The sequence below is a fragment of the Amycolatopsis sp. NPDC051061 genome (assembly GCF_040682935.1).
Lineage (GTDB): Bacteria > Actinomycetota > Actinomycetes > Mycobacteriales > Pseudonocardiaceae > Amycolatopsis.
In genome coordinates, this window is sequence record NZ_JBFBBZ010000018.1 from 56,549 (window position 1) to 114,219 (window position 57,671).

General features: G+C 70.2%; 43 protein-coding genes and 4 pseudogenes (2 of these 47 running past the window's edge). 20 read left to right on the plus strand and 27 right to left on the minus strand.

Features of this window, described 5'->3' with window-relative positions; genetic code table 11:
* From AB0N03_RS24505 to AB0N03_RS24530, 6 genes are all read right to left on the minus strand, one after another.
* A protein-coding gene (locus AB0N03_RS24505; protein ID WP_364375963.1) for a hypothetical protein crosses the window boundary here: on the minus strand, positions 1 to 329 show its 5' end (the start). The gene continues 430 nt to the left of window position 1, outside the view; the window shows 329 of its 759 coding nt (coding positions 1-329); the start codon lies at positions 327 to 329; its stop codon lies beyond the left edge, outside the window.
* Between the two features lie 145 nt (positions 330 to 474).
* The gene (locus AB0N03_RS24510) at positions 475 to 1,914 is read right to left on the minus strand and encodes a glycoside hydrolase family 3 N-terminal domain-containing protein (protein ID WP_364375966.1); all 1,440 of its coding nucleotides are present in this window, start codon (positions 1,912 to 1,914) and stop codon (positions 475 to 477) included.
* 3 nt (positions 1,915 to 1,917) lie between these two features.
* A complete protein-coding gene (locus AB0N03_RS24515; protein WP_364375969.1) occupies positions 1,918 to 2,748 on the minus strand; it encodes a carbohydrate ABC transporter permease in 831 nt (276 codons plus the stop codon).
* Positions 2,745 to 3,731 carry a sugar ABC transporter permease gene (locus AB0N03_RS24520; RefSeq protein WP_364375972.1) on the minus strand — a complete coding sequence of 329 codons (987 nt, stop codon included), beginning with the start codon at positions 3,729 to 3,731 and terminating at the stop codon, positions 2,745 to 2,747. Before AB0N03_RS24520 ends, AB0N03_RS24515 begins: the two co-directional genes overlap by 4 nt.
* On the minus strand, positions 3,728 to 5,032 hold the full coding sequence (locus AB0N03_RS24525; RefSeq protein ID WP_364375975.1) for a sugar ABC transporter substrate-binding protein: 1,305 nt from the start codon (positions 5,030 to 5,032) through the stop codon (positions 3,728 to 3,730). The genes AB0N03_RS24520 and AB0N03_RS24525 overlap by 4 nt, the downstream gene beginning before the upstream one ends.
* Positions 5,033 to 5,319: 287 nt before the next feature.
* Positions 5,320 to 5,856, minus strand: a complete 537-nt coding sequence (locus AB0N03_RS24530) for an FHA domain-containing protein (protein WP_364375978.1) — start codon at positions 5,854 to 5,856, stop codon at positions 5,320 to 5,322.
* Between the two features lie 157 nt (positions 5,857 to 6,013).
* Here AB0N03_RS24530 and AB0N03_RS24535 point away from each other — a divergent pair, with 157 nt between their 5' ends.
* The gene (locus tag AB0N03_RS24535) at positions 6,014 to 7,516 is read left to right on the plus strand and encodes a CBS domain-containing protein (protein WP_364375981.1); all 1,503 of its coding nucleotides are present in this window, start codon (positions 6,014 to 6,016) and stop codon (positions 7,514 to 7,516) included.
* On the opposite strand, the pseudogene AB0N03_RS24540 reads toward AB0N03_RS24535, so the two are convergent.
* Positions 7,513 to 8,311: pseudogene (locus AB0N03_RS24540) on the minus strand (IS481 family transposase); the annotation flags it as partial. The gene AB0N03_RS24535 and the pseudogene AB0N03_RS24540 sit on opposite strands and share 4 nt — an antisense overlap.
* Before the next feature lie 127 nt (positions 8,312 to 8,438).
* Here AB0N03_RS24540 and AB0N03_RS24545 point away from each other — a divergent pair.
* Positions 8,439 to 8,960 (plus strand): annotated as a pseudogene (locus tag AB0N03_RS24545) (transposase).
* A gap of 840 nt (positions 8,961 to 9,800) precedes the next feature.
* Here AB0N03_RS24545 and AB0N03_RS24550 read toward each other — a convergent pair.
* Positions 9,801 to 10,625, minus strand: coding sequence for a hypothetical protein (locus AB0N03_RS24550; protein WP_364375984.1), 825 nt, complete (start codon positions 10,623 to 10,625; stop codon positions 9,801 to 9,803).
* Between the two features lie 105 nt (positions 10,626 to 10,730).
* Between AB0N03_RS24550 and AB0N03_RS24555 the strand changes: the two genes are divergently transcribed.
* Entirely contained in the window at positions 10,731 to 11,426 is a 696-nt protein-coding gene (locus AB0N03_RS24555) for a hypothetical protein (RefSeq protein ID WP_364375987.1), read from the plus strand.
* The gene (locus AB0N03_RS24560; protein WP_364375989.1) at positions 11,423 to 12,559 is read left to right on the plus strand and encodes a hypothetical protein; all 1,137 of its coding nucleotides are present in this window, start codon (positions 11,423 to 11,425) and stop codon (positions 12,557 to 12,559) included. Before AB0N03_RS24555 ends, AB0N03_RS24560 begins: the two co-directional genes overlap by 4 nt.
* 5 nt (positions 12,560 to 12,564) lie before the next feature.
* Here the strand turns inward: AB0N03_RS24560 and AB0N03_RS24565 are convergent, their stop codons facing one another.
* The 7 genes from AB0N03_RS24565 to AB0N03_RS24595 all read right to left on the minus strand — a co-directional run bounded on the left by AB0N03_RS24565 (position 12,565) and on the right by AB0N03_RS24595 (position 23,453).
* Positions 12,565 to 13,818, minus strand: coding sequence for a CHAT domain-containing protein (locus AB0N03_RS24565; RefSeq protein ID WP_364375992.1), 1,254 nt, complete (start codon positions 13,816 to 13,818; stop codon positions 12,565 to 12,567).
* Positions 13,815 to 14,060, minus strand: a complete 246-nt coding sequence (locus AB0N03_RS24570; RefSeq protein ID WP_364375995.1) for a hypothetical protein — start codon at positions 14,058 to 14,060, stop codon at positions 13,815 to 13,817. Before AB0N03_RS24570 ends, AB0N03_RS24565 begins: the two co-directional genes overlap by 4 nt.
* Positions 14,041 to 15,954 (minus strand): hypothetical protein, encoded by a 1,914-nt coding sequence (locus AB0N03_RS24575; protein ID WP_364375997.1) that lies wholly within the window; start codon positions 15,952 to 15,954, stop codon positions 14,041 to 14,043. Before AB0N03_RS24575 ends, AB0N03_RS24570 begins: the two co-directional genes overlap by 20 nt.
* 28 nt (positions 15,955 to 15,982) lie before the next feature.
* Positions 15,983 to 17,485, minus strand: a complete 1,503-nt coding sequence (locus tag AB0N03_RS24580) for a hypothetical protein (protein ID WP_364376000.1) — start codon at positions 17,483 to 17,485, stop codon at positions 15,983 to 15,985.
* Between the two features lie 83 nt (positions 17,486 to 17,568).
* Complete coding sequence (locus AB0N03_RS24585; protein WP_364376002.1) at positions 17,569 to 18,267, minus strand: Crp/Fnr family transcriptional regulator; 699 nt, start codon at positions 18,265 to 18,267, stop codon at positions 17,569 to 17,571.
* A 58-nt stretch (positions 18,268 to 18,325) separates the two neighbouring features.
* Positions 18,326 to 19,009 (minus strand): Crp/Fnr family transcriptional regulator, encoded by a 684-nt coding sequence (locus tag AB0N03_RS24590; protein WP_364376005.1) that lies wholly within the window; start codon positions 19,007 to 19,009, stop codon positions 18,326 to 18,328.
* A gap of 61 nt (positions 19,010 to 19,070) precedes the next feature.
* On the minus strand, positions 19,071 to 23,453 hold the full coding sequence (locus AB0N03_RS24595) for a hypothetical protein (RefSeq protein ID WP_364376008.1): 4,383 nt from the start codon (positions 23,451 to 23,453) through the stop codon (positions 19,071 to 19,073).
* Positions 23,454 to 23,519: 66 nt separating this feature from the next.
* Between AB0N03_RS24595 and AB0N03_RS24600 the strand changes: the two genes are divergently transcribed.
* On the plus strand, positions 23,520 to 23,891 hold the full coding sequence (locus AB0N03_RS24600) for a hypothetical protein (RefSeq protein WP_364376011.1): 372 nt from the start codon (positions 23,520 to 23,522) through the stop codon (positions 23,889 to 23,891).
* A gap of 101 nt (positions 23,892 to 23,992) precedes the next feature.
* On the plus strand, positions 23,993 to 27,169 hold the full coding sequence (locus tag AB0N03_RS24605; protein ID WP_364376014.1) for a CHAT domain-containing protein: 3,177 nt from the start codon (positions 23,993 to 23,995) through the stop codon (positions 27,167 to 27,169).
* A gap of 32 nt (positions 27,170 to 27,201) precedes the next feature.
* On the opposite strand, the gene AB0N03_RS24610 is transcribed toward AB0N03_RS24605, so the two are convergent.
* Together AB0N03_RS24610 and AB0N03_RS24615 are read right to left on the minus strand one after the other, a co-directional pair.
* Positions 27,202 to 29,301 (minus strand): (Fe-S)-binding protein, encoded by a 2,100-nt coding sequence (locus tag AB0N03_RS24610; protein WP_364376017.1) that lies wholly within the window; start codon positions 29,299 to 29,301, stop codon positions 27,202 to 27,204.
* A gap of 31 nt (positions 29,302 to 29,332) precedes the next feature.
* Positions 29,333 to 29,752 carry a hypothetical protein gene (locus AB0N03_RS24615; RefSeq protein ID WP_364376020.1) on the minus strand — a complete coding sequence of 140 codons (420 nt, stop codon included), beginning with the start codon at positions 29,750 to 29,752 and terminating at the stop codon, positions 29,333 to 29,335.
* Positions 29,753 to 29,971: 219 nt separating this feature from the next.
* Between AB0N03_RS24615 and AB0N03_RS24620 the strand changes: the two genes are divergently transcribed.
* Positions 29,972 to 30,634 (plus strand): nitroreductase family protein, encoded by a 663-nt coding sequence (locus AB0N03_RS24620; protein WP_364376023.1) that lies wholly within the window; start codon positions 29,972 to 29,974, stop codon positions 30,632 to 30,634.
* 5 nt (positions 30,635 to 30,639) lie between these two features.
* Here AB0N03_RS24620 and AB0N03_RS24625 read toward each other — a convergent pair whose 3' ends face one another.
* The 4 genes and pseudogenes from AB0N03_RS24625 to AB0N03_RS24640 all read right to left on the minus strand — a co-directional run bounded on the left by AB0N03_RS24625 (position 30,640) and on the right by AB0N03_RS24640 (position 37,178).
* Positions 30,640 to 32,742 carry an EAL domain-containing protein gene (locus tag AB0N03_RS24625; protein ID WP_364376026.1) on the minus strand — a complete coding sequence of 701 codons (2,103 nt, stop codon included), beginning with the start codon at positions 32,740 to 32,742 and terminating at the stop codon, positions 30,640 to 30,642.
* Between the two features lie 88 nt (positions 32,743 to 32,830).
* Positions 32,831 to 33,391 (minus strand): annotated as a pseudogene (locus tag AB0N03_RS24630) (alpha/beta hydrolase); the annotation flags it as partial.
* A gap of 247 nt (positions 33,392 to 33,638) precedes the next feature.
* Positions 33,639 to 33,899 (minus strand): annotated as a pseudogene (locus AB0N03_RS24635) (cytochrome P450); the annotation flags it as partial.
* A 351-nt stretch (positions 33,900 to 34,250) separates the two neighbouring features.
* Positions 34,251 to 37,178: a glycoside hydrolase family 3 C-terminal domain-containing protein gene (locus AB0N03_RS24640; RefSeq protein ID WP_364376029.1), complete on the minus strand. Its 2,928-nt coding sequence runs from the start codon at positions 37,176 to 37,178 to the stop codon at positions 34,251 to 34,253.
* Positions 37,179 to 37,526: 348 nt separating this feature from the next.
* On the opposite strand from AB0N03_RS24640, the gene AB0N03_RS24645 reads away from it, so the two are divergent.
* From AB0N03_RS24645 to AB0N03_RS24665, 5 genes are all read left to right on the plus strand, one after another.
* Complete coding sequence (locus AB0N03_RS24645; protein WP_364376032.1) at positions 37,527 to 38,534, plus strand: LacI family DNA-binding transcriptional regulator; 1,008 nt, start codon at positions 37,527 to 37,529, stop codon at positions 38,532 to 38,534.
* Between the two features lie 143 nt (positions 38,535 to 38,677).
* Positions 38,678 to 39,913, plus strand: a complete 1,236-nt coding sequence (locus tag AB0N03_RS24650; protein ID WP_364376035.1) for a sugar ABC transporter substrate-binding protein — start codon at positions 38,678 to 38,680, stop codon at positions 39,911 to 39,913.
* Positions 39,914 to 39,915: 2 nt separating this feature from the next.
* Complete coding sequence (locus tag AB0N03_RS24655; RefSeq protein WP_364376289.1) at positions 39,916 to 40,848, plus strand: sugar ABC transporter permease; 933 nt, start codon at positions 39,916 to 39,918, stop codon at positions 40,846 to 40,848.
* Complete coding sequence (locus AB0N03_RS24660; RefSeq protein ID WP_364376038.1) at positions 40,845 to 41,648, plus strand: carbohydrate ABC transporter permease; 804 nt, start codon at positions 40,845 to 40,847, stop codon at positions 41,646 to 41,648. Before AB0N03_RS24655 ends, AB0N03_RS24660 begins: the two co-directional genes overlap by 4 nt.
* A 9-nt stretch (positions 41,649 to 41,657) precedes the next feature.
* A complete protein-coding gene (locus tag AB0N03_RS24665) occupies positions 41,658 to 43,670 on the plus strand; it encodes a TIM-barrel domain-containing protein (protein WP_364376041.1) in 2,013 nt (670 codons plus the stop codon).
* Positions 43,671 to 43,705: 35 nt separating this feature from the next.
* On the opposite strand, the gene AB0N03_RS24670 is transcribed toward AB0N03_RS24665, so the two are convergent.
* The gene (locus AB0N03_RS24670) at positions 43,706 to 44,683 is read right to left on the minus strand and encodes a pentapeptide repeat-containing protein (protein WP_364376044.1); all 978 of its coding nucleotides are present in this window, start codon (positions 44,681 to 44,683) and stop codon (positions 43,706 to 43,708) included.
* A 53-nt stretch (positions 44,684 to 44,736) separates the two neighbouring features.
* Here AB0N03_RS24670 and AB0N03_RS24675 point away from each other — a divergent pair, with 53 nt between their 5' ends.
* Entirely contained in the window at positions 44,737 to 45,342 is a 606-nt protein-coding gene (locus tag AB0N03_RS24675) for a TetR/AcrR family transcriptional regulator (protein ID WP_364376047.1), read from the plus strand.
* A gap of 22 nt (positions 45,343 to 45,364) precedes the next feature.
* Here the strand turns inward: AB0N03_RS24675 and AB0N03_RS24680 are convergent, their stop codons facing one another.
* Entirely contained in the window at positions 45,365 to 45,922 is a 558-nt protein-coding gene (locus AB0N03_RS24680; RefSeq protein WP_364376050.1) for a YceI family protein, read from the minus strand.
* Positions 45,923 to 46,030: 108 nt separating this feature from the next.
* On the opposite strand from AB0N03_RS24680, the gene AB0N03_RS24685 reads away from it, so the two are divergent.
* The 3 genes from AB0N03_RS24685 to AB0N03_RS24695 are packed head-to-tail and all read left to right on the plus strand — an operon-like array spanning position 46,031 to position 48,304.
* Complete coding sequence (locus tag AB0N03_RS24685) at positions 46,031 to 46,507, plus strand: MarR family winged helix-turn-helix transcriptional regulator (RefSeq protein ID WP_364376053.1); 477 nt, start codon at positions 46,031 to 46,033, stop codon at positions 46,505 to 46,507.
* A gap of 8 nt (positions 46,508 to 46,515) precedes the next feature.
* Positions 46,516 to 47,499, plus strand: a complete 984-nt coding sequence (locus AB0N03_RS24690) for a glutathione S-transferase C-terminal domain-containing protein (RefSeq protein ID WP_364376056.1) — start codon at positions 46,516 to 46,518, stop codon at positions 47,497 to 47,499.
* Positions 47,500 to 47,521: 22 nt separating this feature from the next.
* A complete protein-coding gene (locus AB0N03_RS24695; protein WP_364376059.1) occupies positions 47,522 to 48,304 on the plus strand; it encodes an SDR family oxidoreductase in 783 nt (260 codons plus the stop codon).
* Here the strand turns inward: AB0N03_RS24695 and AB0N03_RS24700 are convergent.
* Positions 48,301 to 49,233 (minus strand): WYL domain-containing protein, encoded by a 933-nt coding sequence (locus tag AB0N03_RS24700; protein WP_364376062.1) that lies wholly within the window; start codon positions 49,231 to 49,233, stop codon positions 48,301 to 48,303. The two genes, AB0N03_RS24695 and AB0N03_RS24700, sit on opposite strands and share 4 nt — an antisense overlap.
* Positions 49,234 to 49,294: 61 nt before the next feature.
* Between AB0N03_RS24700 and AB0N03_RS24705 the strand changes: the two genes are divergently transcribed.
* On the plus strand, positions 49,295 to 50,425 hold the full coding sequence (locus AB0N03_RS24705) for an epoxide hydrolase family protein (protein WP_364376065.1): 1,131 nt from the start codon (positions 49,295 to 49,297) through the stop codon (positions 50,423 to 50,425).
* 67 nt (positions 50,426 to 50,492) lie between these two features.
* Here the strand turns inward: AB0N03_RS24705 and AB0N03_RS24710 are convergent, their stop codons facing one another.
* The gene (locus tag AB0N03_RS24710) at positions 50,493 to 50,996 is read right to left on the minus strand and encodes a TetR family transcriptional regulator C-terminal domain-containing protein (RefSeq protein WP_364376292.1); all 504 of its coding nucleotides are present in this window, start codon (positions 50,994 to 50,996) and stop codon (positions 50,493 to 50,495) included.
* Positions 50,938 to 51,606, minus strand: a complete 669-nt coding sequence (locus tag AB0N03_RS24715; protein ID WP_364376068.1) for a GNAT family N-acetyltransferase — start codon at positions 51,604 to 51,606, stop codon at positions 50,938 to 50,940. The genes AB0N03_RS24710 and AB0N03_RS24715 overlap by 59 nt, the downstream gene beginning before the upstream one ends.
* Before the next feature lie 256 nt (positions 51,607 to 51,862).
* Between AB0N03_RS24715 and rox the strand changes: the two genes are divergently transcribed.
* The 3 genes from rox to AB0N03_RS24730 all read left to right on the plus strand — a co-directional run bounded on the left by rox (position 51,863) and on the right by AB0N03_RS24730 (position 56,140).
* Positions 51,863 to 53,290 (plus strand): rifampin monooxygenase, encoded by a 1,428-nt coding sequence (rox, locus tag AB0N03_RS24720; protein WP_364376071.1) that lies wholly within the window; start codon positions 51,863 to 51,865, stop codon positions 53,288 to 53,290.
* 30 nt (positions 53,291 to 53,320) lie between these two features.
* Complete coding sequence (gene helR, locus AB0N03_RS24725) at positions 53,321 to 55,468, plus strand: RNA polymerase recycling motor ATPase HelR (protein WP_364376073.1); 2,148 nt, start codon at positions 53,321 to 53,323, stop codon at positions 55,466 to 55,468.
* 72 nt (positions 55,469 to 55,540) lie between these two features.
* On the plus strand, positions 55,541 to 56,140 hold the full coding sequence (locus AB0N03_RS24730) for a hypothetical protein (RefSeq protein ID WP_364376076.1): 600 nt from the start codon (positions 55,541 to 55,543) through the stop codon (positions 56,138 to 56,140).
* A 13-nt stretch (positions 56,141 to 56,153) separates the two neighbouring features.
* Here AB0N03_RS24730 and AB0N03_RS24735 read toward each other — a convergent pair whose 3' ends face one another.
* Positions 56,154 to 57,671, minus strand: partial view of a helix-turn-helix domain-containing protein gene (locus AB0N03_RS24735; RefSeq protein WP_364376079.1) — the 3' end only. 2,019 nt of this gene lie beyond the right edge of the window; 1,518 of the gene's 3,537 nt are visible here — the last part of the coding sequence; its start codon lies beyond the right edge, outside the window; the stop codon is at positions 56,154 to 56,156.

Here is a 57,671-nt window from a genome sequence, read left to right on the forward strand (position 1 = left end):
CAGTCCGGGGCCACGCGGCCGTCCGAGCCGGTGTAGACGTAGGCGTCGCTGATGTAGCCGTCGCCGACCTTGTCCCAGATGTCCGAGGTGCCGTACTTGCCGTCGACGGTCGATCCGTTGGTCTGGCAGGAGATGGTGACCGCGGTGCCGTCGGCGACCGTGCCGACCGGGCTCCCGCCGGTGCTCGGGGTGGCCCGCACGGTCAGTGCGATCCCCGAGTCGGTGTGCACCGTGCCCGTGGCCGCCAGGGCCGGGGTGGCGCCGGCGAGCACGATCGCCGCGGCGATGCCGACCACGCCGGCCGCCCGCTTCCCGATCCGAATTCTCATTTGTCCGTCCCTCCAGGATTCGTTGTGGGGACAGCATGGCGACCGCCGGTACAAGGCCCGTACAAAAGCGCGAACGCCTCCTGAAGATGCGGCAAAAAGGACGAAGCCCCGCCGGAAATCCCGGCGGGGCTTCATCAGAGAGCACTCAGGCCAGGTATTCGGCCGCCGCGCGCAGGCTGACGTAGGAGCCGCTGAACGTGTCGATCCGCGGGCCGGCGCCGTCGTCGGGACCCGGCACGCCGGTCTCCACCCGGATGAAGTCCACAGTGGACAGCGCGGCCAGCAGCGCGCGCACCCGCGGTTGCCGGTGCGCCTCCCGGGTCACCACGACGACGCTGCGGAACTCCCGGGCCGCTTCGAGGACCGCGTCGGCGTCGTCCGGTGTCGCGGTGAGCGTCCGCGTGCCCGGCACCAGCTCGGCCAGGTGCGCGCCGAGGCCCCACGGCATCGGGCCGGCCGCGATGGTCGGCTCGGTCTGGACGTCGACGACCAGCGGCGGACCGTCCAGCCGCACGTCTCCCCGGATCCGGAGCGCCTTGCGCGCCGCCTCCAGGCCGAGCCGCCGGTCGATCGGGCCGACCCGCGCCGGCGCCGGGTCGGTGCCCAGCGCCGCCGTCCGCGACGCCGCCTCCTCGAGCCGTTCCAGCGGCAGCTCCCCCGCGGCGACCGCGGCCACGATCGCCGCGACGCACGCGTCCAGGTGCTCGGCCTCGAACGCCGCGCCGCCGAGGCAGAGCGCGTCCGCGCCCGCGGCCAGGGCCCGCACGGCCGAGCGGCCGAGGCCGTCGTGCTTGCCGTACGCGCCGGACACCGCACCCATCTCGAGGGCGTCGGTGATCACCGCGCCGGTGAAGCCGAGCTCGCCGCGCAGGACGTCGGTGAGCGCCGTCCGGTTGAGCGTCGCGGGCTCCTCGCCCCAGGCCTGCACGACCAGGTGGCCCGACATCACCGAGCGCACCCCGGCCCGGATCGCCGCGGCGAACGGGACCAGCTCGATCTCCCGCAGCTCTTCGACGGTGCGCGGCAGCACCGGCAGGGCCACGTGCGAGTCCTCGGTCGCCGCGCCGTGGCCCGGGAAGTGCTTCGCGCACGCCGCGACGCCGTACTTCTGCAGGCCGGTCACGTAGGCCGCGACGTGCGGTGACGCCTTCGCCGGGTCGGACCCGAACGCCCGGACGCCGATGATCGGGTCTTCGGCCGCCAGGGTCAGGTCCGCGCACGGCGCCAGGTTGAGCGTGACGCCGCAGGCCGCGAGCCGTTCGCCGAGCGCGGCGGCGACCGCCGTGGTCAGCTCGGGGTCGCCGGCCGCGCCGAGCGCCAGCGGGCCCGGCACGAACGAGCCGGTGTTGACGTCGAGGCGGGTGACGTCGCCGCCCTCCTCGTCGATCCCGACCACCACGCCGTCCCGCTCGCCCCGCAGCTGCGCGGTGAGCGCGGCGACCTGCTCGTCGTCGACGACGTTGCGGCCGAACAGCACCACCCCGCCCAGGCCCTCGGCGATCCGGCGGCGCAGCCAGTCCGGCGCGGTGGTCCCGGCGAACCCGGGCAGGAGCACGGCTTCGGCGAGCTTCTCGGGAGAAGACAACAGCTACCCCTTCACGGCGCCGGCGGTCGCGCCGGACACCAGCTTGCGTTGCACGAGCAGGAAGAACACCAGGGCCGGGATCGCGTAGATGACCGACGCGGCCATGACGCCGCCCCAGTCGGTGGCGAACGCCGTGCGGAACGACGCCAGCCACACCGGCAGCGTCTCCTTCGGCTTGTCCTGGATGAACACCAGCGCGAACAGGTACTCGTTCCACGCCGTGATGAAGCTGAACACCGACGTCGTGACCAGCCCCGGGCCGAGCAGCGGCAGCGTGACCCGGCGGAACGCGCCGGTCTGGCTGCAGCCGTCGATCATCGCGGCCTCTTCCAGCTCGTACGGGATCCCGTTGACGAAGCCGTAGAGCATCCAGACCGTGAACGGCAGCGTGGTGGCGAAGTAGATCAGCAGCAGCGACGGCAGCGTGTTGAGCAGCCCGGCGTCCCGCATGAGCAGGAACAGCGGGATGAACAGCGCCGACACCGGCGCCAGCTGCGCGACCATGACCAGCACCAGGAAGCCCTTGCGGCCGGTGAAGCGCAGCCGCGACAGCGGGATCGCCGCCAGGGTCCCGGCGATCAGCGCGCACAGCACCGACCCGACCGTGACGATCAGGCTGTTGAGCAGGTAGGTCGGGAAGTTGTCCTTGCCGAGCGCCGTGCTGAAGTTGCCGAACGAGAACGACGTCGGGATCAGGTCGTACTTGGGCGAGAGGATCTCGCCGGGCGTGCGCAGCGACGTGACGAACATCCAGTACGTCGGGAAGACGATCGCCAGCGCCACGAGCACGCCGACCACCGAAAGCACGATCCGCTGCGAGAGCGATTTCTTCACGACAGATCACCTTCCCGGGTCCGGGTGAGCAGCTGGATGTACCGGCCGGTGATGAGCGCGAGCACGATCAGCATCAACGTCGCGATGGCGCCCGCCGCACCGAAGTGGTTGCCCGCGATGCCCTTGAGGTAGAGCACGACGGCCAGGGTGGTGCTCCCGCCGTCGGGGCCGCCTTCGCGGATCGCCCAGATCTGGGCGAACGCGTTGAAGTCCCACAGCACCGACAGGAACGTCACCATCGTGGTGATCGGCTTGATGGCGGGCCAGGTGACCGCGCGGAACGTCTGCCACGCGCTGGCGCCGTCGATGCCGGCGGCTTCGTACTGCTCGCGCGAGACGCCGATGATGCCCGCGTACAGCGAGAACGTCACGAACGGGACGGCCTGCCACACGATGAGCAGCCCGATCACGGCCAGTGTGCTGGGGCCGCTGGAGAACCACGAGAAGCCGATGAAGCCGTGGAAGCCCAGCCGGTCGAGGGTCTTGTTGAGGATGCCGTACTGCTCGTCGAAGATCCACTGGAACACCGTGGTCGTCGCGATCACCGGCGTGGCCCAGGCCAGCACCAGCGTCACCTGGACGATGATCCGCACGACCGGGCCGAGGTGGCGCATGAGCACCGCCAGCAGCAGGCCACCGAGGATGGTGGCGGCCACGATGGCGGCGGTGAAGACCAGGGTCCGGAAGGTGACCGTCCAGAACTCCGGGTCCGAGAGCGTGTTCGTGTAGTTGTCGAACCCGATCCAGACGGTCTTGCCGGAGACGAGCTGGCCGATGTCGAGCTTGCGGAAGCTGATCGCGAGCACCTGGACCAGCGGCCAGGCGAGCAAGACCAAGATGGCCGCGAGGGCGGGGAGGAGGAGCAGGTACGGGAGCACCCGGTCGCCGAACCGGCCCCGCCTGCGCCTCTTGACCCCCGGGTCGCGCGGCGATGCCGGCGGGGTCGCCCCCGCCGGCATCGTCACATTGGCGGTCGCTGTCATCCGCCGATGAGCTTGTTCAGCGCTGCGTTGGCGTCGGCGGTCGCCTGGTCGAGCGTCTTCTTGCCGGTCAGGTACGCGGTCAGCATGTCCTTGACCGGGTTCTGGCCGGACTCCACGTCACCCCACTGCGGGCTGGCCGGCACGGCCTTGCCGTTGGTGGAGGCCTTCGCCATCACGCTGCCCAGCGGGTCCTTGTCCAGGCCGGTGAGGTCGGTCGACGTGCCGGGCACGACGCCGGCGGCGGCGAGCTGGCCCTGGTACTTCGCGCTGGAGAGCAGCTTGATGTACTCCTTGGCGGCGGCCACGTTCTTGCTGTTGGCCGGGATCGCCAGGTTCGAGCCACCGAGGAACACCGGGGCGCTCTGGCCGGCGGTCTTGCTCGGGATCGCGAACGCGCCGGTCTTCTCGGTCAGGCTCGGGTCCGTCTTGGCCGCGGTCGGCAGCTCCCACGGAAGACCGATCATCATGGCGACCTTGCCGGCGCCGTAGACGGTCGCCTGCTGCGGCTTGGCCTCGTCCGCGTCCTTCGGCGCCTTGGTGCCGGAGGTGTCGACGAGCTTCTTGTAGAAGTCGAGGCCCGCCTTCGCGCCGGCGCTGTCGAGCGTCGCCTTGAATTTCTTGCCGTCGGCCTGGGCGATGTCCCCACCGTTGTCCCAGATGAACGACAGCAGCGCGTACCAGTTCTGGCCCGGCATGTACAAGGGCTGGAAGTCGGGGTCGGACCCGAACTTCGTCTTCAGCTTGGTGATCGCGTCGATCCACTCGTCGTTCGACGTCGGCGGCTTGGCGATGCCGGCCTGCTCGAACATGTCCTTGCGGTAGATGACCTCACGGTTGGCCGCGTAGAACGGGACGCCGTAGGTCTTGCCGTCGTAGGTGCCCGAGTCGGCGAGACCCTTCAGCCACTGCGCGCCGTTGAAGCTGTCCTTGTCCGCGGACAGGTCGGTCAGCACGCCTTCCTGCGAGGCGAAGGCCGCGGTCTGCGTGTTGCCGATTTCGATCACGTCGGGCGGGGTACCGCCGGCCAGCGCGGTGGTCAGCTTCTGCTGGATGCCGTCCCACTGCTGGATTTCGTACTTGACCTTGACGCCGGGGTGCGCGGCCTCGAATTCCTTGTTGAGCGCGTCGGTCAGGGTACTCGGCGCGGACCCGGTCATCAGCCAGACCGTGACGTCGCCGGTGATCTGCGCGGGAGCACCGCTCGACGAAGCGGCGGTGTCCGTGCCGCTGGAACCCGCGCAGCCCGCGGTTGCGAGGGTGAGTGCGGCGGCGCCCGCCGCCAGCTTGAGCCAGCGTTTCACTCGATGCCGTCCTTTCGATGCCGGCCGAACCGCGGCCGGACTCCCCAAATGGTGTAGACCAATGTTGGGGTTAGAGTGGTACGTACCACAGGCCCTGTCAAGGCGGTTGCCGGAACGTTGTAAACGCACCGGGGAGTCTGACGGGGTGTAGTCGCACGGTCACCGGCCTCGCTCCGACCTGCGGCGGAAGTCGTCCGAATAGGAGGGTGTCCGGAACGTTTTTCACCGGTGGCCACGCGAGATTCACCGCGCGGCCACCCGGACGGCGCAACGAAATCGGCCCGGTCTCAGCTCCGGCGCCACACCTTCCGCCGGCGCGCGAGCACCAGTCCGAGCACCGTTACGACCAGACCGGCCGCCAGCAGCGCGACCCCGGCCTCCGGTCGCACGTCGAAGTGCCGGAGCACCCGCACGGCGCCGAGCGCGAACCCGGTGACGAACAGGGCGGGCCCGAGCACCAGCGCGACGGTGCCGGTCCGTTCGGCGGGGACGACGGCGAACACCGGCTCGTCGCCCCCGGCGGCGCGGACGTCCGCGTAGACGGCGGTGATGGGCCCGAAGGACACCCGGTCGCCGTCGTGCAGCAGCCGCGCTTGCCGCGGGGCCAGGGCTTCGCCGTTGACGAGCGTGCCGGCTCGCGAGCCGGCGTCGGACACCCAGGTCCCGCGCGCGTCCCGCCGCAGCCACGCGTGCCGCGGGCTCACCCGGTCGGAGTGGAGCTTGAGGTGCGCCTCGGGCGCGCGACCGACCAGCCACGAGCCCCGCCGCACGTCCAGCCGCGCCACGGCGCCTTCCCGGGTCTCGATGGTCGCTCGGTGTTCCATCGCCCCTCCCCCCACGTCCGACTCCGGACAGAGTCACACCGCGGCGTGAAGATGCGCGGCGAACGGGTGAACCGGCCGACCTTCGGGCGACGATCACCGTCCCTCGACCGACTGGGGTGCGTGGGCCAGTTCGGCGCCCCAGGGAACCGGGAGAACGATGAAGTCAGCTTGGCAAGTCCGCGCCGGCAGGCAAGGCGAGCGCGACCAGGAAGCCCTCGCCGAAGGTCTCGCGATCGTCGGCTGGGGCGGCGTTCCCGCGCTCGGCCGGTTCGACGACAAGGAAGCGCTCAAGGCGGGACTCCGGGAGCACTACCCGCAACGGTCCACCTACGTGATCGGGAACTGGGCCGGGCAGCTGTGGCGCTTCTACCGGGAGATGAGCGAGGGCGACCTCGTGGTCATGCCGCTCAAGAACGTCCGGCAGTTCGCCATCGGCGAGGTCACCGGGTCGTACCACTACCGCCCCGACGCGACGCCGGACTGCCGGCACGCCCGGCCCGTCCGGTGGCTCCGGACCGGCATCGACCCCGGTGAGTTCGGCCCCGACCTGCGCGGCAGCCTCGGTTCCCTGCTCACGGTCTGCCGGCTGAGCCGGCACGAGGCCGCCCGGCGGATCGGCGACATCGCGGCCGGGCGGCCGGACCCGGGCTGGCAGCACGCTTCGGCGAACCTCGATCCCGACGCGACCCAGGCCGACCTGTGGGAAGCCGTCGAAACCGGTGCGGCGCCCGTGAAGCTGACCGTCCGGGGCCTGCTGTCCCTGTGGGGCTACCGGCGGCGCACCGCGACGTCCCTGGTGACCGTTCAGTCCGAGCTGGCCGAGCACGGGGTCACGACCAAGCCACCGTTCACCTCGGCCCGGATGGACGCGCTCGTCGAGCTGGTCCCGATCGCCGACGAGCCGGGCACGGCCGGCTCGGAGCCGGATTCACCCGAAGCCGAGGCTCCGGACGACCTGCCCACCAAGTGGATGGTGCGCGCGGTCCTGCCCGATGAACCGGTCATCGAATCCGTCACCGTCGGCAAGCCGCTCGCCGCGGCGGTGACCCTCATGCTGGCCAAGAACTACTCACAGCTGGCGGTGATCGATGAAGACGGGCGCTACGCCGGAGCCGTCAGCTGGGAGTCCATCGGCCGAGCCCGCTTGGCGAACCCCGAACCGACTCTGCGGGACGCCACCATCCAGGTCCGGGTCATCGACTTCGACGACGAGCTGTTCGCGCAGATCGACGAGATCTACCGACGCGGGTACGTCTTCGTCCGGGGAGAGGATCGCCGGAAGCTCATCGGCATCGTGACGGCCAACGACCTCGCCCGTCAGTTCGGCACGCTCGCGCGGCCGTTCTCCCTGCTGGAGGAAGCGGAACTGCGGATTCGCCGGCACACCAGACGCTGCCTGCCCGAGGAAGTGATCGAGAAGGCGACGCCGAAGTGGGCGAGCAACCCGACTTTCGGCAGCTACGTCCGCATGCTCGAGCCCCCGGAGCGGTTCGGGCTGCTGAACTGGCCGCTCGACCACGAGACGTTCCTCGACCTCCTCACGAAGGCGAAGAACATCCGCAACGATCTGATGCACTTCTCCGGCGAGGAGGTCCCGGAAGACGACCTCCTCGCCATCGAAGGGTTCTGCGCGACGATCAAAGCCGTCGACCAGCCCTAGCCGTACTGACTTGTGAGGTTGGGGACGCGGCTGACCGGCGGGTGCCCTGCGAGTGCGGTGTGTCCGCGGTGATGGTTGTAGGTGTGCAGCCAGTGTGGCAAAGCGCGGCGTCGCTCGGTCTCGGTGCGGTAGGGCCGGGCGTAGGCCCACTCCTCGAGCAGGGTGCGGTTGAAGCGTTCGACTTTGCCGCTGGTGTGCGGCCGGTAGGGCCAGGTGCGTTGGGGGTGCGATCGCCGCGTCGCGCAGCGTGTCGCGCCACAGATGTGAGCGGTAGCAGGCGCCGTCGTCGGTCAGCACCCGTTGGACGGTGATGTCGTAGCCGGCGAAGAACGCCTGAGCCCGGGTCCAGAACGCGACCGCGGTTTCCCGGGTCTCATCGGCCAGAATCTCGGTGTAGGCCAGGCGGGAGTGGTCGTCCACGGCGCTGTACAGGTAGGCGTAGCCGTGACCACGGTTGCCGCTGAGGCGGCGCCCGGCGGCGCGGCTGAGAGCTTTGTGGCCGCCGCCGTCGGGGATGTTGCCCAGCTTCTTGATTTCCACGTGCACCAGGTCACCGGGCGCGGGGTGTTCGTAGCGTCGGATCGGGCAGGCGGTGGCCCGGTCCAGACGGGTCAGCCGGTAGCGAGTCAGGATCCGGTGCACCGTGGACGGATTGAGCCTGAGCAGGTAGGCGATCCGGGCCGGTCCCCAGCGCCGCAGGACCCGGACCTTGATCACTCGCCGCTCGGTCCGCGCCGGTGTCCGGTCGGGACTGGAGCGCGGGCGGCTGGACCGGTCGGCCATGCCGACTTCGCCGAGGTCACCGAACCCAGAGGCCTCCCTTATTCCAAGATCATCCGCTCACGTGTCGCCCCGTCACCAACCTCCGTGGTCGGTACACCTAGAGCGTGTCCTGTAAGTGGTTGAGCAGGACCTCTGGTAGTTGTGCCCGGTGGTTGGTCGCGGTGAGTTGACGGACAAGCGTGGGCGGTAATCGAGCTGCTGCTGCCACCCGTGCAAGGCGGTCGACGGCGGTGGCGGGATCACCGTCAGGTCATCAACGCGATCCTGCGGAAGCTGCGCACCGGCGCTCCGTGGCGTGACCTGGCCGAACGGTATAGCCCCTGGAAACCGAGCATGGACGACTGCGGCTATGGACAAAGACGGCACCTGCGACAAGATCCTCGACCGGGTGATCGTCAAAGACGACGTCGTCGGCAACCTCGAATGGATCATCTCGATCGACTCCATCGTGGTCCGGGCCCACCAGCACTCCGCCGGGCGAGCAAGGGCTCCCGCGGCGGGCGGCCACCCGCATTCGACGCGCAGCTCTACAAGCAACGTGGTCGAGCGCTGCTTCAACCGGCTCAAACAGTTCCGCAACCTCGCTACCCGCTACGTCCAACGCGCTGCCCACTACCAGGCTGAACTCACCATCGCCGCCATCGTCCTCTGGCTCCGATGACTTACCGGACAGCTCGTAGGGACTCCTTCAACGTCAGCAGCGACCACGGCGGACGCGGGTCGACTGGCGGAAGAGGTCGTTGAGGCCTCGGGGAAAGGCAGCCAGGCCGCGGCCGTCACATGCCCGGCGGACGCCGTGAGGTCGAAGTCGCCCCAGCTGGGAAGAGCCGATGGCGCCGGCGCTTAGGTGCCATCGGCGAGCTGCAGAAACATGATCTGGTCGCCGGAGATCGGCCCGGAACGTGTGCCATCTGGTGCCGCCGATTCGCCGCCTGGATGGCAGGCGGGGACCGCTTCGAAGCCGCGAACCGGCTGGTAGGGGCAGATCGACAGGCCAAGGTCCGCTCAGCGGCGGATCTCGGCCGGGCTCGAGACCGGCAGGTCGTTATCGAACAGCTCGACGCCCTCAAGAAGCAGACAATGACGATCATGGAGCGCGATTCATGAAACACCGGCGGCATCCCCTTCGCGGGCGTCGAAGGGCACAGCGTCCGAGCCGGGTCCGGCTCCACGCCGGTGAAGCCGGAGCCGGCTCGGCGCACGAATACTACGACCGATTCATCCATGCCCCGCGACCGGCACTTTGCCGGCCCCGGCCACCTTCTAAATCGACTAGCTCGCGTCAGGTTCGTCGCCCGTCTCTTCGGCGTGGCGTGCTCCGACGAGGTCAGCAAGTCTGGCCGTCGCTCCATGGCGAGACGTTCACCGTCCAGGTCCCGTCTGTCGGGCATGGCGATCGGCACGCAGATCGGCCTCGCTACGGCAGTCTGCATGGTGGTGGCAGCCGCGGCGACACGAGCAGGGTCTGCTCACACCGTCGGCCTGGCTCGCCGAGCTTGCCTCACTTCCTGTCCTGGTACTCGGCCCAGGACGGGACGCGCCCGTTCCCGGTCCGAAGGAAGCTTTGGGGCTCCAGCAGGAGCTCCTGGATCCGAGGGAAGAGGTTCGTCAGCGGTCTGTGACAGCGGGGATTCCATGCCCAAAGCCAGTCGACCATGTCGTCCACGGAGTTCAGCACACGGTCCTCCGGGCCACCCTCGTCGAATCGCTCGTGGAACCGCCGACCGGCATCGTGGTCACCGAGCTGCCCGAAGTACTCGTCCGCCTTCCCCATCACCATCACGAACACCCGCTCGACCAGGTTGACGACGTTCTCCGGGGTCGCCGGGACACCGGTCTCGGTGAGCAGGTCCAGGTAGAAGCCCGGATACAGCACGGGGACGGCTCTGCCGTCAGCTGCCGCGAGCGCCGAGCCCGTCTCCGCCGGCGACCGGCGCCGGGCCAGTTTCTCGATCGCCTCGCCGACGGAGTAGGCGACACCGGGCCGCTGGAACTTGACCACGGTCCCCGGCCCCTCGACGACCAGGTAGAACGATCCCGTGTCGGTCGGGCGCACCTCGACGTCCCGGATCTCTTCCGGCGCGACCGAACGATCCAGGACCCGACCGCCTTTGCGCGTGACGAGCAACCGGTGGTCGGTCACCACCAAGGTGCGCGTCGCCGTGAAATCCTCCACGGCGATCAGCAGGACGGTCTCGCCGTCCCGGAGGTACGACCGGATGTCCTGCTCGCCCTTGGCGATCATGCGACGGTGGTGCGACGCGTCATCGGCCAACGCGACGCGAAAGTCCTCCGACAACGTTTCTCCGCCTCCGAAGAGTCCCATGGCCATCCTCTTTCCCTTATCCGACTGTGCGAACCATCGATCAGTCGATGGTTCGGGGGGAGCTGTTACGATCACGAGGTCACGATTCCGAACGACGGGAGGGCTGTGATCGTGAAACCCCCGCCGGTATTCTTGCCAAGCCGCCGGGATCGCGTGCGGATCTCATTCAGCGTCCTGCTCCGCCTCGCCGACGACGACCGGTTCGTGCTGTTCGACGCCCCCAAACGACCGGGCGCCTTCGGACCACCGGGCGGAGTGATCAAGTTCTTCCCGCCGGCAGCGCGGATACTCGACGCTCTCGGATTTCAACCGGAGCGCACGGGTTCCCCACATCACAAGCTCAGAGCGGACCTCCGCGGCACTCTCCCGGCCGGCGCGGTGCGCCGGTTCCGGACCTGGTTCGCCTCCGGGGCCTACCGCGAAGCCGCGGACGAGTGCTTGCGCCGAGAACTGCGCGAAGAGCTCGCCGAAGTCGGCGTCCACGGCCTGGGCAGGACGGTATCGGAATTGGAGTTCGCCTTGGTACGAACTGTCCGAGAAGGTCCTCGACCCGTTCCCGGCAAGAATTATCGGCAACTTCGTGGATTCGAAGTGCGCGAACTCGCCATGACGAATTCCGCCGCGCGACGCCTGAGTCGAGCGCTGGCCGAAGCGGGTGAAGACGAGGCATACCCGGGCGTCCTGCTCGCCGATTTCGACGACATCGCCCACGGCCGCTCGAATCGCGCCCTGATCGCCCCGCAGAGTGCGTTCCTGGTCGGTCCGTCGCGGCTCGCCCCGGACCTGCCACCGCTGCGATGACCCTTTCCGGATCTCGTGTCGCCCAGCTGCGCACCCCTTCCCGGAAGCGCGCCCTCGGCCAAGTCCGGCTCAGCTCGCCGACGGCACACCCCGTCCGGCACGACGAATCGACCGGCGAGCCGTCCGACGGGCTGGGCCTGGTGGAAATCCGTCAGCGGTACACCGTGGAACTCACCGACCATCGCGCCCGGCTCGCCGCCTCGTACTTGATCGCCGAATTCTCCGACCCTCGGGTGCGCATCCATGAACTGTCGGGTGTGGCGGCCGAGCCGACCACCGAGATGGTCGTCTCGGAACTGCCGGAGGGCTGCGGCTGGCTCACCGGCGACCCGCTCGGCGTCGCCGCGGTGCCCTCGGCGGGCGAAGTCCGCGCCATCCTGTGGGTACCGCTGGACCACGCGGAACTCACCGGCGCGAGCCGCCTCGACAGCACCCTGCTGCGACCCGCCTGGCACCGCCGGCGGCTCCACGGCGGCACCGGCCCGGTCCCGTTTTCCGTATCCCTGCCTCGCGGGTGGGCGCGGCGCCCATTGGCGCCGCCCCAGCCGGTCAGCGACCGGAAGCCGGCCGTGCGCCTCTGCATGGCCGCCGACACCGTGTCCTACAGCCGGTACACCGTGAGCGAAGCCACGCGATCGCAGGAACGGCTCGTGGAGGTTCTGGCCCGGGCGCGGCGAGCCGCCGGAATCCCAGAACAGGACGTCGACCTCCAACCCTCCGGCGACGGCCAGTTCGCGATCCTGCCGATCGGACTGGACGAAACGGTCGTCATCCCCCGGCTCGTCGAGGGTGTCCGAACCGCGCTGGCCACGGTCAACGCGGACCTCAGCGACCGGGCCCGGCTGCGGCTGCGGGTCGCGCTGCACCGGGGCCATGTCGCCCCAGGCGCGAACGGCTGGGTCGGCGCCGTGACCGTCGCTGTGCACCGGCTGCTCGACTGCGCGCCGCTGCGCAGCCGGCTGGCGCGGGACCCCTCGACCGATTTCGCGCTGATCGTTTCGGATGTGCTTTTCAACGATGTGATCGCCGCGTCCGGCGGAGAGCTCGATCCGGCGGGGTTCGAGCCGGTCGACGCGATCTTCCCCGAAAAAGGTTTCGCCGAACGCGGGTGGGTGCACACACCACGGTTGTGAGTCGCTCACGGGCCGTGGTAGAGCACCGGGACGTGCCGCCCGTGGAGGCGTTCGTCGACCATGGCCATCGCGGCCCTGCCCCGTTTGAAGGCGGGCTCGATCGGCAGGCCCGCGGCCAGTGCCATGTAGAACGCGACGCTGAAGTCCGTCGCCGACCGGTCACCGAGCCAGCTGCGCATACCGATGACGTAGCTGACGTGTTCCGAGAGCGATTCGGCCAGCCGCGCACTGTGGCAGGCGTTGACGATCACACACTCGACGGTGTCGGAGACTTCTTCGAACAAGGCGGCCAGTCCGGGCACCGAAAGTGCCTGACCGGCACCTCCGGCGGTCTCGGCCAGGAACTGGCCTTCGTCGGTGCCGTGTCCCGAGAGGTGGACGATCCGCGGGGAAAAGTCGAGCAGGGCCTGCATCAGGTCCCGCACTCGCAGGGCACCGCGTTCGTGGAGGACGAACCGGTCCCGGTACTCGCCCATCCGGAGGGTCTCCCGCACGTCCCGCACCTCGGTGTCCCAGCTGATCCGCTCGGTGTTGGTCGGATTCGCGGCGAGGTAGAGGATCTCCACTCCCCCGGACCAGTGCTGGCCGAGATGTCCCACCGCGACCGTTCGCCGGACCTCGCGCTCGACCGGGCCACCCGCCCCGTTCGCGCACACCGCCATCAGGTGGAGCGGCACGGCACGTCCCGGTTCCCTGGCCAGGATGTGGAACTCGAACGGCTCCCTCTCTCCTGGCGGAAGCTGGCCGAGTGAGACAGCTGTTCCCTTCGGGTCGACGGCGAACGGGCCCTGAAGGCTGAGCCGCCCCCAGGTGATGGCCGATCCTCCGGTGTTGACGATCTCGCCCTTGACGGCGTCCCATTCACCGCACGCGACGCGCACAGTCGACAGTTCGATCTCGAACTTCGGCGGCTGCGCCGGCGGCGGCTCCACGGGCGCCACCACTTCGAGCACGGCTTGGAAGCCGGTGACGCGGTGACCGTCCCCGAATTCGTCGCGGAACGAGAAATTCGTGCTGGTCGCCGTCCACGACCCAGTGCGCAACGGCCGGACTTTGACCGTCGCCGTCCATTCGGTGCCCGCGTCGAGCCTCGGCACCGCGAACTCCTTGTTTCCCCGCAAGGCCGGGATCTGGGCCGGCAGCCGGAGCGCGAAGTGGATGTTCGTGCACACCGTCGTTCCGTCGTTGCGCAGGTGCACGACGATGTTCGCGTCCTCGCCGGCGTACAGCCCTTCGGAAGTGATCTCGGCCCGGATCATCGCAACCTCCCGTCCATGGGCGTGGCCCGGGGGTGGTGGGCCCGGCGGCAGCTTTCGCAGTGGACGGCGATCCGCTCGAGCGGGATCAGGCCGTCGGAGTCGGTCGCGGCGAAGGCGTCATCGATCACCGACTGCTGGTGCGAACGGCAGAGCGTTTTGCCGCAGTGGTGACACACGGCGTCGACCACCACCTTGCCGCCGCTGTCTTCCCTGGCATCGCAGTCACTGCACTCCCAGCCCATTCGGCCCCTCCCAGCTCTGCGTGCCGCCGTGGTCCCCGTCCACTCCGGCGATCTCGCGGTCGACACGGGCGATGAACTCCCGGCACGCGTCCTCGGAAATCCGCCGGTCCAGTAGCGCGTCTTCGAATTTCTCACGCCGCTGCCGCAGCTCTTGGAGCCGCGCACCCGACGCGAGGTGTCGTGCTCCGACCGCGGCGTGCGATCGGCCCGGTTTGCGCTGGTGCAAAGTCTCCGTGATAATGCCCTGCAACCCGTACCAGACGGACTCGATCTCGTCCTCCATCTCCTTGCTCGCGAAGGCGCCCTTGACGTAGAGCCGCACCTTGGTGTTGCCGGCTTCGGCGCGGATGTCACTGCCGTAAACCTCCTCACCGGTCAGCACGAGGTGGAAATCGACCGGGTAGACCCCGAAATAGCGGCGCCCGGCGATGTCCCAGGCCCGGTTGACGAGGTCGGCGCGGCCGCGATCGCGCGGCGGGCTCTCGATGACGCGCTTGACGTAGTAGCCATCACCACTCATCGCGTCCGTGAGCGCGATCAGGGTTTCGTGGTCCGGGATCACGCCCGGGAAGTCATGTGCCTCGGGGATCTGCACGGGGTCGTCTTTACGCGGATCCGGGACGACGCGGATGTCCTGGTAGCGAACTCCGTTGAGGCTCAGTTCGACATCCGCGGTGACCTCGGTCTTGACGTCGGTGAACCTGCCGCCGCGCCGCCGTCCGCCGAGTGGCTCGAACAGGTCCACCCCCTCCAGCCCGGACAACGCCCCGCGGAACGAGACGACCAGGGCCCCCTTGATCACGTCGGTCAACCTGATCCGCTCCTCGAAGTGGACGGCGAAGGTGCACCGGCGTTTGTCCTGGTCGAGGGAAACCTGCTTCCACTCGATGAGCCGGCGGCCGCTGCCAGGGTCGACCCGGCTGCCGACTGTGGCTCCCTCGACGTACTCGACGTTCCCCCACGCGGCCGGGACGTAGAGCGTCAACCGCTCGACGCGATCGGCGTCGAGGCCTGATTCCGCCGACGGCCAGTTGCCGAGCCACTGCAGGTCCAGCTGGAGGGTGCGCTGGTCGGACTCCGGCATCAGCGCCGGGGTGAGCCACAACGGGATCTCGCTCCGGCCGGGCACTCCGGTGACGCGATGTCCCAGCCGCACCTGCCACTTCGCGCTGACGGGGCCGCCGTGCGAGGCCAGGAAGGGTTGCGTTCCGACCATGCCGGCCAGCGGGACGACCGGACCGCCGCCGACCCGGTCGGTGAATTCGAGCCCGGCCGGACCGTTCAGCACCAGATAGCCCGCCGAGAACGGCACGCCCCCGCGGTCGGGTATCCGGAACTTCTTGCAGTACTCCCGCAGGCGGTCCTGATCCGGACGGCCGAAGGTTGTCTCGACCTTGATGTGACCGTCGACCGGCGTCACCGACGTCCGATAGGTGCCGTCCGCTTCGAGGACCAGCTCACCGCGCAGCACCTCACGCACCTCGACCGAGTCGATGCTCGGCACGACCGGCAAAGAGGGCCGGTCGAGCAGCGCGGCGCGACCGCGACGGCGATCTTCGAACCGGATCACGACCGCGGCACAAGCACTTCCGAACATGAGAATGATTCCGGCGAGTGGTAGGAGGAGCAGCGCTACCAGGCCTGCCGCGGCGATGCCGCCCGCCACGTAGAACATCTGCCGGAGAGACGCCAGGACGAGGTGGTCGTGCGTGGCGCAGTGGTGGGGTTGGGTCCTCGACAGCCCGAGACCCTCGAATTCACTGCTGTCCGCCGGCCTGCGGACGTGCTGCTTGCACAAGGGCCGGCCGCAGTGGTGGCAGACCGCGTAGATCTTGACGGAACCGCAGCTGTGACAGCGAACGCGCGGAGCGCGTTCGCGGAGCTCATAGGACATCGTCGGGACTCCTCGTCGAGATCCGGGATCAGCGCAATGCGCGGATCCGGTCGAACCGGTCGCGGACTGCGGCGTGCAACGCGTTCATCTCGCGGGTGACTGCCCGGCTGGTGCGCGGCAGCTGGCCGAACATGTAGACCTTCAGCTCACCGCTGGGCAGTTTGCTGGTGTAGGAGTGGCCACCCGACTTGTGGACCGTGCGCTCGGTCTCGTGGCGGCTTCCCTCCACCAGGATGCGCAGGGTCATCGTCTCCGGTCCTTCGGAACGTTTGGCGATTCCTTGCCATCGCCGTACGCCGTTCGACTCCGACTTCTCGTTGAACTCCACTTCGAAGCCCTGGTCGGCCAATGCGTTGTGGATGTCGGCGATGCGAGCTTGTTCCGGAATGACTTCGTCGAAGTGGAGGTGCTGGTGCGGCCTGAGGTTCCTCCTCGCGAACGCCTCGGCCAGGATCAGGTGGACCTGCGAGGTCAGCCGGGTGCTCTCCCGATGACCGTCCTCGACCCGACGGCCGGTGCTGCCGAAGAGCCGTGTCCGCATTCCGGAAAGCAGGTAATCCGCGATTTCGATCTCGACCGTGCCGTCGAGACTCGCCTGCCGGTACAGCTCGCCGGGCTGCCTGATCGACACCACCATGGCGTCACTCAAGAAACACAGCTCGTCGTCGCGCCGCTTGTTCTCGTCCGCCGCCATGGGCACGTTCCGCCATTCGATGGTCCGGTCCACCGGGTTGTAGGTGATCGGCCGCTGACCGCCGTCCACATTCGCGTGCTCGACCTTCAAGACGTTCAGCGACGTGATCGTCGGCCAGCGCAGGGAGATGCGCTCGACGACAGGAGACGGCTCGGGCCGGCCCTCCTGCCAGGGGATCACCACCTTGACACTGACCCGGAGCCACAGGTACGGCCGGAAGTTCGGCTGCTGGGAAGCATTCCCGAAGTCGGCGGGATCGTGGGTCGTGATCGTGCCCCCGAGCGTGTCCGGGTCGAGCAATTCGATTCCGACCTTCACCGGGTACACATCGAGCAAGTTCGGATCGGGCCGGTACTCGTGCCGGATCACCCCGGCTTGCCGATCCCGGTGGAGCTCGTGGCGGCCTCCCGGGGCGCCGGGCCCGGTGACCGGTACCTCGATCGGCAGAGCCCCGTAGCTGTCGTCCAGCCCCAGCACCGCGCCCAAGTCCGTGTGCTGGTGGCCGGCGAACACCAGGTGACCGATCAGCGCGCTCCGCGGATCCTTCGCGCCGGCTTCGAGCACGGGCGCGACGTCGGCGCAAGCCTGACGGGTGAAGTGGTCGGCCCCGTCGAACGGCACCACGATCTCGATCCGCCCGGTCGGCGACCCGACGGGGCCGATCGCCGGATTGCGGGAGATCTCCTGCTCGTAGTGGTGGCATTCGGTCACCTCGACGTGCTCCGGATGCGCTCTGGCGAACAACTGGTCGCCAGGAGCCGGTCCGGTGCGGCCCGTGGCGAGTGCGCTGAACAGAGAGCGGAACTTCCGGCGGAACAGGTCACGGGGCTTCGGCATGTGCACTCTCTCGGACGGCTTCTTCAGGACGGCTCATGCGGACGCAGATCACTCTGTGACAGATCGCGACGGCCGACGCCGTACTAGTACGGGATTCCGCCAGGAAGTTCCCCGAATCGGCGGAGGGCGGACAGGTCGATGATCAGCACCCGCCGGTAGCGGCGACCGAGAACCCCTGCCGACTCGAGCCGGCGAAAGGCCTTCTCGACCGTGCTGAGTCCGGTACCCGCCATCGAGGCGATCTCCGCCTGGGACAACGGGATCCCGAGTTCGTGTCCGGATCCCGTCGCCGAGCCGTGCTGCTGGACGATTTCGAGCAGCACGCGGACGACCCGGATCGGAGCGGGGCAGACCACGAAGTCGATGCTCCTGCGGTCCGCAGACCGCAGGCGCTCGCTGAGCATCCGGGCGACCGCGAGGCTCACCTCGATGTTGCGGCCGAGAAAATCGGCGAGTTCCGGGCTGTGGATGACGCGGGCCTGCACGGCCGAGCAGGTGATCACGTGCGCCGACCGCGGGCGGCGTTCCAGGGTAGCCATCTCCCCCAGCAGGTCACCAGGGCCACGCACCGCGATGACGACGTCGCGTCCGCGGTCGGTGTCGACGACGACTTTGACGGTTCCTTGGAGGACCAGCAGTGAGTACTGAGCCGCGTCACCCTGGCGGATGACGCGCTGGAGAGCCGGGTAGCCGACCGGCGTGCCCAGATCGAGCAGTGCGTCGGCATCCTTGCGGCGGAGCCTGCCGAGCAGGGACGGCGGCGGCCAAGACGAGGCGGTCACCGGACGGACTGTGCCGTGCCCCGGTCGCGCGAACCCCGTGCAAGAACGGGATTGCGGCTCAGTCCGGCAGAGCCGCGAGACGCCGCAGTCGGGGCAGGTCGAGAATCGTCATCTTCCGGTAGCCCGTCTCCAGTACGGACTTGCGGCGCAATTCGGTCAGCGACTTGTGGACGGTGGGCTCGGCCGCGCCGATCAAGGCCGCGAGTTCGGGCTGCGACATGGGGAACCCGATCTCCCAGCCGCGGGCCGTCCGAGTCCCGTGGGACAGCACGAGCGTGGCGAGGACCCGGGCCACCCGGATCGGGACGTCGTATCCGCTGAAGTCGATCCGGCGATCGGTCGCCCACCGCAGCTTCGCCGCGACCGACCGGCTCAAGGCGACCCCGGCATCCGGATGCTCCTTCAGGAATGTCTGGAAGACCGCTTGGGTCATCACTCGCGTGTTCACCAGGCCGACCGCCGTCACGGTCGCCGAGCGCGGCCCGCCGTCCAACCCGGCCAGCTCACCGATCAGCTCGCCCGGCAACCGGACGGCCAGCAGGGCCCGCCCGCCGTCGGCCGTGGTGGCAGTCACCTTCACACAGCCTGAAAGGAGCACCATGACGTGCGTGGTCAGGTCGCCTTCCAACACCAGCACCTCGCCGGGCTGGAATCGGCGTTCGACGCCGACGCCCAGCAGAGCTTGAACGGTGGCGGCCGGGAGCACGGCGAAGAGGCCCGGACCGCCCGGAGTCGTGCCCACCCCGTCACCTCCCGTCCCTTCGATCACCCCAGCAGGCCGGGTCGTCCGGCCACCAGCTCTCCTACCCGTCCGGCGTAGCGCGCTGGCCCGGGAGCAGCGCACCGTGCCGGCTCTCCATCTCGAACAGGAGCTCCTGGATCAGCGACCGGGGCCCCGCCGGGAGCATCGCATCCGTCAAGCGCCGTTCGAGCCAGCCCGCGATGGCGTCGGGCTCGCACAAGCCGGTGGGCGTCGCGGGGCCGGGGACCCACTGGCGCAGGGTGTACCAGGCCGCGGCGTCCAGGCGGCCGCCGTCGCCCGGCGCGGCCTCGACCACCGGGACCCAGTCGCCGAGATACCCCAGCGCGATCGCCTTCCCGTCGGCGACACTGGCGTGCAGGCCCGTCGGATCCACGCTGGCCAGCGCGTGGATCGCTGGTCCGGTTTCCCCGCTCCTGCGGGCCAATTGGCCGTACGCCGGCAGGATCTCGGCCAACGGGGCAAGTTCGAGGGAACCGTACTGCCCCGAGGAGATCGTCGACGCGGTCACGCCAAGGCTCCGATCGGAAAGCAGCTTCGCGATCTCCGGCAGTCCCTCGACGAGCCCGGCCGCGCTCAGGGCCAGCGCCCGGACGACCGGATCGTCGCTCCGGTCCGTCAGCAGGAAGTGGCGGGCGGCTTCGCCTAGCCGCGCAGGCTCGTCCGGTGCGCCGTCGAGCGCTGTACACCGGGTGGCCAGTTCGGCCACCGCTTGGACCTCGCCATCGGCGAGAAGGGTGTCCAGTTCGCTGCTGTCGGGCCCGGTATACGCGAGCATCGTCGTCCACGGCCAATGCAGGCGCGCCGGGATGGCTCGCTCCCGCAGCCGGCGCGCGGCGCTCCTGCTGACCCGGAATCCGCGGGCCGTGTCGGCCTGCGCCACGGCGTGGGCCAAGGCCGCCAAGCCTTCGATCCTCGCTCCCGTATCATCCTCGGCGAGCCGTGCCACCAGCTGGGCAGCGTGGTCGACCGTCGCCGCGGATCTCACGGCCGCCGCCGCGATGAGCAGCACCGGCGTCGGCGACCCGGGACCGGCGGCGAACACCAGTTCGTCGCGCCGCCGGGGGTGCCGCGCCATGATCCGGTGGGCCAAGGCGTTGGCGTCGCCGACGTCCAGATCCGCCAGGTGCCGGAGCGCGCCGAGGTCGATCGGGTCGCCGAGCCGGCCCTCGAGTCGATCGGCCACCTCGTGCCGGATGCCGTAGGAGTACAGACGTGGTAGCCAGCACGCCGGGTCGTCCAGGCGCTGTAGTAGCTCGAGCCGCTCCGCCCGCGCCGTCCGGATCTCCTCGTCGGTCCACAACTCGGGAAGCAGTCGCTCGACCTCGGCCAGGCGAGCCGCCACCAACCGCGGCCGCTCGGTGCGGAGAGCACCGGGCAGTACCACGCCCAGCGACGACAACTCGGCGTCGGCTGCCTGAGCGACGCCGGAATCGGCCGAGGTGACGAGCTGGGCCAGGATCAGCTCGAGGCCGCGTACGCCTTGGAAGTCGATGACTCGGATGACTTCGCGGAGCGACTCAGGCGGGCGTCCCCCGTCGAGCAGCATGCCGAGCACGCTGCGCAGCCAATTTTTCGGCACCGGGAAGGCTTCCGGCCGCGATGACTGCTCTCGGGTGAGCACGACCAGCGACGGGATCATGAGCTTCAGCGGCATCGTCCCCCCGGTCAACCGACGCTTGAGTTCTCGCAGCGCTTCGGGCGTGCCGACGGCTTTGAGGGATTCGACGGCTCTGAGGGCCGCGAAGCGGCCCTGTTCCGGATCGGCGAGGATCGCCGATTGGGCGGAGACGAACTCCGAGCAGCACGCCGACGAGGGCCGGAGACGCAGCAGCTTCGCGGCGAACTCGGGATCCGCGGTCGCCACCGTCCGGACGCCGATCGTCACGACGCTGTCCGGCACCTCGGGTAAGCGGGCCGCCAGCAAGAAGATGGGTCGCCAGGCGAATCGCCGGGCCCGCTCGCACACCCGGTCCTCCGACGCGGACTCGAGCGCCATCGCGGCGATGAAGTCTCGTTCGATCCCCTGGTTGAACAGCACGTTCCCGCCCTCGCGCCGGAGTATGCCGCGAGCGAAGAACTCCTCGGGCGCTCCGGGTGCGGGCACGGGACCGCCGGAGTCGACGCTGAGCTCCGCCGCCTCGACGAGACCGGCGGGCTCGAGGTCGCCAAGCCGGACCGCGAAGTACTCGTGGTGGACCTCCGCGAGGGGGATCGTCCGGCCGTGTCCCCGGACGGCGTCCACGTACATCGCCAGCATGCCCGGCGTGACGCCACCGAGCGCGACGAGCTCGCGGTGGAGGTCCGGGAGATCCGCGTCCGGGATGGGGCACCGGGCTCCGCTGCCGGTGATGAAGCGCATGGCAGCCTCGGGAGTCCACCTATCGATCTGCCTCGTGCGCAGCCCGGCCCGCTCTGCTTGGCCACCATCCCGCGACGCCACGATCACGGCGATGCGCGGGAATCGCCCGTGCAGTTCGGCGACGAAGCGGAACAGCCGTTCCCGATCCGTGAACGGAACGTCGTCGACACCGTCCACCAGCAGTCGGACCGCACCGAGTACGAGCGCTTCCCGTGGCAATCCCGCGCCTTCCGTCCCTTCGGCGAGCAGCAGGCGGGCATCGACCAGCCGGGGCATCCTCAGTCCGGCCGTTCCGGCTTCGGGGCGGGCGATGTCCATCGCGGCCCGGTAGGCGAGCTCGCGGAGGACGCGCGTCTTCCCGCTGCCGGCGCCGCCGACAAGGACGAGCGGCTCCGCCGGCTCTTCCGGCACAGTGGCCAGGAAGTCGTCGTGTTCGCGCGACAGCTCGAGCACCGCTTCGCGGGCCTCCGCCACGAAATTCCCGATCACGTACCGGTCGGCCAGCTCGCGCAGGTTCTCCTCGTGCGCCGGGCAAGCCGCGCGGTCGACAGCCGCTACGAGCCCGGTGACGACATCGACGGACTCAGGATCCGCCAGGTCGGCGAAATCCGCTACGCACGCCAGTACCTCGCCCGGATCCGTCCAGTGCGCGAACGGGTCGTCCGACGCGAGCCACTCGGTAGCCACCCCGGCCGCGGCGTGGACCGCACGCAGTTTATCCGCGGTTTGCACCGGTCCGTCCCACTTCGCGGTCCGATAAGCGGCGAAGTGGACTTGCGCCAGGTAGTCGCGCCAGGCGACGGCCTCCCGTGGGTAAGCGCGGACCGCGCTCGACCGGATCTTCGCCAGGATCCGGAAGGCGGTTTCCGGCGTTCCTTCGAGCAGTTCCGCGAGCCGGTCGTCCACACCCGGCTGCTGCAGCCGGGAGGCCAGAGCGAGCAACCGCTGCACCCGGACGAGCTCGCCGTAGGACAGCTCGGCGAAGACGTCCCGGACCAGGCTGATCTCCAGCCACGCCGCATCGGCGAAAATCGGGTGGTCGTCGGCAACCCGGGCGAAGTCGATCAGCACCGGGCGGCCGTCCACGCACATGACGTTGCGGGCGTTCAGGTCGCCGTGCACGACACCGCGAACCCGGCCGAGCCGCGGGTCGGTCAGCACGGGCCGCAACCCGTGCGCCGGGTCGGCCGTGCGGACGCCATCGGCCACGACGACCTCCGCCGCGTGCTCGACGGCCCCGAACGCCGCGTCGAAGCGCACTCGCCGCTCGGCGAACCGCGAGCTCACCACCACGCCCACGATCGGGCCGTCCCACGGTGGACGCAGCACGACACGCACGGCGGAATGAGCCGGATCGGCCAGCCGGATCGAAGTCCCGGGCTCGAAGCCGTCGTCTCCGAGGGACGCCTGAAAGACGTCCTCCGGGTACGAGAGCCACGCGGTCACCGCGCCGGGTTCGACCACGAGGTCGGGCCCGAGCGCGGGGTTGAGATCGCGCAAGCTTCGCTCGGCCCGCACCACCTGCCGGTTGTGGAACGGTGTCGCCATCGCGGTGAACAACGCGGCGATCAGGCTCAGGGCCCGCTCGAGTTCGGCTTCGCTGCCCTTGAACGCTTCGATCACGACGTCTTCGAGCGTCACCGCCGACACTTCTGATCGGCCGACGTAGTCCGCGACGTGCGCGTAGACGACGGCTTCAGTTTCGGAGGCCGGGTCGCCGGCCCCGTCGCGCGCGCCGTCCGTCACCTCTTGAATAGGCGCACACACAGCGGCCGGGTAATCGCCGAGAAACCGCCGGAAATTCGCGAACTCGGCGGCCATCTCGACGGGAGACCCGATTTTGACGACGCGTTGGCGACGTTCCGAACCGGCCCGCAGCACGACCTCCAAAACGAGAGCACCACTGCGTCCGCCGCCGATGACCCGTCGTATCCCGATTGATTCCACTGGGCCGCACCAGCCCTGTCGGGACGTGGTGATCCGCACGACCGCGTCGTGGACTCTTCCCACGATGTCCTTGGACAAAGGGATGCCCTGAGGAACGATCTCGGGGATCGGGGACATCGACACCTCCTGCGTAATGTGCCACCTTACACACCGAAGAACCGCGATCCCGTGATCGGAGACGAAATGCCCGACGACGACAACCGCAAGCTCTGGGCAGATATCTGCATCCGTTTGCCGCGGATCCGCGACGAAGCGACCGTAGTCCAGGAACGCGACCGGTACGAAGATCTGTTGGCGGACACCCGCGCGGGCGTGGATACCCTCGACGGCTGGAACGCCCTCGCCACGAAGATCGACCGGCTGCTGCGGAACGCGAAGACGCAGGTGATCCGCGACGGCGACGCGGCAGGCCAGTCGCCGTCGTGGTTGCGCGGCCGGTTCCGGGTCGCGCACCGGTGTCCGCTGGACCACTGCGATCGCAGCGTCGTGGCCGCGCCCGGTGGCGCTCCGCAGTGCGCGCTCTTCGCCGCCGGAATGGAGCCCGACAACGCCTGATCCGATGCTCCGTTCGAGTGAGTCCCGACCGGAGTCCGTTGCATCGCGGGGAAGCCGAGCGATTGGCAGCCGCGAACGTCTCCGTAGAACCGAGGAGTCCCGTGCCGGACCGCGCCGACCCCATCGATCCCGTCGAGGAATTGATCCAGGCTTATCGCGCCACGGGCGAAACCGCGTACCTCGAGCGGGCGTGCGAGGACTTGCGCGCGATGCTGCGGGTCACGCCGCTCTCCTGGTTCCGCAATCATCTGCACAGCCAGCTCAGCCGCGCGCTGCGAGACCTGGCCGAGGCCACCTCCGACCGCACCCTGCTCGAGGACGCCATCACCCAGGCGCGGGCCGCCGCCGAGCCGCCGGACGATCCGTGGCGCTACGTCTACTTGAACAACCTCGCCCAGGCGCTGGGCGACCGGTTCGACCGGACCTCCGAGCTCCCCCACCTGGACGAAAGTGAGCAGGTCTACCGGGAGGCCCTGAAGGAGACCCCGGAAGCCGACCTGCGCGGGCTGGCCACGATCCGGAGCGGCCTCGCGACGATGCTGACCCACCGCTTCGATCGCACGGGCGACCGCGGAGTCCTCACCGAGGCCATCGACCTCTGCCGTCCGACGGCGGCGACCGGCGAGCCACGGAGTTCGCACGTACTCGCCTCCCTCCTCGGCACCTGGTTCGACCTCGACGCCGATCCCGCAGTGCTCGGCGAGGCGATCGCCGCCGCCGAACACGCGGTGCGGACGACCGACGAACCCGGCTTGCGGGTCATGGCACTCACGACTCTCGGTGAACTACGCACCAATGCGGCCGTCGCCCTGGGACAGCCGGACGCGCTCGCCCGCGCCGCGGCAGAGCTCACCGAGGCCGTCCGGCTGACGCCGCACGACAACAACCTCTACCCCGGCCGCCTCACCTCGCTCACCAACGTGCAGCACGAGCAGTTCCGTCGCAGCGGCGAGCGACCGCTGGTGGAAGAGGTGACCGCGCGGTTCACGGAGATCCTCGCCTTGACGCCGGCCGGCGACGTCAACCTGCCGGGGCGGCGGGCCAACCTCGCTCTCGCCTTGATCGACCAGTTCCGGTACTTCGGAGTCACCTCCGCCCTGGACGCGGCGTCCGGCCATCTCCACGAAGCACTCGACTCGATGGCGGCGCACGACTCGTTCCGGCCGATGCTGTTGTCCATCCTGGGGTCCGTATACCTCGACACGGCGAACGGACTGGCCGGTCGCGACGAACGCGCGTGCCTCGACACGGCGATCTCGACACTGCGTGAGGCGTTGTCCATCGCACCGGAAAAATTCGCCAGTCGCGGCCTGCTCGCCAACAACCTCGCCATCGCCCTGAGGAAGCATCCGGATCGGGCCGTCCGAGCCGAAGCGGAGGCGTGCTGCCGCACCTGGCTGGCCACGGCCGAGCCGGGCGCCATCGGTCACCAGCTGGTTCGCTCGGCACTCATCGCCGCACTGTCCGACCGGCTCACCTCCGAGCACGACCCCGCACTTCTCGACGAGGCCGAGCAGCTGGTCCGTGCCCTGGCGGCCGAGCAGCCGAAAGATCACCGGATATCAGCCGCGAACCAACTCGCCCTGGTGCGCCTGCTGAAGATTCGCGTCGACAGCTTCGACGCGCCCACGGCCCGCGCCGAGGCGGTCACCGTCCTGCGGGCTGTGCTGGACGCACCCATGGCACCGGAGGACCGGATCCACGCCCACGCCTCTCTCGGTGAGCTCCTCGCCGGCCACGATCGACCCGGCGCCTGCCGTGCTTACCGCGCGGCAGTCGAGCTTCTGGTCCGGATGGTGCCCCGCACTTGGCGACCGGCCGACCGCGAACACGGCTTGAGCCGGTTCTTCGCCCTCGCGTCGGACGCGGCCGCCGCCGCGCTGGCCGCCGGTGAGCCGCACCTCGCGGTCGAACTGCTCGAGCGGGGCCGCGGCATTCTGCTCGGTACGGGCATCACGGACACCACCGACCTCGATCGCCTGGACGCCGCGCACCCGGAGCTCGCAAGGCGATACCGGGAAGTCGATCTGCGGATCGGTGCCCTCCGGACCGACGCGGACTCACCAGCCACACATGCCGAGCTCCTGTTGCGCCGAAGCCTGGAAGCCGGCGAGTCGGACGTCCTGGCCGAAATCCGGAGCAAGCCGGGGTTCGAGCGATTCCTCAGTGGACCCTCGTGCGCCGAGCTCCTGGCACGGTTGCCGGGACCGGCCGTCATCGTGAACGCGAGCAAGCTTCGCTCCGACGCGCTCGTGCTGGCCGACGGCGAGCTCACCGTCGTGCCACTCCCCCGGCTTCGCCACGAGCACCTGGTCGACCAGTCGGCGCGGTTCCTCCAGCACCGGGACCGGTTCGTCATCGGTCCGGCGCTTGCCGCGGTCGACAAGGACACGGTCGATCTCCGTGTCCGCTCGCTGCACAACACCCTCAGCTGGCTGTGGGAAAGCGTGGCCGCGCCGGTACTGGCCGCCCTCGGGCCGCGCCGGCGCGTGTGGTTGTGCCCGACCGGACTGGTGGCGCTCCTGCCGATCCACGCCGCCGGCCGGTACCGGAAGTCCGGCGACGAGCTACCGGAGATCGTCCTGGACCACGTGGTGCCGTCATACGTGCCGACATTGCGGACGTTGCTGCTGCCCGAAGCGCCGCCCGGGAACCAGCGGGCATTGGCGGTGGGGGTCGGCGAAACGCCGGGGTATGCGTCTCTCGGGGCGGCGACCGACGAGGCACTGATCGCGGCCACCGCCCTCCGCGACAGCACCCTGCTCCTCGACGCCGAGGCGACGCGGTCGCGGTTGCTGACGGAACTCCCGCTGCACACCTGGTTCCACTTCGCCGGGCACGGCCGGCAGGACACCTACAGCACGGAAAGTGCCTGCCTGCTGAGCCACGATTACGCTCGCACCGGCGGGCTCACCTTCGCCGACCTCCGCGCGGCTCGCACCGGCCGTGCGCACCTGGCTTACCTCAGCGCCTGCCAATCGTCGTCGGGACGGCTGACCTTGCCCGACGAAGCCGTGCACCTCGCCGGAGCGATGCTGACGGCAGGCTTCGACCGGGTGGTGGCCGCTAACTGGCAGGTGAACGACAGCGTCTCGAAGAACATCGCGGAACGTTTCTACCGCCTCGTCGCGGATCCGTCACCCTCCGCGGCACGATCCGCGGAGGCGCTGCACGCGACGGTGCAGCAGACGCGGATAGCGCTGGACCGTGAGCTGACCGGCGCCGACCGCGACCTCGCTGTCCTGCTGTGGGGTGCCTTCGTACATTTCGGTCGCTGAGCCCATGAAGGCGCCTCTCCGCCGAACCGGGTTCATGGCTTGGGCGCCGCGTCCGGGGCCTTCACCCGCTCCAGCAGCAGCTGCGCCACGTCGCGGACATCGACGTTCTCCGCCTTCTGCTCGCTCTGCCGCTGGACCAGCCCGTCGGTCAGCATCACCCGGCAGAACGGGCAGCCCGTCACGATCGTCTCCGCGTCGGTCGCGATCGCTTCGTCCACGCGCTCCAGGTTGATGCGCTTGCCGATCTGCTCCTCCATCCACATGCGGGCGCCTCCCGCGCCGCAGCACAACGCCCGGTCCGCGTGGCGGGGCATCTCCTCCAGCGTCGCGCCCGTCGCGCCCACCAGTTCGCGGGGCGGCGTGTAGACCTTGTTGTGGCGCCCGAGGTAGCACGGGTCGTGGTAGGTCACCTTCGGACCATCCTCGACCGCCTTCACCGGCGTCAGCTGGCCGCCGCGCACCAGGCGGTTCAGCAGCTGCGTGTGGTGGACGACCTCGTAGTGGCCGTCCAGGTCCGGGTACTCGCGGCCCAGCGTGTTGAGGCAGTGCGGGCACGTCGTGACGATCTTGCGCAGCTTCGGCTCGCGGCCCTCGAACACCGCGTTGAGCGTCTCGGCCGTCTGCTGCGCCATCATCTGGAACAGGAACTCGTTGCCCGCGCGCCGCGCCGGGTCGCCCGTGCAGGACTCCTCCTTGCCGAGCACCACGTACTTCACGCCCGCGATGTGCAGCAATTCGGCCGTGGCGCGGACCGTCTTGCGCGCCTGGTCGTCGAACGCGCCGGCGCAGCCGACCCAGTACACGTACTCGACGTCTTCCGCGAGCTCGCCGTCGAACACCGGGACGTCGAAGCCGAGGTCCTTCGTCCAGGCCAGGCGCTCGGAGTTGTTCTGGCCCCAGGGGTTGCCCTTGGTCTCCAGGTTCTTGAACAGCCCGCCCAGCTCGGTCGGGAACGCCGACTCGATCATCACCTGGTAGCGGCGCATGTCGACGATGTGATCGACGTGCTCGATGTCCACCGGGCACTGCTCGACGCACGCGCCGCAGGTGGTGCACGACCAGAGCACGTCCGGGTCGATCACGCCGCCGTCGGCCTCCGGGCCGACGAGCGGGCGCGCCTCTTCGTGCTCGGTGCCCGCGAGGATGTAGGGCGCCTCCTCGAACAGGTTGTCGCGCAGGTTCATGATGACGAGCTTGGGCGACAACGGCTTTCCGGTGTTCCACGCCGGGCACTGCGACTGGCAGCGGCCGCACTCGGTGCACGTGGCGAAGTCGAGCATGCCCTTCCACGTGAAGTCGCCGATCTTGCCGCGGCCGAACGTGTCGTCCTCGCCCGGGTCCTCGAAGTCGATCGGCTTGCCGCCGGACTCCATCGGCAGCAGCGGGCCGAGCCCGTCCGGCAGGCGTTTCGCCGAGACGTTGATCGGCGCCACGAAGATGTGCAGGTGCTTGGAGTAGAGCACGATCGACAGGAACACCAGCATGACGCCGATGTGCAGCATCAGGCCGACCGTCTCGAGCACCTCGGTCGTCGAGTGCCCGAGCGGCTCCAGGAGGTTCCCGACGCCGAGCGAGACGTACGCGCCGTTGTCGTACGGGAAGTTGCCGGACGCCGACGACGCGCCGCGGAAGAAGAACATCGTCCAGACGACGTTGAAGATCATGAAGAGGATCAGCCACGCGCCGCCGGTGTGCGAGCCGTAGAAGCGCGACGCGCGGTCCTTGCGCTCGGGGGCGTTCCGGATCCGGATCACCGTGAAGACGCCCAGCGAGACCGCCACCATGACGGCGATGAAGTCCTGCAGGAAGCCGAGCACCGCCCAGTGGCCGATCCACGGGATCGCGAACCGCTCGTCGAAGAGCGCGCCGTACGCCTCGAGGTACACCGAAGCGAGGATCACGAAGCCCCAGAACGTGAAGAAGTGCGCCAGGCCGGGCACCGACCACTTCAGGAGCTTGCGCTGGCCGAACACCTCGCGCACCTGCGCGAAGACGCGGGCGCCCAGGTCGTCCGACCGCTTGGTGTCGGGCTGGCCGGCCTTGATCAGCCGGTACAGGAACGCCACCCGCTTGCCGGCGACGGCGAGGCCGACGACCGTCATGAGCAGGCCGAGAATCAGACGAACGAGCACGAGTCCTCCGGTCGTACTTTGAAGGAACGGCTCAATGCGAGCCGGTGTAGTAGCGGCACGCCTTGCACGCGTACCGCATCTTCGCGACCCGCCAGTGTTTCCGGTACAGATCGAGGTCGGGCGACCGGCGGACGCCGAGGCGCTGGTAGCGCCCGGGACGGCGGCGGCCGGTTTCGTACTGCTCGGTCGCGCGGCCGAGGTGGGCACGCCGCAGCACGCACCCCCGCGTCCCGCAGCGGCCGAGCGCGTCGCGGCAGAACCGGTGCAGCAGCACCAGTTCCCCGGTGACTTCTTCGACCACGCCGTAGCCGGGATGCGCACCCGGCCCGGCGAGCCGCACCGGCAGCCCGCAGTACCCACACTTGAGGGTGCAGGAGAGGCAGCCGGCGATGTGCCTGAGCCGCAGTTCGCGCCGGTCTTCGGAGCCGGCTCCCCGGACGCGCGACGCCATGAGGCCTCCTCCGGCGACTGTGATCGGCACCACTGACTACTGGAGGGTAATGAGGAGGTCACTTCGCGCGACAGGACCGAACAGCCTAGTTTCCTTGCTCCGTTCAGCGTAAAACTCGAAGCAAGGATGACCTTACTGTCCGTACACCGGACGTCATAGTCCCGGAAATCGCACGTTCGGCCCTGCTGTCGCGGCGGTGTCCCCCGCCACAATCCGGGCATGACCTATCGCCACGTCCCGTACCGGCCGGCCCGCGTGCCCGCCGCCGAAGCCGTCGCCGAGGCCGCCGCCCTGCGGCGGCGGATGGAAGCGCGGCGCTCGGTCCGGATGTTCTCCCCCGACCCGGTGCCCGAAGGCGCGGTGCTCGACGCGATCGCGGTGGCCTCCACGGCCCCCAGCGGCGCGCACCAGCAGCCGTGGACGTTCGTCCTCGTCACCGATCCGCAAGTGCGGCAGACGATCCGTGAGGCCGCCGAAGCGGAGGAGCGGATCTCCTACGACGGCCGGCTCGGCGACGAATGGCTCGACGCGCTGCGGCCGTTGGGCACCGACGCGGTGAAGCCCCACCTGACCGACGCGCCGTACCTGATCGTCGTGTTCCAGCAGCGGTTCGCGCTCGACGACGAGGGTGGCGTCCACAAGCACTACTACGTCGACGAGTCGGTGGGCATCGCGGTCGGCATGCTGCTGACGGCGTTGCAGGTGGCCGGGCTGGCGGCGTTGACGCACACGCCGTCGCCGATGCGGTTCCTCGGCGCGTTGCTCGGCCGTCCCCGCAACGAACGCGCGTTCGCGGTGATCCCGGTCGGCTACCCGGCCGACGACTGCGTCGTGCCGGACCTGCGGCGCAAGTCCCTCGACGAGGTGCTGGTCCGGATCTGAGGAGCTCAGCAGGACGGCAGGCCGCCCGGCACCTCGGTGAACAGCGGCCCCGACAGCCGGTCCGCGCCCCTGTCGCGCCACCACTCGCTTTCGTCCGCGCGCCCGATCCCGGTCACGGCGACCTCCGCGCCGGCCAGGTGGGCCGCCTCGATCAGCGCCGTCAGCGAGCGGTCCACCAGCGGGTGTTCGCGGCGGGCCACCAGGTTCGCCGCCACGCGGACCGCGCGCGCCGGGAACTCGGTGAGGCACGTGACGTCGCCGAAGTCGTGGATCTCCGCGCCCACGCCGATTTCCGCCAGCACCTTCAGGTTGTCGGCCGCGTCGCCGGAGTCGGCGAGCAGGGTCGTCGACGGGAAGCCCGGCCGCAGCCGCTCGGGCGCCAAACCCGTCGACTCCAGCACGCCACGGATCTCGCCGACCAGCTCGGGGTCGGCGGCCTGGTGCGTCGTCAGCTCGACGGTCAGCGGCACCGGGACGTCGGCCGCCGCGACCCGCTCGACCGCCGTGCGCAGGAGCCACGTGCCCAGCGGCAGCGCCAGACCTGTCTCTCCCGCCAGGCGCACGCACGTCTCGTGCGACAGCACGCCTTCGGTGGGATGCTTCCAGCGCAGCCGCGCCTCGACGCCCCGCACCGAGCCGTCCACCGCGGCCACCAGCGGCCGGTAGCCGACCTCGACTTCGCCGTTCTCCCACGCGCCCGCCATCGCCGCGGCGAGACCGAAGTCGTGGCGGTCGCGGCGGTCCAGCTCGCGGTCGAACAGGCCCCACTGGGCCCCGGCCCGCTGCACGCGGCGCAGCGTCAGGTCCGACGCGCGCAGCAGCTCGGCCGGCGTGATGTCGCGCGGCGGCCGGTGGACGACCCCGATGCTGGCCGACACCGCGACACCGCGGTCGCCGTCCACGTAGTCCGGCTCCGCCAGCTCGTGGGTGATCCGGCGGACGAGCGTCAGGACGCCCGGGGTGTCCGCGGTGTTCTGCAGCAGCACGCCGAATTCGTCGCCGCCGAGGCGCGCCACGAGGGCCTTCTCGCCTTCGAACACCGCCTTCAGCTTTCCCGCGACCCCGCGCAGCACGCGGTCGCCGAGGTCCTGGCCGAGCCCGCCGGTGATCTGCGAGAAGCCGTCGAGGTCGAGGTGGAACAGCGTGACGCCGCGGGCCGCGTCGGCGTCGCGCAGCAGGTTCTCGAGGCGGGTGCTGAAGAACTGCCGGTTCGGCAGCGCCGTCAGCACGTCGTGCAGGGCCTGGTGGGAAAGCCGCCGCTGCAGCAGCGAGACCTCGGTGTCGTCGTCGACGATCGTGATCAGCTGCCGGGGCGCGCCGACCGCGTCGCGGATCACCGACGCGGCGAAGGTGGCCCACATCGGCTCGCCGTCCTTGCCGACCAGCCGGCGTCCGACGCGCAGCCGGTGCAGCCGGCCGGCCACCAGTTCCCCGTACGCCTCCCGCAGCTGCTCGACCTCCTCCGGGTGGATTAGGTCGAACAGGGTCATCGCGGCGAGTTCGGCCGGCGTGCGGTTGAGCGTCTTGGCGAGCGCCGCGTTGGCGCGCAGCACCCGGCCGTCCAGCTCGGTGAGCGCGACACCGCTGGCCGAGCCGGCGAACACCTCTTCGAACTGCGCGCGCGTGATGACCTGCTTCTGCCGCGTCTCCTGCTCGACCTTCAGCAGCGCCCGGCTCAGGCCTTCCTGACGCTTCTGGATGTCTTCGCGCAACGTTTCGCCGTAGCCCGAGCTGAGCGCGCCGAGCACCAGCACCACCCGCTCGGCGAGCCCGTCGACCAGGCGCAGCTCCGGCTCGCGCAGCAGGGCCTTGCCGAGCACCTCCAGGCTGCGGCGCAGGCTGTCCGCGCCGACGCAGCGCAGCTCGACGAGCCGGGTGCCCGTGGCCGCGGCTTCCTCGAGCTCCGGCGGATCGCTCGCGACCGCTTCGAACAGCCGGCCGACCAGCACCGCCAGCTCGCGCTCGATCTCCTCGGGCGTGTGCGGCAGGTACGCGGTGGTGCCGATCAGGTAGCCCCATTTGCGCGCCAAGGTGCCGAGCCGCCTCGCCGCACGTTCGGCGGACGGCTTCTTCCGCGGGTCGTCACCGCGGGGATGGGGAGCAGTCACCTCAGCCTGTCCTGGGTTTCGTTCACACTCCGGGTCGGGTAGCCGATATATCTTGGCGCGAAATTGCGTCCGGTGCACGAAACGGCATTCATCCAATCGAGTGATAACCCTGCGGAGCGATCGCCAGGCGATCCCGAAGCCACGACCGGGTGGCATCACGGTAGTTCGCCGCGTTTTCGTGCAACACAACGGAATGACCGGCACCCGGCAGGACGTACATCGACAGTTTCGACGGATCGGCGTAGTAGGGCGCTTCCTGCGCGCGCACCACGTTGACGTCCGCACAGTCACGCAGCGCGAGCAGGCCGCAGAAAAGAACGTCCTTTTCTCCCACCACCTGGAAAACCGGTACGGTAATTCCCCTCGTCGCCGGCAACACGATCCCGAACAGCGCGACCGTGCCCATCCCGGGCACCGAAACCTGGTCCTTGGCCGCTTCGTCCGCGGCGATCACGGCGGGGTCGGAATCGGCCGCCGCGTAGAACAGCCCGGCCCGCGCCCCCGGCCTCGTCGTGAAGTACAACGGGTCGCTGCCGAGCCGGCCCAGCCGGCCGTCGAGCAACGCGGGCTGCAGGCCGAGCGCCGCGCCGATCGCCAAGACGGGCAACGCGGGCAGGTGCGTGATACCGGTGAGGACCACGCCGTCGACGGCGGTCAGTGAAGCGAGCAGGACTCCGCAGGCGAACAAGGCTGACGTCACCTTGACGGGCAGCTTCACGCCGCACTCCCTCTGGACTCGGACAGGTGAACGAACTCGGAGACACTACACCTGGTAGCCGAACGGGCACCGTCAGGTCCGCGGCACCACGGTCATCGGCGTTCGACCTCCGGGTGCTGCCCGAGCTCGTGGAAGAACCAGGCCAGCGCGACGGCCGTGGTCTCGGCGCCGGTGGTTTCGAAGTGGCCAGGCCGTCGCCGAAGAGCGGGCGCATCTTGTCGAAGACCAGGCCCTTGTCGAACTTGTCGGCGTCGGTGGCCAGCACCTGCCAGGACAGTTCGGGCGTCGTGACCACGTGCACCGGCAGCGGCCCGAGCCGGAGTTCGACGACTTCTCCGTGCGCCGGAAGGGAAGTGAAGAGCTTCAGCGGGTCGCGCAGCAGCGGCACCGTGTGCCCGAGCACGGGCCACCGGCCGGGAACGGGACGCGCGCCGGTCATGTCTCCTCCTCGCGACCGGGCCACCCTAACGGGGCAGCGGGCGGGCCGAGCGCGGGTCCACACGAACGGAGGGCGCTACACTCCGCCCTCTCGAAGCCCTCTCGAACGAGGGTGGGAGGTCCCCATGACCGGGGAGCTGAGCTGGGTACCGCCGGAGATCGACACCACGGTGCCGAACCCGGCGCGAACACCCTCCCGTACGCCGGGGTCGGCCGGAGACCCTGAGCTTCGGGCCGCCGAACGTCATGAACGACCCTTTCATGCCGCCGGACGAGGTGAACGAGTCGTTCATGACATCCCGGCAACGTCAGAACCCGACTCTGGCAGCCGACACCAGTCGCGGCAGACCACTCACCGCAGGGAGAACGTCGCCAGGTTCACCGGCCCGTCGAAGGTCAGGTACACGTCGTGGCGACCGGTCGCCTTCGCCAGCGCCGCGGTCACCATCGTGTACGCGTACCGGTCCTCCGTGGACGCCACCGAAGCCGTGCCCAGGACCCGGCCGGCCGGTGAGTCCAACCGCACCGTGACACGCGCCGACTCCACTGTGGACACCGATGCCGTGAACCGCGAAGGGCCGTTCAAGGCGACGTCGCGATACGCCAGCCAGCTCCCGGCCACGGCCGCGACCGAGGTGCCCGACGTCTTGGCCGTGTCCGTCAACGTCGTCCCGGCGTAGTCGTCGAAGTTCTGCGCCTGGGTGGGACGGCTCAGGTCGCGCGGCGCGGGCCGCTCCCCCGGCACGAACACCGGCTGCGCCGCGGAGAGGTCGGAAGCGTTGCGGCCCACGGAGAAGTCGTACACCCCCTGCTCCACCACGGACCGGTCGCGGGAGACGTCCCACGACGCCAGGTCCGCCACGGGAACGGAGAACCGGACCGTCCGCGTCTCGTGCGGTTTCAGCGTCACGCGCGAGAAGTCCCGCAGCCGCTGCACACCGGACGCCTTCGAGTAGAGCTGGACGACGTCGGTCCCGGAGCGAGCACCCGTGTTCGTCACGTCCACGCTGACCTGCACAGAAGAGCCAGAGCGTGAAGCACGCACCGCGCCATACCGGAAGCTTGTGTAGCTGAGCCCGTAACCGAAGGGGTACAACGGCTTCCCGCGGTAATATTGGTAGGTCATCCCGGTTTTTGCGATGTCGTAGTCGAGGATGCTCGGCAGTCCGGCGTCGGAGGCGTACCAGGTCTGGGTGAGCCGTCCGCTCGGGTCGTGGTCGCCGAAGAGGACGTCGGCGACCGCGTGCCCGGTCTCCTGCCCCGCGTGGCTCGTCCACACGATCCCCGGCACCGGCAGCGTGTCCCAGCCGGTCGTCGGGTAGCTGTTCTCCACCACCACGACCGTGTGCGGATTGACCTTAGAAACCGCTTCGATCAGCGCCCGCTGCGCCGGGGCGAGCGAAGTGCTCGTCCGGTCGTTCGCCTCGCGGCCGTTGATGAACGGCATGCTGCCGACCACGACAACGGCCGTGTCCGCGCCCCGCGCCGCGGCGACCGCCGACGAAACCCCGCTGGTGAGCACCTCGCGGCCGAACTTCGTCGCGTGCGCCGCGTCGGGCGCGGAAATCGTGAGGACCCCGTCGGCGCCGACGACGGCGTAGCGGTTCGGGCCGAACCACGGCTCGGTGACCTCGTTGCCCGCGTACTCGAGCACGTAGCTGCCGTCGGGCTGGACGTCGAGCTTGAGCTGCTGCTGCACGAACCACCCGGTGGGCTGGTCGGCGTCGTTCACCAGCGCGCCGCCGGAGAAGCTCAGGAACTTGCCGTTCGCCGCCGCGCGCAGGGTGTTCTTGCCCGCACCCCAGTCGTAGACGTCGAAGGACTCGGGGGTGCCCGCGACGGTCCCGCCCGCGGTCACCTTGCCGGGCGCGGACGGCGCCGTCAGGTACCGGCCGGTCGAGAGGTCCTTGAGCGCGATCCGGTCGACGCCTTCGGACGACGCCACCGTGCCCGCCGCGCCCAGGCGTTCCGCGATGCCCCGCGCCGGCGTGACGCGGTAGGGCATCGAGCCGCTGTACCAGTCCTCGTACAGCGTGTCGGACAGCGGGCCGACGACGGCGACGCGCCGGTTCTTCGCCGCGTCCAGGGGCAGCGCACCAGCGTTGTTGCGCAGCAGGACGACCTGCTCGTCGGCCACCTTGCGCGCGAGCGCCCGGTGCTCGGGCGAGTCGATCACCGCCGGGGTGATCTTCGCGTACGGGTTGCGGCCCGGCGGGTCGAACTCGCCGAGCCGGAAGCGCAGCGACAGCAGGTGCCGGTCGGCCTTCTCGACGTCGGCCATGGTCAGCAACCCGCGGGTCAGCGCTTCTTTCACGGCCTCGACGGTGATCGAGCCGTTGGTGTCGTTGTCGGTGAAGCTGTCGAGCCCGGCCTTGATGGCCGCCGCGTCCGCTTCCGCCTTGGTGGCGTAGTACTTCTCGGAGTTGACGAGGTTGGACGGGGCGCCGGCGTCGCTGACGACGGCGATGTCCTGGGGCGCCCACTTCCGCAGCAGGCCGCCGAGGTCGGGGCTCACGGTGTTCGGCCGCCCGTTGACCAGGTTGTACGACGGCATGACGCCGTTCGCCGCGCCGGCCTGCAGCGGGATCTTGAACGCCTGTTCGTCGTAGTCGTGCAGGATCTTGGGCGGCACGGAGGAGTTGCTGGTGTCGCGGCTGACCTCGTTGTTGTAGGCGAGGTAGTGCTTCAGCGTCGGGGCGGCCTGCAGGTAGCGCGGGTCGTCGCCCTGGATGCCGTGGCCGTACGCCGTCGCGAGCTCGCCCGTGAGGTACGGGTCCTCGGAGTAGCCCTCCTCGTTGCGGCCCCACCGCGGATCGCGCAGCAGGTTGACCACCGGCGCCCACAGGTTGAGGCCCCACAGCGTCGGGTTGCGCGCGTGGAAACCGCGCGCCTCCTGCCCGACGGCCGCGCCGACCTGCTTGACCAGCGCCGGGTCCCAGGTCGAAGCCAGGCCGATGGCCTGCGGGAATACCGTCCCGTCGGCTTTGACCACCGCGCCGTTGTTGTCGTAGTCGGTCGACCAGGCGACGCCGTGGAGCGCCTCGGTGCCGGTCTTGAACACGCCGATGCCCAGGCGCGGGATGGCCGGCTCGTACTGGTGCAGCAGCGAGATCTTCTCGTCGGCCGTCAACCGGGACAGCAGGTCGTCGATCCGCGTCGCGAGGGGCAACGCCGGGTCGCGGAACGGCATCGGGGGTGCCGCGAGCGCCGGCGCGGGCGCCAGGAGCAGGGTGGCGGCCACCAGCGGGACGAGGGCGCGGCGGAGCGGGGACTGGCGCACGAACGGCCTCCCGTAATCGTCGAATCGTTTCGACAGTGCGGCGCGGAACATTCGCGTCGAGGGTGAGGATGGTGACGACTATTACAGTCGCGCGAGTGCGCGGTCAAGACTTCCTGGGAGCGCACCCAGGAAGTCCGGCCGACTCCGAAAACTGCGCGTTGAGCTGCGGGAAGATCCCTCATCAGGGGTGTTCGACAGTTTCGACGCACGCCCTGATCGTCGAATGGGAATCGAATATCCGCGGACGGTAAATCCTGCTTGTGTTCCGGCCGGGTGTCACTTACCTTCGTGCCATCGTCGATGCGCTTCGACTGACGTTCCGCTCCGCACGTCCTCAGGAGGCCGCCCGTGGTCACGATCAACGACGTCGCCACGGCGGCGGGCGTGGCACCCAGCACGGTGTCGTACGTGATCAGCGGCAAGCGCTCGATCTCGCCGAAGACCCGGCGGCTGGTCGAGGAGAGTATCCGCAAGCTCGGCTACCACCCGCACGCCGGGGCCCGCGCGCTCGCCAGCAGCAAGACGAACGTGCTCGCCCTGGTCGTGCCGCTGCGCACGGACCTCAACGTCGCCGTGGTGATGGAGTTCGTCGCCTCGGCGGTCACCGCGGCCCGCGCGCACGACCACGACCTGCTGCTGCTCACCAAGGACGAAGGCCCCGCCGCGCTGCAGCGGGTGGCGTCGTCGGCGATCGCCGACGCGCTGATGGTGATGGACATCGAAGCCGCCGACCCGCGGGTGCCGATGCTCATCGCGCTCGACCTGCCGGTGGTGCTCATCGGCGTGCCGGACCACCCGGCCGGGCTGAGCTGCGTGGACCTGGACTTCACCGCCGCCGGCTCGGCGTGCGTCGCGCACCTGGCCGACCTCGGCCACCGCTCGGTCGCGCTGATCGGCCCCTCCCCCGCCGTCTACCGGCGCGGCACGAGCTACGCGACCCGGTTCCTGCGCGGGTTCGACGACGCCGCGAAGAGCCACGACATCCGGGCGACGAACCGGCCGTGCGCCCACTCCTACGAAGCGGTGAGCGCCTGCCTCGACGACCTGCTCGCCGCCGACCCGGACCTGACCGGCCTGGTCGTGCACAACGAGGCCGTGCTGCCCGGGCTGCTCTCGGACCTGCGCCACCGCGGGCTGAGGGTGCCCGAGGACATCTCCGTCGTCGCGGTCTGCCCGGACAGCATGGCCGAGCAGCACCCGGTCGCGCTGACCACGGTCGCCATCCCGGCCGAAGAGGTCGGGGCGCAGGCCGTCGAGATGACCATGCGCCGGCTCGCCGGCCACACCACCCCCGAGGTCCGGCTCCTCGGACCCCGCCTCACCCGGCGCGACAGCACCGCCGCGCCGCGAGCCTGACTGTGTTGTTCATTGCCAATCCGGCCACGGCCACGGCCACGGCCGGATCGGCCCGTAGCAACGGCTACGTGCCGCTCCGGGGCGGCCTGCCTTTGGCCGGATTGGCAACTCGGGTTCTGCTCCAGCGTCGAAGGAGGATCACCATGTCCCTACCCCGTCGCGCCCTGATCCTGGCCGCGAGCGCCGCGCTGCTGACCGCGTGCAGCCCCAGCCCCAGCGCCCCGTCGACCGGCACCGACGCCGGCGCCCCGGCCGCCACGTCCATCACCGAACTCGACTACTACGCCGACGAGCAGGGTTCCGCCGCCTGGCAGAAGATCCTCGACACCTGCGCCACGCAGACCGGGATCAAGATCCAGCGCCAGACCGTGCCGACCGCCCAGATGCTGCCGAAGGTCCTGCAGGGCGCGAGCTCCAAGACGCTGCCGGACCTGCTCTTCACCGACAACCCGACGCTGCAGCAGGTGGCCGCGACCGGCGCGCTGACCCCGCTGGACGGCTACGGCATCACCACCGACGGCTACTACCCGAGCATCGTCAAGGCGGGGACCTACCAGGACAAGGTGTACGGCGTCGCCCCCGGCGTCAACGGCCTCGCGCTCATTTACAACAAGGACCTCCTCACCGCGGCCGGCGTGGAGGCGCCCAAGACGTGGGACGAGCTCAAGGCCGCCGCGGCGAAGCTCACCAAGGACGGTAAGTACGGCCTCGCCTTCTCCGCGATCCCGTCCGAAGAGGGCACCTGGCAGTTCCTGCCGTTCTTCTGGAGCAACGGCGCCGAACTGTCCCAGCTGGACTCCGCGCAGTCCGTGAAAGCGCTTCAATTCGTCACCGACCTCGTGAACTCCGGGACGGCGTCGAAGTCCGTGGTGACGTGGAACCAGAACGACGTCGCCGATCAGTTCGTCGCGGGCAACGCGGCGATGATGGTCAACGGGTCCTGGAACCTGGCCCGGCTCGACGAGCAGAAGTCCCTGCACTACGGCGTCGTGCCGATCCCGGTGCCGCAGGCGGGCGGGAAGCCCGTCGTCGCGCTCGGCGGGGAGGTCGGCACCGTGCCGGTCACCAGCGGCCCTGCCCAGCAGGCCGCCGGCAAGGTGCTCTCCTGCATCCTCTCGGAGCCGACGATGCTCGAGTGGAGCAAAGCGCACGCCTACATCCCGTCGAAGACGGCCGCCGCGGCCAAGTTCGGCGCGCAGCAGCCGGCGATGCAGGCGTTCGTCGACGAGGTCGGCTCCGCCCGCTCCCGCACGGCCGAACTCGGCGAGAAGTACCCCAAGGTCTCGCAGGCGCTGGCCGACGCGATCCAGGCGGCGCTGACCGGGAAGCAGCCGGCCGACCAGGCCCTGAAGGCCGCGCAACAGGCGAGCGGTTCGTGACCTTGGTGGCTCCGGCCGTCGCGGCTCCTCCCCGCGCCGGCCGGAAACCCCGGCGGGACAACCGGTTCGCCGCGTGGTTGTTCCTGCTGCCGGCCCTGGTCTACATCGTCGTGTTCTTCGGGTACCCGCTCGCGGCGAACGTCGTGATGAGCACTCAGAACTACACGGTGAAGTCGTTCTACACCGGCGAAGCGCCCTTCGTCGGCTTCGCCAACTATGCCGCCGTGTTCGGCAACCCGCTCTTCTCCACGGCGGTCGTCAACACCGTGCTGTTCACGGCCGGGTCGCTCGTCTTCCAATTCGGCATCGGCCTCGCGCTCGCCGTCTTCTTCAGCGGCCGTTTCCTCGGCAGCGCTCTGCTGCGGTCACTGCTCTTGCTGCCCTGGCTCCTGCCGCTCGTGGTCAGCGGCGCGGTCTGGCGGTGGATGTTCGACCAGGACCACGGCGTGCTGAACGCGGCCCTGCGGTTCGCCGGCTTCGACGCGGTGCCGTGGCTGAGCAGCACCGGCTGGGCGCTGCCCGCGGTGATCCTCACGAACATCTGGATCGGCATCCCGTTCAACCTGGTGATCCTGCACGGCGGGCTGCGCGCGATCCCCGCGTCGCTCTACGAAGCCGCGTCGCTGGACGGCGCGGGCGCGTGGCAGCGGTTCCGGCACGTCACGTGGCCGCTGCTGCGGCCGGTCACCGGGATCGTGCTCATGCTCGGGCTGGTCTACACGATCAAGGTGTTCGACGTGATCATGGTCGTCACCGGCGGCGGGCCGGCCAACGCGACGCAGACGCTCACGACGTGGTCCTACCGCCTGTCCTTCCAGGACTTCGCGTTCGGGCAGGGTGCCGCGGTCGGCAATGTGCTCATCCTGGTGGCGACGGCGTTCGGGTTGCTGTACCTGCGCTCGGCGAAGGCGACCCTGGCCGAGGCCGCGGCATGAAAGCCCGGACGGTCTTCGGCGTCCTGATCGTCGCGGTGCTGCTGTTCCCGCTGTACTGGATGGTCAACGCCTCCCTGCAGCCCAGCGGCGCGCTGCTGCGCCCGGACCCGGCGTTCTTCCCCGTCGACGGCACCCTGGACGGTTATCGCAAGGCGTTGTCCTCCCAAGGGCCACACCTGCTCTCCAGCGTCGTCGTCGCGCTCGGGACCGTGCTCGTGTCGCTCGCGATCGCCGCACCCGCGTCGTACGCGCTGGCCCAGCTGAAGGTGCGCGGCGGGCCGGTGCTGGTGTTCGTGCTGCTCATCGTGCAGATGATCCCGGGCATCGTGATGGCCAACGCGCTCTACACCGTGTTCAGCAACCTCGGCCTGATCGACGACTACCTCGGGCTGGTGCTGGCGGACTCGACCGCGACGATCCCGTTCGCGGTGCTCCTGCTGCGGGCGTTCATGATCTCCGTGCCGAAGGAGCTCACCGAAGCGTCGCGAGTGGACGGTGCCGGGTACTGGCGGACGTTCCGTTCGATCATCCTCCCGGTCAGCCGCAACGCGCTGGTCACCGCCGGGCTGTTCTCGTTCCTGTTCGCGTGGGCGGACTTCCTCTTCGCCGTCACCCTCACCACCGGGCAGTCGTTCGAGCCCATCACGGTGGGCATCTACCGGTTCGTCGGCAACCAGTCCGCCGACTGGAACGGGATCATGGCCACCGCCGTCCTCGCCGCGGTCCCCGCGGCCGTCCTGCTCGTCGTGGCCCAGCGGTACGTCGTCGCCGGGCTGACCAGCGGCGCCGTCAAAGACTAAGGAGACCGCGTGATCACGTCCGAAGACGGCCGCTCGCTCGAAGTCACCGTGCGGCACGAGGTCCTGCGCGTCGAGCCGTGGGGCGACGGCAGCCTGCGCGTGCGGGCCGGCCGCCACCACATCCTCGACGACGTGCCGGGCGCGCTCCTGCCCGCGAAACCGTCGGCCGCCACCGCGGAGACCGACGGGCGGTGCGGCAAGGTCGTCAACGGCGGCCTCACCGCGATCGTCGAGATCGCCGACACCGACACCGGGATCGACGCGCAGCTGCGGTTCGTCCGCACGGACACCGGCGAGGAGCTGCTTTCCGAGCAGCGCGCGCACTTCTGGTGGCCCGGCGCGCGCCTGTTCATGCCGTCGCGCAACGGCTACGGCCGCCTCGAACAGCGGTTCACCGCCTACGACGACGAGCGGATCTACGGCCTCGGCCAGCACACGCACGGCCGGCTCGACCAGAAGGGCCTCGTGCTGGACCTCGTGCAGCGCAACGCCGAGGTGTCGGTGCCGTTCCTGCTGTCCAGCCGCGGCTACGGGTTCCTGTGGAACTCCCCGGCGGTCGGCCGGGTGGAGCTGGCCGCCAACGGCACCCGCTGGGTCGCCGACGACGCCCGCCAGCTCGACTACTGGGTCACCACCGGCGAGGGCCCGCGAGAGATCCTCGGCCACTACGCCGACGCGACCGGCTACGCGCCGATGCTGCCGGAGTGGGCGGCCGGGTTCTGGCAGTCGAAGCTGCGCTACCGCACCCAGGAAGAGCTCCTGTCCGTGGCGCGCGAGTACCACGCGCGCGGGTTGCCGCTGTCGGTGATCGTGGCGGACTTCTTCCACTGGACGCACCTCGGCGACTGGAAGTTCGACCCGGCCGAGTGGCCCGACCCGGCAGGGCTGGTGCGGGAACTGGAGTCGCTCGGGATCAAGCTGATGGTGTCGGTCTGGCCGTCGGTCAGCCCGTTGTCCTCGAACTACCGGGAGATGCACGAAAAGGGGCTCCTGGTCGCCGCCGAGAGCGGGGTCCCGGCGCACGCGCCGTGGAAGGACAAGGGGTTCGGCACCGAGATGCCGGTGGCGTTCTACGACGCGACCAACCCGGCGGCGCGCCGGTTCGTCTGGTCGAAGGTCAAGGAGAACTACTACGACCTGGGCGTGCGCGCGTGGTGGCTGGACGGCGACGAGCCCGAGATCCAGCCGGGCCACCCGCACAACCTCGGCTTCCACGCCGGCCCGGGCGCGGAGGTGTTCAACCTCTACCCACAGGCGAACGCGCAGGCGTTCCACGACGGCATCCGCGGCGAAGGCGACGACGACGTGGTGCTGCTGTCCCGCTCGGCGTGGGCGGGCAGCCAGCGGTTCGGCGCGGCGCTGTGGTCGGGCGACGTCCCGGCGACGTGGGCGTCGCTGCGGGTGCAGGTCCGGGCGGGGCTGAACGTGGCGCTGGCCGGGATCCCCTGGTGGACCACGGACATCGGCGGCTTCCACGGCGGCGACCCGGCGTCGCCCGCCTATCGGGAATTGATGGTCCGGTGGTTCCAGTACGGGGTGTTCTGCCCGCTGTTCCGCCTGCACGGCTTCCGCGACCCGCGGCCGCCGTTCGGGCCGTCGATGACGGGCGGCCCCAACGAGGTCTGGTCCTACGGCGCTCCCGCGTACGCCGCGATCACCGAGTCGCTGCGGCTGCGGGAGCGGCTGCGGCCGTACCTGATGGCGCAGATGCGGGTGGCGCACGAGCAGGGCATTCCCCCGATGCGGCCGCTGTTCGTCGACTTCCCGTCGGACGCTGCTTCGTGGGACATCTCCGATCAGTTCCTGCTCGGCCCGGACGTCCTGGTCGCGCCGGTCCTGTCGCCGGGAGTCACCTCCCGGCAGGTGTACCTGCCCGCGGGTGCAATGTGGACGGACGCGGTGACGGGCTCCCGCCACGACGGCGGAACCTGGGTCGAGGCGGCGGCGCCGGCGGAGCGGATCCCGGTGTTCCTGCGGGACGGGGCGGAGGTGCCGATCCACCCGCCCGCCGAAACGTCTTGAATGAGTCATTCAGGACCTGCGAAGACCTGAATGACTCAGTCAAGACCACTGGGCGGGCCATCGGAGGCCACGCCGGTCCGCAGCTCGGCCCAGTGCCCCGGCTTGAGCGGCCGCGGCGGCCCGAGCCCCCAGCCCGGCGGCCACTGCCGCACCACGTGGACGTCCGTTCGCGCCCGCGCCCGGGGGAAGCGGAACCGCTCGGCCGTGGCCCCGGTGAAGTCGGTGTGCCCGCTGAACCGCGCGCCGCCGAAGAAGGCGTCGGCGAAGCGGGCGTCGCGGAAGGACGTCCGGCCCGCGAAGCCCGCGCCCCCGAACGACGCGTCTTCGGCGCACTCGAGCCCGGTGAAGTCGGTGCGGCCCGAGAAACGGGTGTCTTCGAACCACAGCCGGCCGGTCGCGGTCGCCCCGGCGAACACCGCGGTGCCGGTGAAGGTGGTGTTGTCGAAGTCCGCGCCCAGCTCGAACCGGGCGCCGCCGAAGAAGGCGTGCCGCGCGAAGCACGACCCTTCGAAGCTCGCCGCGCGAGTGAAGGTCGCGCCGTCGAAGCGGGCGTCGCCGACGAACCGCACGTCCTGGAAGAGCACGGCGCGCACCCGGCAGCCGCGCAGGTCCACGTCGTGGAGCACCTGCCGGTCCGTGAGCAGGTCCATCCCGGGCCAGAACCGCGGCGACCCGGGACGCAGGTGCGGCAGCAGGAGCCGCCACAGCTCGGCCTGCCACGTCGGCTGGCCGGGCCACCGGTAGCGGAACTGGGCGACGATCTCCTCGACACAGCCCTGGCGCGCGCCGGGGTCGCCGTCGGCCAGCTCGGCCAGCCGGGCCAGCGCGGCCAGGCGGGCGGTGTGGTCATCGGCCAGCAGCCGGACGGCGACCTCGTCGGGCACCGGTTCCGGCGGTGCCGAGGGGGTCAGGATCTGCGCGGGACGGTCCCGGCGCAGGAGCAGCCACGCCGTGACCGCGCCCGAGACGGCGCCGATCAGCGCCAGGACCGGGAAGGGCGTGAGCGTGGACATGCCGGAATCGTCCCGTCCGGGACGCCGCGGCGAAACCGAATTAAAGTGGACTCGTGAGTCCAACGCTGACGAAGAAGGGCGCCGCGACGCGCCGCCGGATCATCGAAGGCGCCGCGGCGGAGATCCGCGAGCGCGGAGTCGCCGTCACCACGCTCGACGACGTCCGGGCGCGCACGGGCACCAGCAAGAGCCAGCTCTTCCACTACTTCCCGGACGGCAAGGAGGAGCTCCTGCTGGCGGTGGCGCAGTTCGAAGCGGGCCAGGTGATGGCGGCCCAGCAGCCGCAGCTCGGCGAGCTGGCGTCGTGGGCGGGGTGGAAGCGCTGGCGCGACACAGTCGTCTCGCACTACCGCGAGCGGGGTCAGTACTGCCCGCTCAACGTGCTGATCTCGCAGCTGGGCCGCGCGACGCCCGGGGCGCAGGCCGTGGTCAGCGAGCTGCTGCGCGGCTGGCAGAACGAACTCGAGGCGGGCATCCGCCGGATGCAGGACAAGGGCGAGGTGAGCCCGCGCCTGAACCTCGAACGCACGGCGGCCGCCCTGCTGGCGGGCCTGCAGGGCGGCGTCGTGGTGATGCTGTCGACCGGCCGCATCGACCACCTCGAAGCGGCGCTCGACGTCGGGATCGCGAACCTGCGGGCGAGTGGGAGCCGGCACTGACGCCGGCTCCCGCGCCCGGAGGTCAGGCGTTCTTGATCGCGGAGATCTCGAACTCCAGGGTGACCTTGTCGCTCACCAGGACACCACCGGTCTCGAGGGCGGCGTTCCAGGTGATGCCGTAGTCCTTGCGGCTGATCGTGGTCGAGCCCTCGAAGCCGATCCGGTCGTTGCCGAACGGGTCCTTGGCGGAGCCCTCGAACTCGAACGGGATCGTGACCGAGCGGGTGACGTCCTTGATCGTCAGGTCGCCGGTGACCTCGAAGGAGGTCTCGCCGGCCTGCTTGACCTCGGTCGAGGTGAAGGTAATCTGCGGGTACTCGTCCATCGACAGGAAGTCGTTGCTCTTCAGGTGACCGTCACGGTCGGCGTTGCGCGTGTCGATGCTGTGCGCCTGGATCGTCACCTGGACCGAGGACTTCTCCGGGGCGTCCCCGTCGATCGTCGCGGCGCCGGTGAACTCGTTGAAGCTGCCGCGGACCTTGGTCACCATGGCGTGCCGGGCGACGAACCCGATCCGCGAGTGGGCGGCGTCCAGGGTGTACTCACCGGTCAGCTGGGGGTAGGTGGTCGCGCTGGTCATGGCTCTACTTCATCTCCTCGTGGTGGCGCCCCCAGGTGATTGAGGGTTCAACGACACTGTACTCACTTTTACTGGTTGCGCAAGCAAGCTTTCGCTAGACTCGCCGATATGGGTGAACAGTCCGCGCTCGACCTCGACGAAGCCCCCTTCTGGCGGTCGCTGATACGCATCACGACCGCGCTGCCGCGGGCGCTCGAGGACCACTTCCTGCCGGAGACCGGCCTCGCGATCACCGACTACGGCGTGCTGGTCGCGCTGTCGGAAGCGCCGGAGCACGTGCTCCGCATCTCGGCGCTGGCCGCGACCACCGGGCTGTCGCTGAGCCGGATCAGCCGGGTCGTCGACGACCTCACCCGGCGCGGCCTGGTCGAGAAGCGCAAGTGCCCCGAAGACGGGCGCGCGTCCAACGCCGTGCTGACCGGCGCGGGATTGACCAAACTGGAGGCGGCCTACCCGGGCCACCTCGCCCGCGCGCGGACTTCGGTGTTCGACCACCTGAGCACCGAGGACATCCGCACGGCCGGGCCGGTGCTGGCCCGGCTGGCCGCGGCGCTGGACGCCACTCCCCCGACCGACGACTGCTGAGGACGCCGATGAGCGACAAGGGCGAGTACAAGCGGGACCTGAACTACCTCCCGGACCGCATCACCGCCGACGGCCGCGACGGCTGGCCGGTCGAGCCCGGCCGCTACCGGCTGGTCGTCGCGCGGGCGTGCCCGTGGGCCAACCGCGCGGTGATCGTGCGGCGCCTGCTCGGCCTCGAGCCGGTGCTGTCGATGGGCATCGCCGGGCCGGTGCACGACGAGCGGAGCTGGAGCTTCGACCTCGACCCGGACGGGCGCGACCCGGTGCTCGGCATCGAGCGGCTGCAGGAGGCGTTCTTCAAGCGCGACCCGGACTACCCGCGCGGCATCACCGTGCCGGCGTTCGTCGACGTCCCGAGCGGCAAGGTCGTCACCAACGACTTCGCGCAGATGACGCTGGACATGTCGACCGAGTGGACCGCCTACCACCGCTCCGGCGCGCCCGAGCTGTACCCGGAGAAGCTGCGCGACGAGATCGACGACGTCGCGGAGAAGGTGTTCACCGACGTGAACAACGCCGTGTACCAGTGCGGGTTCGCGAGGTCCCAGGAGGCGTACGAGCACTCTTACACCAAGCTGTTCTCGCGGCTGGACTGGCTGTCCGAGCGGCTCGCGGACCAGCGCTACCTGGTCGGCGACACGATCACCGAAGCCGACGTCCGGCTGTTCACCACGCTCGTCCGGTTCGACGCGGTCTACCACGGCCACTTCAAGTGCAACCGGCAGAAGCTCACCGAGCTGCCGGTGCTGTGGGCCTACACCCGTGACCTGTTCCAGACGCCCGGGTTCGGCGACACGATCGACTTCCCGCAGATCAAGGAGCACTACTACGTGGTGCACAAGAACGTGAACCCGAGCGGGATCGTGCCGCTGGGGCCGGAGGTGTCCGGCTGGCTCACCGCGCACCACCGCGAGGAGCTGGGCGGCCGCCCGTTCGGCGACGGCACCCCGCCGGGCCCGCCGCCCGCCGACGAGCGGGTGCCCGCGCTCTGATTTCTTGGCTACGGTGATCGCCATGGAACGCCTGCGCGATCGCCGGGTCCTGGTCACCGGTGCCGGCTCCGGCATCGGCCGGGCCACCACGTACCGCCTGATGGAGGAGGGTGCCCAGGTCATCGGCACCGACGTCTCCGAAGAAGGCCTCATCGAAACCCAGAAGGCCGCGCGCCTCGGTGGCTTGACGACCTTCGCCATGGACGTCGCCGACGAGGCGTCGGTGGAGTTCGGGGTGACTTCGGCGGTCAACGTGCTCGGCGGCCTCGACGTGGTGGTCAACGCGGCGGGCATCCTGCTGGCGTCGCACACGCACGAGACGTCGCTGGAGCTGTGGAACCGGGTGCTGGCGGTGAACCTGACCGGCACGTTCCTGGTGACGCGGGCGGCCCTGCCTGCCTTGCTGGCCTCGGAGCACGGCGTGGTGGTGAACTTCAGCTCGACGTCGGCTTCGTTCGCCCACCCGTACATGGCGGCGTACTGCGCGAGCAAGGGCGGCATCCAGGCGTTCACGCATTCGCTGGCGCTGGAGTACGGCAAGCAGGGCCTGCGCGCGGTGAGCATCGCGCCGGGCAGCGTGAAGAGCGGCATCACGGACTCGGCGGCGAGCTGGCTGCCCCAGGACATCGACTTCTCGCTGTTCGGCCGCCTGCTGCCGATCCTGCCGACGGACCACACGACGGAGGTGGGGAACGCGGTGGCGGGCCCGGAGACGGTGGCGGGCGTGGTGGCGATGCTGGCCTCGGACGACGGCAAGTTCATCACGGGCACGGAAATCCGCATCGACGGCGGCACGCACACCTAGGTCGCGGCGGCGTACCTGGTCGCGAGGACCCGGAGCCGTTCGGCCAGCTCCGGCGGTGACTCCACCTCGAAGGCCACGTCCAGCATCCCCACCACGAACGCCACGAGGTCGTACGAATCGGACGCCAGCTCGAGCCGGCAGGTCCGCTCGTCGATCGGCGTCACCTCGCCCTCGACCCGCCCGGCCAGCTCCGCCGCCGGTGCGTGGATGCGCAGGGAGCAGCGCAGCGGCCACATCTCGCGGCCCATCGTCCGGGTCAGGTACGCCGTGAGATCTCCGTCCGGCGGCTCGCGGTGGGTGAACCGCGGGCCGTTCGGAGTCCGCGGCGACACGCGGTCCGCGCGGAACGTGCGCCAGTCCGCGCGGTCCGTGTCCCAGCCGGCCAGGTACCAGCGCCGTCCCCAGGACACGAGCCGGTGCGGCTCCACCGATCGGCGGGACGAGCTGCCGTCGTGGCTCACGTAGTCGAAACGCAGCGTCTCGGCCACGCGGATGGCCGCCGACACCGCCGTCAAGACCGTCGGCTCCACCACCGGCCCGCGTACCGGCAGCGCCAGCATGCTCGCCTCCAACGCGGCGACGCGGTGCCGCAGCCGCGACGGCAGCACCCGCGATAGCTTGCTCAGCGCCCGCAGCGACGCCTCCTCCGAGCCGGACGGGCCGGACGTGTGCAGGGCGATCGTCACCGCGACGGCTTCGTCGTCGTCCAGCAGCAGCGGCGGCAGCTCGGCGCCCGCGCCGAGGCGATAGCCGCCCACCGGGCCCATCACCGCGTGCACCGGGTAGCCCAGCTCGCGCAGGCGGTCGATGTCGCGCCGCACGGTCCGCGTGGTCACGTTCAACCGCGAAGCCAGCTCCGTGCCCGACCACTCCCGGTGGCTCTGCAGCAGCGACAGCAGCCGGAGCAGCCGGCCGGGGGTTTCGCGCATGTCCCCAGCCTGCCAGACGTGTAGGACCGAAACTGTCCTACATGCGCGGGAGGCTGGAGCCATGGATCCCTTCCGCATCGACGTCCCGCAAGCCGAGCTCGACGAGCTCCACCACCGGCTCGCCCGCACCCGCTGGCCGGGCGAGCTGCCCGGCGCCGGCTGGGACTACGGCGTCAGCGAGCCCTACCTGGCCGAGCTCGTGGAGTACTGGCGGACGAGCTACGACTGGCGCGCCCAGGAAGCCCGGCTCAACGCGTTCCCGCAGTTCACGACCATGATCGACGGCCAGCGCGTGCACTTCCTGCACGTCCGCTCCCCCGAGCCGGACGCGACGCCGCTGATCCTGACCCACGGCTGGCCGAGCACGGTCGCCGACTTCCTCGGCGTGCTCGGGCCGCTCACCGACCCGCGCGCCCACGACGGCGACCCGGCGGACGCGTTCCACGTCGTCGCGCCGTCGGTGCCCGGCTTCGCCTTCTCGGGCCCGACGAACGACCGCGGCTGGAACACCCGCCGGACGGCCCGGGCGTGGGCCGAGCTGATGCGGCGGCTCGGCTACGAGCGCTACGGCGCCCAGGGCGGCGACTTCGGCAGCATCGTCTCGCCCGAGCTGGGGCGGACGGCACCGGAGGCGGTGCTCGGCGTGCACGTCAACGCCGTCGCCAACGCCGGGGTACCGACCGCGCCCGGCGACCTCGAGCGGCTGTCCGAAGAGGACGCCAAGCAGGCGAAGGAGAACGAAGCGTGGTGGTACGGCCATTCCGGCTACGCCACGCAGATGGCCACCCGGCCCCAGACGCTCGCCTACGCACTGAACGACTCCCCCACGGGCCAGCTGGCGTGGAACCTGGAGTGGTTCGTGGACTGGGACCCCACGGCGACGAACCAGACGCCGGTCGACCGCGACGCGATCCTGACGAACGTGACGATCTTCTGGCTCACCGGCACCGCGGGCTCGGCCGCGCGCCTCTACCTGGAGGCGGGCCAGGACGGGTGGGGCGAGCGGCCGGAACCGTCCGGCGTGCCGACGGCGGTGGCGAACTTCCGCGGCGACCACGCGATCCGCGGCCTGGCCGCACTGTCCAACACGATCACGCGCTGGACGGAGTACGACACCGGCGGCCACTTCGCATCCCTGCAGGCACCTGAGGAACTGGTCCGGGACATCCGGGAGTTCTTCCGGGACTTTTAGTCCACAGTGGACGCGCCGCCCGGATGCCGCGAATGACTCATTCGCGGCGCCGGAGGTCCCGAATGAGTCATTCGCGACGCTGGGAAGCAGCACCGTCGAGCAACGGCCGCAGCTCCGCGACCACCGTGTCCAGCGGCGCGACGTCCTGGTGCGCCCGCGCCAGGACGATCGCGCCCTCCAACGCGCTCAGCATCAGCACCGCCAGCGACGCGCTGCGAGCCGTGGGCACGCCGTACTCCTCGAGGGTCGACGCGACCGGGCGCTGCCAGCCGTCGAACGCCTTGCCGACCGCTTCCCGCAGGTCGTCGCTGGTGGCCGCCGCGTCGGCGACCGTCGCGACCAGCGGGCAGCCCGCGTCGTAGCCCTGCGCCGTGAACTCGTCGCGCCACTGCGCGGCCATGGCCTCGAAGAGCTTGCCGGGCGTCGGATCCTCGAGCTTGTCCGCGATCCGCGCGACGCGCCGGGCCGCGTACCCGCCCGCCCACGCGACCGCCTCGGCGATCAGCTGGTCCTTACCGCCCGGGAAGTAGTGCTGCAGGGACCCCCGCGGCGCCTCGGCGTGCGCGACCACGTCCCGCATGCCGGTCGCCCCGACACCGTGGATCCGCACCAGCTGCGCGGCGCTGAGCACCATCCGCTCGCGTGGCGTCCTCGTCATCGACGACCTCCTTCATGACGTCCGTCATGGTAGCGCAGTCCGGCACGACCAGCGCGAAGTCCCGCTCGCCGCGTTCGTAGGCGGGCACCGGCCGGAAACCCTGCCGCAGCAGCAACGTTTCGGCCCCCGCGTTGCCCGCCCACACGGTGCCGCGCACCGTCCAGCCCGGAAAGCGCCCGGATGCCCAGAGCCATCGGGCCAGTGCGCTGCCGATCCCCTGCCGCTGCCACGGATCGGCGACGAGGATCCCGATCTCGGCTTCACCCGGGGTCACCGCGACGAAGTTGAGCAGCCCCACCGGAATCCCGCCGCGGGTGGCCAGGAGGGCGGGCGCCCCGGCGAGCAGGAACCGGCCGTACCGCCGGAAGATCTCATCCGGCTCGGCCGGGCCGCCCATCATGAAGCGCCGCCGGAGGCTGTCCGGCGAGCAGGCCGCGACCAGCGCGGCCACGCACTCCCGGTCCGCCGGGCGGTCACCCAGCTCTCGGAACTGCGTCTCCGCAAAACGTATGACACCTGTCATGACTCCATGACAGCACAGCGAGACGCGAACCACACTATGACGGCCGTCATAGATCGACGGCGCGGCAGAAGTCTGCCACCATGCGAACGAGCTGGAGCTGGGAAGACGTCCCGGAACCGGCGGGAGGAAGAACCACTCCCCTCCGTAATTAATGTATAGCGCACCCCTGGGCTTGCGGCAAGACCCCCGTAGTGCCGCACAATTCTCGGCCGTAGCCACAACCTGCGGAAACGCGGGGATTGCAAGGGGGTTTCTTTTGACTGACGTGATCATCGCCGGCGCCGGGCCGACCGGCGCGATGCTGGCGGCCGAACTCCGGCTGCACGGCGTCGACGTGCTCGTGCTGGAACGTGACGCGGAGCCGACGAAGGTCGTCCGCTCGCTCGGCCTGCACGCGCGCAGCATCGAGGTGATGGACCAGCGGGGGCTGCTGGAGCGGTTCCTGGAACTCGGCACGAAGTACCCGGTCGGGGGTTTCTTCGCGGGAATTCCGAAGCCGTCACCGGACCGGCTGGACACCGCGCACGGCTACACGCTCGGCATTCACCAGCCCGTCATCGACCGGATCCTGACCGAGCACGCGATCGAGGCCGGCGCCGAGGTCCGGCGCGGTCGCGAAGTGACCGGGCTGGAGCAGGACGATGACGGCGTCACGGTCGAACTGGCCGACGGCGAACGGCTGCGGGCGCGCTACCTCGTCGGCTGCGACGGCGGCCGCAGCACCGTGCGCAAGCTGCTCGGCATCGGCTTCCCCGGTGAGCCCAGCCGGATCGAGACGCTGCTGGCCGAAGTCGAGGTGACCGTGTCGCGGGAGGAGATCGACACCGCGAACATCGAGGTCCGCAAGACCCAGAAGCGGTTCGGCTTCATGCCGGTGGAAGGCGGCACCTACCGCGTCGGGGTCCCCGCCGAGGGGGTCGCCGAGGACCGCCGGACCGCGCCGACGCTGGACGAGCTCAAAAAGCAGCTGCGCAAGACCGCCGGGACCGACTTCGGCGTGCATTCGCCGCGCTGGCTCTCCCGGTTCGGGGACGCCACCCGGCAGGCCGAGCGCTACCGCGTCGGCCGGGTGTTCCTGGCGGGCGACGCGGCGCACGTCCACCCGCCGACCGGCGGGCAGGGGCTCAACCTCGGCGTCCAGGACGCGTTCAACCTGGGCTGGAAGCTCGCCGCCGGGATCAACGGCTGGGCGCCGGAAGGGTTGCTGGACAGCTACGAGGCCGAGCGGCACCCGGTCGCCGAGGACGTGCTGAACAACACCCGCGCGCAGATGGAGCTGATGCAGCTGGAGCCGGGCCCGCAGGCGGCGCGCCGGCTGCTCGCGGAGCTGATGGACTTCGACGAAGTCAACCGGTACCTCACCGAGAAGATCATCGCCATCGGGATCCGCTACGACTTCGGCGAGGGCCACCCGCTGCTGGGCCGGCGCCTGCGGGACGTCGAGCTCAAGCAGGGGCACCTCTACGGGCTGCTGCACCAGGGCCGCGGCCTGCTGCTCGACCAGACCGGCTCGCTTTCGCCGGCGGGCTGGGAAGACCGGGTCGACCACGTCGTCGACGTCAGCGAGGAACTGGACGTGCCCGCGGTGCTGCTGCGCCCGGACGGGCACGTCGTCTGGGCCGGGGAAGACGGCGCGGACCTGTCCGGCGCGCTGCGGAAGTGGTTCGGCGCGCCCACCGCCTGAAACGCTGTCGTCCGAAAACGAAGAGGGAAATTGTCTCAGGGGTACGAAGAAGAACTGCGGTCCGAACGCGACCACGTCGCCGGGCTGTACGCGCGGCTCGACGCCGAGCGCGCGCGGGTGAAGGGCGAATACGAAGCGGCGCTCGGCGGCAAGGGCGTGGGCGCCATGGAACGGGACGTCGGCGTGCGCTCGCTCGGCCGGCAGGTGAAACGGCTGGACGTCGTCGACAACGGACTCTGCTTCGGGCGGCTGGACGCCGACTCGGGCGAGAAGTCCTACATCGGGCGCATCGGCCTGTTCGAGGAGGACGACGACTACCGGCCGGTGCTGCTCGACTGGCGGGCGCCCGCGGCACGCCCGTTCTACACCGCCACCGGCGCGAACCCGGAGGACATGCGCCGGCGCCGCCAGTTCCACACGCGCGGGCGGCAGGTGCTCGGGTTCACCGACGAGGACCTCGGCCGTCCGGGCGGGGACGCGCAGGGAGACGCGGCGCTGCTCGCCGCCGTCAACGCGCCGCGCGGCGAGGGGATGCGCGACATCGTCGCGACGATCCAGGCCGAGCAGGACGAGATCATCCGGCTCGACCACCCCGGTGTGCTGGTCATCGAGGGCGGCCCGGGCACCGGGAAGACGGTCGTGGCGCTGCACCGCGTCGCCTACCTGCTCTACACCCAGCGGGAACGGATGGAACGCCACGGCGCGCTGGTGGTCGGGCCGAACCCGGCGTTCCTGAACCACATCGGGCGCGTCCTGCCGTCGCTGGGCGAGACCGACGTCGTGTTCACGACCACCGGTGACCTCGTCCCCGGCCTGCACGTCACCGCCGAGGACACCCCGGAAGCCGCCCGGCTCAAGGGATCGTTGAAGATCCTCGACGTGCTGAAGGCGGCGATCGCCGATCGGCAGCGGCTGCCGGCCGAGCCGGTGCCGATCGCGCTGAAGGACGTCACCGTGCGGATCGACGCCGGGACCGCGGAGTGGGCCCGGCAGGAGGCACGCGACAGCGGGCTGCCGCACAACGAAGCCCGCGCGGTGTTCACCGAGATCGTCACGTACGTGCTCACCGAACGGGCGATCGGCCGGATCGGCCAGGGCTGGCTGAGCCGGGACGACCGCGACGAGTGGGAGAGCATGCGGAAGGGCCTGGTCGAGGACCTCGCCGGCGACGAGAAGTTCGCCGCCGCGCTCGACGAGCTGTGGCCGATCCTGACGCCGGAAGGCCTGCTGTCCTCGCTGTACACGTCCGCTTCGGCGGATTCGGGGTTGTTCCGGGCGCAGGGTGACGCGTGGACGGTGTCGGACGTGCCGCTGCTCGACGAGCTGGTCGACCTCCTGGGCCGCGACAAGACGGCCGAGAAGGCCGCGGAGAAGGCCGCCGCCCGGGCGCGGACGGCTGAGGCCGAGTACGCCGAAGGCGTCTTCCAGTCGATGAAGCTGGACCGGGAGGAGATGGACGAGGACGTCATGCTCTCGGCCGAGAACCTCCTCTACGCCGAGGACCTGGCGGACCGGTTCGTCGAGCAGGACACGCGCACGCTCGTCGAACGCGCGTCGGCGGACCGGGACTGGACCTACCGGCACGTCGTGGTCGACGAGGCCCAGGAACTGTCCGAAATGGACTGGCGGGTGCTGATGCGGCGGTGCCCCGGGCGGTCGTTCACGGTGGTGGGCGATCTCGCCCAGCGCCGTTCGGCGGCCGGGGCGCGGGCGTGGGGCGCGATGCTGACGCCGTACGTCGCCGACCGGTGGGTGTACCGGTCGCTGACGGTCAACTACCGCACGCCGGCGGAGATCATGGCCGTCGCGGCGTCGGTCCTGGCCGGGTTCGCGCCGGACGTCGTGCCGCCGGAGTCGGTCCGCGCGTGCGGCGTCCCGCCGTGGTCCCGGCAGGTCACCGGGGACGACCGGGCGGCGGCGATCGAGGAGTTCGTGCGGGAGGAGGCCGGGCGGGAAGGCACCAGCGTGGTGATCGGGCCCCCGGGGGTGCCGGGCGCGGTGCCGGCGTCGGAGACGAAGGGGCTGGAGTTCGACGCCGTCCTGGTCGTGGAACCGGCGGCGATCCTCGCGGACAGCGCGGCGGACCTCTACGTGGCGCTCACCCGCGCCACGCAACGGCTCGGCGTGCTGCACGAAGGACCGTTGCCGGCCGAGCTCGCAGGGCTCGTCCGGCGCTAGCCACGGTTCGGTGGCCGGGAGCGCGGGTACGTTGCACCTCGCCCGCGCTCCCCCACCGCGAAAGGCGTCCCGATGCAGCTCTACGCCGAACGGCCGATCCGCCGCACCGCCCAGCTCGTCAGCGACCTGCTCGCCCTGCTGGTCGTGATCTTCACGGTCTGGCTGGGAACGTCGGTGTACGACGAGGTGATGAAGCTGCGCGCCCCGGGCGACGGGCTCGTCGACGCGGGAACGGGGCTGCGGGGGACGTTCGACTCGGCGGCGAACTCGGCCGGCGGCATCCCGCTCATCGGCGACGGGCTGGCGAAGGCGCTGCACGGCGGCTCGGACGTCGGCACCAAGCTCGTGGACTCCGGCCGGTGGCAGATCGAGGCGGTGGAGAACCTGGCGTGGTGGATGGCGGCGATCATCATCGCGCTGCCGGTGCTGACGCTGGCGGTGACCTGGTTGCCCCTGCGCTGGCACTTCACCCGCCGCGCAACGGCCGCGGCGAGGTTGCGCGCCCTCGGGGACGAGGGCCTGGATCTGCTGGCGCTGCGGGCATTGGTGACCCAGCCGCTGCGGAAGCTGGCTTCCGACGGCGAGGTCGCGACCGGGTGGCGGGAGCGGGACCGGGACGTCATCGAGAAACTGGCCGGCCGCGAACTGGCGAGCCACGGCCTGGTGCCCTGACCGGCAGAGGTCCTCAAGGGGCGAACCGCGTCAGCGAGTACATCGACTTGATCAACCCCTTGGCCGCCATCGCCCAAGTGCGTTTCACCGCCATCTCCTCCCGGAGGGCTTTGGCGGTCGCGAAGGCGGGCTTCGGGTTGTTCAGGACAGCGGCAAGAGCATCACCCCACCGCAGCGTGTTCACCTGTTCGTCGTCGACCACGGGAAGCACTCGGGTGGTCAGCTCCACCGAGAGATCCCCACGCACCTCTTCGAGCAGCGCCCCGAGGCCGCTGCGCTTGCTCACGATGGTCGGGACGCCTGCGGTGATCGCCTCCAACCCGACCAGGCCGAAACCTTCGGCACGGGACGGCATCACCACGACACTCGCCTGGCGCAGGTCTTGGGCCAGCGTGGACACCAAAGGAGAATAGGGGCGGGGAACGACGCGCAGGGAGGGTGATCCGGCCCAGCCCCGGACCGCGTCCGCGAGCGCCTTGCCTTCCTTGGCTTCCACACCGCGCAAGACCAGTTCCACCTCCGGGTCGTGCGTGCCCCGGTGCTGGCAGGCGTGCCCCAGCGCCCGGGCGAGCAGGTCCACTCCCTTCAGCTTCGCTTCGCGCCGTGTGAGCCTGCCGACCAGGAGCACCCGGACGGTGTCGCTCGGCGGCGGCAGCTCCACGGGCCGATCCGCGACATCGAACCCCGGATCCAGGCGCAGCGCCGCCGTGCTCGCGGAGCCGTGCAAGCGGTCCCGTAGGTAGTGGTGAAGGACCGGGCCGACCCCGACAGCCAGATCGGCCTTGCTCGCCAGCTGGAACTCGGCCAGGAACCGCCTCTCGGCTTCGGCGGTGGGGTCTTCGTCGAGCTCGTGTTCCTTCTCGAACTCGACCCGGTCGGAGATCACGTGGAAGAAGTGCAGCAGCTTCGCGTCGCGAAAGTGGTCCTCCACCAGCCACGAGGCCGGCTCACCGGTCTTGCGTCCGTGACCGATCACGACATCCGGCACCGCGCCGTCCAGGCGCAGCGGCGGCCGGGACAAAGCAGTCTCGGGACGGTCGAGCGCGGCCGGTGGGTGAACCAGCGTCACGCCCGTCGCCGCGGCATCTTGGCGCTCCTCCGCGGAAGCGAAGGGAATCGAGCAGTACACCTCGACGTCCTCGGCGGCCAAGGCCCGGCACAGCTCCCGGTTGAACGTGCTCAAGCCACCGTTGCGCGACTCCCATTCGGTGTTCACGGCGAGCACGCGCAGCCGACGGCGAGCGGAGGTCCTGACGGGTTCGCGCGCGTCGCGGGAGTGGTCCGCCGACTTTTCGGGCGCAGCCTGCACAGGACCCTCCGCCCGCAACCGCTCCACCTCCGCGTTCGCCCCGACCTCTTCGTAGAGCGCGATGGCCGCCGCGCGATGGGCGCCCGCGTCCACCAAGTCGCCGATCGCGGCGGCCACCCTGCTCAAGCCTTCGAACGCCACCGCCTCTTCCCGGGTGGCCCCGCCGTACCGGGCTCGCTCCACGGCTTTGCGGTAGCGGTCGCCGGAAATGGTCACCTTGCC

Coding starts and splice junctions, on each gene's coding strand:
- AB0N03_RS24615 (WP_364376020.1), bottom strand. CDS start 29,752: ATGGCGTCGCGCGTCCGGGGAGCCGGCTCCGAAGACCGGCGCGAACTG.
- AB0N03_RS24705 (WP_364376065.1), top strand. CDS start 49,295: ATGGATCCCTTCCGCATCGACGTCCCGCAAGCCGAGCTCGACGAGCTC.
- AB0N03_RS24685 (WP_364376053.1), top strand. CDS start 46,031: ATGGGTGAACAGTCCGCGCTCGACCTCGACGAAGCCCCCTTCTGGCGG.
- AB0N03_RS24680 (WP_364376050.1), bottom strand. CDS start 45,922: ATGACCAGCGCGACCACCTACCCCCAGCTGACCGGTGAGTACACCCTG.
- AB0N03_RS24560 (WP_364375989.1), top strand. CDS start 11,423: ATGACCCTTTCCGGATCTCGTGTCGCCCAGCTGCGCACCCCTTCCCGG.
- AB0N03_RS24620 (WP_364376023.1), top strand. CDS start 29,972: ATGACCTATCGCCACGTCCCGTACCGGCCGGCCCGCGTGCCCGCCGCC.
- AB0N03_RS24595 (WP_364376008.1), bottom strand. CDS start 23,453: ATGTCCCCGATCCCCGAGATCGTTCCTCAGGGCATCCCTTTGTCCAAG.
- AB0N03_RS24660 (WP_364376038.1), top strand. CDS start 40,845: ATGAAAGCCCGGACGGTCTTCGGCGTCCTGATCGTCGCGGTGCTGCTG.
- AB0N03_RS24570 (WP_364375995.1), bottom strand. CDS start 14,060: ATGGGCTGGGAGTGCAGTGACTGCGATGCCAGGGAAGACAGCGGCGGC.
- AB0N03_RS24670 (WP_364376044.1), bottom strand. CDS start 44,683: ATGTCCACGCTCACGCCCTTCCCGGTCCTGGCGCTGATCGGCGCCGTC.
- AB0N03_RS24650 (WP_364376035.1), top strand. CDS start 38,678: ATGTCCCTACCCCGTCGCGCCCTGATCCTGGCCGCGAGCGCCGCGCTG.
- AB0N03_RS24550 (WP_364375984.1), bottom strand. CDS start 10,625: ATGGGACTCTTCGGAGGCGGAGAAACGTTGTCGGAGGACTTTCGCGTC.
- AB0N03_RS24575 (WP_364375997.1), bottom strand. CDS start 15,954: ATGTCCTATGAGCTCCGCGAACGCGCTCCGCGCGTTCGCTGTCACAGC.
- AB0N03_RS24730 (WP_364376076.1), top strand. CDS start 55,541: ATGCAGCTCTACGCCGAACGGCCGATCCGCCGCACCGCCCAGCTCGTC.
- AB0N03_RS24535 (WP_364375981.1), top strand. CDS start 6,014: ATGAAGTCAGCTTGGCAAGTCCGCGCCGGCAGGCAAGGCGAGCGCGAC.
- AB0N03_RS24600 (WP_364376011.1), top strand. CDS start 23,520: ATGCCCGACGACGACAACCGCAAGCTCTGGGCAGATATCTGCATCCGT.
- AB0N03_RS24580 (WP_364376000.1), bottom strand. CDS start 17,485: ATGCCGAAGCCCCGTGACCTGTTCCGCCGGAAGTTCCGCTCTCTGTTC.
- AB0N03_RS24530 (WP_364375978.1), bottom strand. CDS start 5,856: ATGGAACACCGAGCGACCATCGAGACCCGGGAAGGCGCCGTGGCGCGG.
- AB0N03_RS24695 (WP_364376059.1), top strand. CDS start 47,522: ATGGAACGCCTGCGCGATCGCCGGGTCCTGGTCACCGGTGCCGGCTCC.
- AB0N03_RS24520 (WP_364375972.1), bottom strand. CDS start 3,731: ATGACAGCGACCGCCAATGTGACGATGCCGGCGGGGGCGACCCCGCCG.
- AB0N03_RS24565 (WP_364375992.1), bottom strand. CDS start 13,818: ATGATCCGGGCCGAGATCACTTCCGAAGGGCTGTACGCCGGCGAGGAC.
- AB0N03_RS24700 (WP_364376062.1), bottom strand. CDS start 49,233: ATGCGCGAAACCCCCGGCCGGCTGCTCCGGCTGCTGTCGCTGCTGCAG.
- AB0N03_RS24715 (WP_364376068.1), bottom strand. CDS start 51,606: ATGACAGGTGTCATACGTTTTGCGGAGACGCAGTTCCGAGAGCTGGGT.
- AB0N03_RS24690 (WP_364376056.1), top strand. CDS start 46,516: ATGAGCGACAAGGGCGAGTACAAGCGGGACCTGAACTACCTCCCGGAC.